General features: G+C 41.6%; 70 protein-coding genes (2 of these 70 running past the window's edge). 63 read left to right on the top strand and 7 right to left on the bottom strand.

Features of this window, described 5'->3' with window-relative positions:
- A protein-coding gene (locus AJGP001_RS11165; RefSeq protein WP_425439663.1) for an IS1182 family transposase occupies nt 1-1,323 on the bottom strand; the annotation gives its coding sequence in 2 pieces (ribosomal slippage) (nt 1-751 and nt 754-1,323; 1,362 coding nt in all); it reaches 41 nt to the left of the window's first position.
- A gap of 625 nt (nt 1,324-1,948) precedes the next feature.
- Between AJGP001_RS11165 and AJGP001_RS11160 the strand changes: the two genes are divergently transcribed.
- From AJGP001_RS11160 to AJGP001_RS11035, 26 genes are all read left to right on the top strand, one after another.
- Nucleotides 1,949-3,325, top strand: coding sequence for an IS4 family transposase (locus tag AJGP001_RS11160; protein WP_071153814.1), 1,377 nt, complete (start codon nt 1,949-1,951; stop codon nt 3,323-3,325).
- A 340-nt stretch (nt 3,326-3,665) separates the two neighbouring features.
- Nucleotides 3,666-4,703 (top strand): aspartate-semialdehyde dehydrogenase, encoded by a 1,038-nt coding sequence (locus AJGP001_RS11155; RefSeq protein ID WP_078080553.1) that lies wholly within the window; start codon nt 3,666-3,668, stop codon nt 4,701-4,703.
- 126 nt (nt 4,704-4,829) lie between these two features.
- Nucleotides 4,830-6,497, top strand: a complete 1,668-nt coding sequence (locus AJGP001_RS11150) for a ribonuclease J (RefSeq protein WP_071153816.1) — start codon at nt 4,830-4,832, stop codon at nt 6,495-6,497.
- A 78-nt stretch (nt 6,498-6,575) separates the two neighbouring features.
- Entirely contained in the window at nt 6,576-8,912 is a 2,337-nt protein-coding gene (locus AJGP001_RS11145) for an FtsK/SpoIIIE family DNA translocase (protein ID WP_078080552.1), read from the top strand.
- Between the two features lie 175 nt (nt 8,913-9,087).
- On the top strand, nt 9,088-9,816 hold the full coding sequence (locus AJGP001_RS11140; protein ID WP_078080551.1) for a GntR family transcriptional regulator: 729 nt from the start codon (nt 9,088-9,090) through the stop codon (nt 9,814-9,816).
- A gap of 47 nt (nt 9,817-9,863) precedes the next feature.
- Nucleotides 9,864-10,937, top strand: coding sequence for a BMP family lipoprotein (locus tag AJGP001_RS11135; RefSeq protein ID WP_071153817.1), 1,074 nt, complete (start codon nt 9,864-9,866; stop codon nt 10,935-10,937).
- A gap of 172 nt (nt 10,938-11,109) precedes the next feature.
- The gene (locus AJGP001_RS11130) at nt 11,110-12,669 is read left to right on the top strand and encodes an ABC transporter ATP-binding protein (protein ID WP_078080839.1); all 1,560 of its coding nucleotides are present in this window, start codon (nt 11,110-11,112) and stop codon (nt 12,667-12,669) included.
- On the top strand, nt 12,659-13,708 hold the full coding sequence (locus AJGP001_RS11125) for an ABC transporter permease (protein ID WP_058384964.1): 1,050 nt from the start codon (nt 12,659-12,661) through the stop codon (nt 13,706-13,708). The genes AJGP001_RS11130 and AJGP001_RS11125 overlap by 11 nt, the downstream gene beginning before the upstream one ends.
- A 1-nt stretch (nt 13,709) precedes the next feature.
- Nucleotides 13,710-14,669, top strand: a complete 960-nt coding sequence (locus AJGP001_RS11120; RefSeq protein ID WP_071154156.1) for an ABC transporter permease — start codon at nt 13,710-13,712, stop codon at nt 14,667-14,669.
- A 146-nt stretch (nt 14,670-14,815) separates the two neighbouring features.
- The gene (gene yfmF, locus AJGP001_RS11115; protein ID WP_071154157.1) at nt 14,816-16,090 is read left to right on the top strand and encodes an EF-P 5-aminopentanol modification-associated protein YfmF; all 1,275 of its coding nucleotides are present in this window, start codon (nt 14,816-14,818) and stop codon (nt 16,088-16,090) included.
- The gene (gene yfmH / locus AJGP001_RS11110; protein ID WP_071154158.1) at nt 16,083-17,384 is read left to right on the top strand and encodes an EF-P 5-aminopentanol modification-associated protein YfmH; all 1,302 of its coding nucleotides are present in this window, start codon (nt 16,083-16,085) and stop codon (nt 17,382-17,384) included. The genes yfmF and yfmH overlap by 8 nt, the downstream gene beginning before the upstream one ends.
- Nucleotides 17,381-18,100: an elongation factor P 5-aminopentanone reductase gene (ymfI, locus tag AJGP001_RS11105; protein WP_078080550.1), complete on the top strand. Its 720-nt coding sequence runs from the start codon at nt 17,381-17,383 to the stop codon at nt 18,098-18,100. Before yfmH ends, ymfI begins: the two co-directional genes overlap by 4 nt.
- 490 nt (nt 18,101-18,590) lie before the next feature.
- The gene (locus AJGP001_RS11100) at nt 18,591-19,391 is read left to right on the top strand and encodes a YmfK family protein (protein WP_058384969.1); all 801 of its coding nucleotides are present in this window, start codon (nt 18,591-18,593) and stop codon (nt 19,389-19,391) included.
- Nucleotides 19,392-19,408: 17 nt separating this feature from the next.
- Entirely contained in the window at nt 19,409-20,266 is an 858-nt protein-coding gene (locus tag AJGP001_RS11095; RefSeq protein WP_071154159.1) for a helix-turn-helix domain-containing protein, read from the top strand.
- A gap of 50 nt (nt 20,267-20,316) precedes the next feature.
- Nucleotides 20,317-20,895, top strand: coding sequence for a CDP-diacylglycerol--glycerol-3-phosphate 3-phosphatidyltransferase (gene pgsA, locus AJGP001_RS11090; protein ID WP_071154160.1), 579 nt, complete (start codon nt 20,317-20,319; stop codon nt 20,893-20,895).
- A gap of 24 nt (nt 20,896-20,919) precedes the next feature.
- Entirely contained in the window at nt 20,920-22,173 is a 1,254-nt protein-coding gene (locus AJGP001_RS11085) for a competence/damage-inducible protein A (RefSeq protein ID WP_071154161.1), read from the top strand.
- A gap of 174 nt (nt 22,174-22,347) precedes the next feature.
- Complete coding sequence (recA, locus tag AJGP001_RS11080) at nt 22,348-23,418, top strand: recombinase RecA (RefSeq protein WP_058384973.1); 1,071 nt, start codon at nt 22,348-22,350, stop codon at nt 23,416-23,418.
- A gap of 360 nt (nt 23,419-23,778) precedes the next feature.
- Nucleotides 23,779-25,335, top strand: a complete 1,557-nt coding sequence (rny, locus tag AJGP001_RS11075) for a ribonuclease Y (protein ID WP_058384974.1) — start codon at nt 23,779-23,781, stop codon at nt 25,333-25,335.
- 65 nt (nt 25,336-25,400) lie between these two features.
- The gene (locus AJGP001_RS11070; RefSeq protein WP_058386876.1) at nt 25,401-26,198 is read left to right on the top strand and encodes a TIGR00282 family metallophosphoesterase; all 798 of its coding nucleotides are present in this window, start codon (nt 25,401-25,403) and stop codon (nt 26,196-26,198) included.
- A 289-nt stretch (nt 26,199-26,487) separates the two neighbouring features.
- Nucleotides 26,488-26,916, top strand: coding sequence for a YlbF/YmcA family competence regulator (locus tag AJGP001_RS11065; protein ID WP_058384975.1), 429 nt, complete (start codon nt 26,488-26,490; stop codon nt 26,914-26,916).
- 435 nt (nt 26,917-27,351) lie between these two features.
- Nucleotides 27,352-29,877 carry a DNA mismatch repair protein MutS gene (gene mutS / locus AJGP001_RS11060; protein ID WP_078080549.1) on the top strand — a complete coding sequence of 842 codons (2,526 nt, stop codon included), beginning with the start codon at nt 27,352-27,354 and terminating at the stop codon, nt 29,875-29,877.
- Between the two features lie 4 nt (nt 29,878-29,881).
- Nucleotides 29,882-31,696, top strand: coding sequence for a DNA mismatch repair endonuclease MutL (gene mutL, locus AJGP001_RS11055; RefSeq protein WP_071154162.1), 1,815 nt, complete (start codon nt 29,882-29,884; stop codon nt 31,694-31,696).
- Between the two features lie 71 nt (nt 31,697-31,767).
- Nucleotides 31,768-32,688, top strand: coding sequence for an alpha/beta hydrolase (locus AJGP001_RS11050; RefSeq protein WP_071154163.1), 921 nt, complete (start codon nt 31,768-31,770; stop codon nt 32,686-32,688).
- Nucleotides 32,681-33,637, top strand: a complete 957-nt coding sequence (miaA, locus tag AJGP001_RS11045) for a tRNA (adenosine(37)-N6)-dimethylallyltransferase MiaA (RefSeq protein ID WP_071154164.1) — start codon at nt 32,681-32,683, stop codon at nt 33,635-33,637. Before AJGP001_RS11050 ends, miaA begins: the two co-directional genes overlap by 8 nt.
- 10 nt (nt 33,638-33,647) lie before the next feature.
- Nucleotides 33,648-33,872, top strand: coding sequence for an RNA chaperone Hfq (hfq, locus tag AJGP001_RS11040; protein ID WP_058384980.1), 225 nt, complete (start codon nt 33,648-33,650; stop codon nt 33,870-33,872).
- Nucleotides 33,873-34,261: 389 nt separating this feature from the next.
- Nucleotides 34,262-34,561: a rhodanese-like domain-containing protein gene (locus tag AJGP001_RS11035; RefSeq protein WP_071154165.1), complete on the top strand. Its 300-nt coding sequence runs from the start codon at nt 34,262-34,264 to the stop codon at nt 34,559-34,561.
- A 133-nt stretch (nt 34,562-34,694) separates the two neighbouring features.
- On the opposite strand, the gene AJGP001_RS11030 is transcribed toward AJGP001_RS11035, so the two are convergent.
- Complete coding sequence (locus AJGP001_RS11030; protein ID WP_058384983.1) at nt 34,695-35,300, bottom strand: trimeric intracellular cation channel family protein; 606 nt, start codon at nt 35,298-35,300, stop codon at nt 34,695-34,697.
- A gap of 109 nt (nt 35,301-35,409) precedes the next feature.
- On the opposite strand from AJGP001_RS11030, the gene AJGP001_RS11025 reads away from it, so the two are divergent.
- The 3 genes from AJGP001_RS11025 to glnA all read left to right on the top strand — a co-directional run bounded on the left by AJGP001_RS11025 (nt 35,410) and on the right by glnA (nt 38,529).
- The gene (locus AJGP001_RS11025; RefSeq protein WP_143039542.1) at nt 35,410-36,642 is read left to right on the top strand and encodes a methionine gamma-lyase family protein; all 1,233 of its coding nucleotides are present in this window, start codon (nt 35,410-35,412) and stop codon (nt 36,640-36,642) included.
- Nucleotides 36,643-36,763: 121 nt separating this feature from the next.
- The gene (locus AJGP001_RS11020) at nt 36,764-37,150 is read left to right on the top strand and encodes a MerR family transcriptional regulator (protein WP_071154167.1); all 387 of its coding nucleotides are present in this window, start codon (nt 36,764-36,766) and stop codon (nt 37,148-37,150) included.
- 44 nt (nt 37,151-37,194) lie between these two features.
- Complete coding sequence (gene glnA, locus AJGP001_RS11015; RefSeq protein ID WP_058384986.1) at nt 37,195-38,529, top strand: type I glutamate--ammonia ligase; 1,335 nt, start codon at nt 37,195-37,197, stop codon at nt 38,527-38,529.
- A gap of 105 nt (nt 38,530-38,634) precedes the next feature.
- On the opposite strand, the gene AJGP001_RS11010 is transcribed toward glnA, so the two are convergent.
- From AJGP001_RS11010 to AJGP001_RS17735, 5 genes are all read right to left on the bottom strand, one after another.
- On the bottom strand, nt 38,635-39,759 hold the full coding sequence (locus AJGP001_RS11010; protein ID WP_071154168.1) for a tyrosine-type recombinase/integrase: 1,125 nt from the start codon (nt 39,757-39,759) through the stop codon (nt 38,635-38,637).
- Between the two features lie 67 nt (nt 39,760-39,826).
- Nucleotides 39,827-40,288 carry an ImmA/IrrE family metallo-endopeptidase gene (locus AJGP001_RS11005; protein ID WP_071154169.1) on the bottom strand — a complete coding sequence of 154 codons (462 nt, stop codon included), beginning with the start codon at nt 40,286-40,288 and terminating at the stop codon, nt 39,827-39,829.
- Between the two features lie 69 nt (nt 40,289-40,357).
- Complete coding sequence (locus tag AJGP001_RS11000) at nt 40,358-41,068, bottom strand: PH domain-containing protein (protein WP_078080548.1); 711 nt, start codon at nt 41,066-41,068, stop codon at nt 40,358-40,360.
- A 28-nt stretch (nt 41,069-41,096) separates the two neighbouring features.
- Nucleotides 41,097-41,297 (bottom strand): YqaE/Pmp3 family membrane protein, encoded by a 201-nt coding sequence (locus AJGP001_RS10995; RefSeq protein WP_078080547.1) that lies wholly within the window; start codon nt 41,295-41,297, stop codon nt 41,097-41,099.
- Nucleotides 41,298-41,358: 61 nt separating this feature from the next.
- Nucleotides 41,359-41,784, bottom strand: coding sequence for a helix-turn-helix domain-containing protein (locus tag AJGP001_RS17735; RefSeq protein WP_071154170.1), 426 nt, complete (start codon nt 41,782-41,784; stop codon nt 41,359-41,361).
- A 153-nt stretch (nt 41,785-41,937) separates the two neighbouring features.
- On the opposite strand from AJGP001_RS17735, the gene AJGP001_RS10985 reads away from it, so the two are divergent.
- From AJGP001_RS10985 to AJGP001_RS10830, 34 genes are all read left to right on the top strand, one after another.
- Nucleotides 41,938-42,174 carry a helix-turn-helix transcriptional regulator gene (locus tag AJGP001_RS10985; RefSeq protein ID WP_071154171.1) on the top strand — a complete coding sequence of 79 codons (237 nt, stop codon included), beginning with the start codon at nt 41,938-41,940 and terminating at the stop codon, nt 42,172-42,174.
- Between the two features lie 16 nt (nt 42,175-42,190).
- On the top strand, nt 42,191-42,379 hold the full coding sequence (locus AJGP001_RS17395) for a hypothetical protein (RefSeq protein WP_143039543.1): 189 nt from the start codon (nt 42,191-42,193) through the stop codon (nt 42,377-42,379).
- Nucleotides 42,380-42,718: 339 nt separating this feature from the next.
- Nucleotides 42,719-43,471: a phage antirepressor KilAC domain-containing protein gene (locus AJGP001_RS10975; RefSeq protein ID WP_071154173.1), complete on the top strand. Its 753-nt coding sequence runs from the start codon at nt 42,719-42,721 to the stop codon at nt 43,469-43,471.
- A 17-nt stretch (nt 43,472-43,488) separates the two neighbouring features.
- The gene (locus AJGP001_RS10970) at nt 43,489-44,475 is read left to right on the top strand and encodes a PDDEXK family nuclease (RefSeq protein ID WP_078080546.1); all 987 of its coding nucleotides are present in this window, start codon (nt 43,489-43,491) and stop codon (nt 44,473-44,475) included.
- A 6-nt stretch (nt 44,476-44,481) separates the two neighbouring features.
- Entirely contained in the window at nt 44,482-44,760 is a 279-nt protein-coding gene (locus AJGP001_RS10965) for a hypothetical protein (RefSeq protein ID WP_071154175.1), read from the top strand.
- A gap of 87 nt (nt 44,761-44,847) precedes the next feature.
- Entirely contained in the window at nt 44,848-45,372 is a 525-nt protein-coding gene (locus AJGP001_RS10960; RefSeq protein WP_078080545.1) for a hypothetical protein, read from the top strand.
- 262 nt (nt 45,373-45,634) lie between these two features.
- Nucleotides 45,635-45,874, top strand: coding sequence for a hypothetical protein (locus AJGP001_RS10955; protein WP_071154178.1), 240 nt, complete (start codon nt 45,635-45,637; stop codon nt 45,872-45,874).
- Nucleotides 45,874-46,089 carry a hypothetical protein gene (locus tag AJGP001_RS10950; RefSeq protein ID WP_071154179.1) on the top strand — a complete coding sequence of 72 codons (216 nt, stop codon included), beginning with the start codon at nt 45,874-45,876 and terminating at the stop codon, nt 46,087-46,089. The genes AJGP001_RS10955 and AJGP001_RS10950 overlap by 1 nt, the downstream gene beginning before the upstream one ends.
- Nucleotides 46,062-46,280 (top strand): hypothetical protein, encoded by a 219-nt coding sequence (locus AJGP001_RS10945; protein WP_071154180.1) that lies wholly within the window; start codon nt 46,062-46,064, stop codon nt 46,278-46,280. Before AJGP001_RS10950 ends, AJGP001_RS10945 begins: the two co-directional genes overlap by 28 nt.
- Nucleotides 46,281-46,365: 85 nt before the next feature.
- Nucleotides 46,366-47,265, top strand: coding sequence for a hypothetical protein (locus AJGP001_RS10940; RefSeq protein WP_078080544.1), 900 nt, complete (start codon nt 46,366-46,368; stop codon nt 47,263-47,265).
- Nucleotides 47,228-48,034, top strand: a complete 807-nt coding sequence (locus tag AJGP001_RS10935) for a PD-(D/E)XK nuclease-like domain-containing protein (protein WP_078080543.1) — start codon at nt 47,228-47,230, stop codon at nt 48,032-48,034. The genes AJGP001_RS10940 and AJGP001_RS10935 overlap by 38 nt, the downstream gene beginning before the upstream one ends.
- 30 nt (nt 48,035-48,064) lie before the next feature.
- A complete protein-coding gene (locus AJGP001_RS10930; protein ID WP_071154182.1) occupies nt 48,065-48,304 on the top strand; it encodes a hypothetical protein in 240 nt (79 codons plus the stop codon).
- Between the two features lie 92 nt (nt 48,305-48,396).
- Nucleotides 48,397-49,320: a DnaD domain-containing protein gene (locus tag AJGP001_RS10925; RefSeq protein WP_071154183.1), complete on the top strand. Its 924-nt coding sequence runs from the start codon at nt 48,397-48,399 to the stop codon at nt 49,318-49,320.
- Nucleotides 49,256-50,083 carry an ATP-binding protein gene (locus AJGP001_RS10920; RefSeq protein WP_078080542.1) on the top strand — a complete coding sequence of 276 codons (828 nt, stop codon included), beginning with the start codon at nt 49,256-49,258 and terminating at the stop codon, nt 50,081-50,083. The genes AJGP001_RS10925 and AJGP001_RS10920 overlap by 65 nt, the downstream gene beginning before the upstream one ends.
- 11 nt (nt 50,084-50,094) lie before the next feature.
- A complete protein-coding gene (locus AJGP001_RS10915; RefSeq protein ID WP_071154184.1) occupies nt 50,095-50,274 on the top strand; it encodes a hypothetical protein in 180 nt (59 codons plus the stop codon).
- 80 nt (nt 50,275-50,354) lie between these two features.
- Entirely contained in the window at nt 50,355-50,942 is a 588-nt protein-coding gene (locus tag AJGP001_RS10910; protein WP_071154185.1) for a DUF1281 family ferredoxin-like fold protein, read from the top strand.
- Nucleotides 50,942-51,190 carry a hypothetical protein gene (locus tag AJGP001_RS10905; RefSeq protein ID WP_071154186.1) on the top strand — a complete coding sequence of 83 codons (249 nt, stop codon included), beginning with the start codon at nt 50,942-50,944 and terminating at the stop codon, nt 51,188-51,190. Before AJGP001_RS10910 ends, AJGP001_RS10905 begins: the two co-directional genes overlap by 1 nt.
- An 11-nt stretch (nt 51,191-51,201) precedes the next feature.
- Nucleotides 51,202-51,627, top strand: coding sequence for a single-stranded DNA-binding protein (gene ssb, locus AJGP001_RS10900; protein WP_071154187.1), 426 nt, complete (start codon nt 51,202-51,204; stop codon nt 51,625-51,627).
- 95 nt (nt 51,628-51,722) lie between these two features.
- Nucleotides 51,723-51,899: a hypothetical protein gene (locus AJGP001_RS17540; protein ID WP_169835272.1), complete on the top strand. Its 177-nt coding sequence runs from the start codon at nt 51,723-51,725 to the stop codon at nt 51,897-51,899.
- Nucleotides 51,900-52,053: 154 nt separating this feature from the next.
- Complete coding sequence (locus AJGP001_RS10895) at nt 52,054-52,317, top strand: hypothetical protein (protein WP_071154188.1); 264 nt, start codon at nt 52,054-52,056, stop codon at nt 52,315-52,317.
- A 207-nt stretch (nt 52,318-52,524) separates the two neighbouring features.
- The gene (locus AJGP001_RS10890) at nt 52,525-52,746 is read left to right on the top strand and encodes a hypothetical protein (RefSeq protein ID WP_071154189.1); all 222 of its coding nucleotides are present in this window, start codon (nt 52,525-52,527) and stop codon (nt 52,744-52,746) included.
- 15 nt (nt 52,747-52,761) lie between these two features.
- On the top strand, nt 52,762-52,902 hold the full coding sequence (locus AJGP001_RS17535) for a hypothetical protein (protein WP_169835271.1): 141 nt from the start codon (nt 52,762-52,764) through the stop codon (nt 52,900-52,902).
- Between the two features lie 19 nt (nt 52,903-52,921).
- Nucleotides 52,922-53,491: a dUTP diphosphatase gene (locus AJGP001_RS10885; protein ID WP_071154190.1), complete on the top strand. Its 570-nt coding sequence runs from the start codon at nt 52,922-52,924 to the stop codon at nt 53,489-53,491.
- Nucleotides 53,484-53,687, top strand: coding sequence for a hypothetical protein (locus AJGP001_RS10880; protein WP_071154191.1), 204 nt, complete (start codon nt 53,484-53,486; stop codon nt 53,685-53,687). Before AJGP001_RS10885 ends, AJGP001_RS10880 begins: the two co-directional genes overlap by 8 nt.
- A gap of 188 nt (nt 53,688-53,875) precedes the next feature.
- A complete protein-coding gene (locus tag AJGP001_RS17730) occupies nt 53,876-54,007 on the top strand; it encodes a hypothetical protein (protein WP_256204364.1) in 132 nt (43 codons plus the stop codon).
- Between the two features lie 11 nt (nt 54,008-54,018).
- Nucleotides 54,019-54,267, top strand: coding sequence for a hypothetical protein (locus tag AJGP001_RS10870; RefSeq protein ID WP_071154193.1), 249 nt, complete (start codon nt 54,019-54,021; stop codon nt 54,265-54,267).
- A 95-nt stretch (nt 54,268-54,362) separates the two neighbouring features.
- Complete coding sequence (locus AJGP001_RS10865) at nt 54,363-54,797, top strand: RusA family crossover junction endodeoxyribonuclease (protein WP_071154194.1); 435 nt, start codon at nt 54,363-54,365, stop codon at nt 54,795-54,797.
- A 2-nt stretch (nt 54,798-54,799) separates the two neighbouring features.
- Entirely contained in the window at nt 54,800-55,081 is a 282-nt protein-coding gene (locus AJGP001_RS10860; RefSeq protein ID WP_071154195.1) for a hypothetical protein, read from the top strand.
- Between the two features lie 112 nt (nt 55,082-55,193).
- Entirely contained in the window at nt 55,194-55,385 is a 192-nt protein-coding gene (locus AJGP001_RS10855) for a hypothetical protein (RefSeq protein WP_071154196.1), read from the top strand.
- Nucleotides 55,386-55,430: 45 nt separating this feature from the next.
- Entirely contained in the window at nt 55,431-55,610 is a 180-nt protein-coding gene (locus AJGP001_RS10850; protein WP_071154197.1) for a DUF3954 domain-containing protein, read from the top strand.
- Between the two features lie 109 nt (nt 55,611-55,719).
- Nucleotides 55,720-56,094 (top strand): hypothetical protein, encoded by a 375-nt coding sequence (locus tag AJGP001_RS10845; protein ID WP_071154198.1) that lies wholly within the window; start codon nt 55,720-55,722, stop codon nt 56,092-56,094.
- Nucleotides 56,095-56,107: 13 nt separating this feature from the next.
- Complete coding sequence (locus AJGP001_RS10840; RefSeq protein ID WP_071154199.1) at nt 56,108-56,302, top strand: hypothetical protein; 195 nt, start codon at nt 56,108-56,110, stop codon at nt 56,300-56,302.
- An 11-nt stretch (nt 56,303-56,313) separates the two neighbouring features.
- Nucleotides 56,314-56,709 carry a helix-turn-helix transcriptional regulator gene (locus AJGP001_RS10835; protein ID WP_071154200.1) on the top strand — a complete coding sequence of 132 codons (396 nt, stop codon included), beginning with the start codon at nt 56,314-56,316 and terminating at the stop codon, nt 56,707-56,709.
- A 202-nt stretch (nt 56,710-56,911) separates the two neighbouring features.
- Nucleotides 56,912-57,057: the 5' portion of a hypothetical protein gene (locus AJGP001_RS10830; protein ID WP_071154201.1), read on the top strand. The gene runs 301 nt beyond the window's last position; 146 of the gene's 447 nt are visible here — the first part of the coding sequence; it begins with the start codon at nt 56,912-56,914; its stop codon lies off the right edge, out of view.

Genomic DNA, 57,057 nt, shown 5'->3' with positions numbered 1-57,057 from the left:
TTTGCACTGCGGCTGTCAGATAAGCCTGTTCTTGGACAGACTTGCGCCCTCGTCGCCTTGCGTAACGGAAACTATGGAGTTCTTTCGCATCGGCGAAACTCCGTTCGATGGTCTGGCTTCGTAACTTGTATAGCTTTTTTCCGCTGGGGGTGCGCTTGTTGGCGCGCACCTTTTCTTTTTCGTCTTCCCAGATGTGCCGGAAAATCGAGCGCTGCTTGCTTTTCGCGGAAAAACAATCCGAGCGCAGTGGACAATGTTCACAATCCTCCGGCCGGCTTTTGTACTGCCGATATCCCTCTCGATCTGTGGTGGCGTAGGACAACTTGCAGCCCATGGGGCAAGCATACGCATCCAGTGAAGGGACATACGTAAATAACCGTTTCGGCACTTTCGGGTTACCGCCTTTGAAACGGCGGTAGCCCATGACCACAAATGTTCCGGCTTCGTTTAACGTTTTACAGATGTGGCCGGTAAAATAGCCGGCATCCAAGGCGACGGCTTCCACCGGAAAAGCAAACTTCTTCTTTTGTACAGCGAGCCGGTCCAAATAAGGAACGGCGTCGTGCATATTGCCGGCCGTGATGTACGTATCCGTGATGAAATTGTATTTGGCATCCACCGTTCGGTGGTCGAGATAGAAAAAACCTTGAGGTTTCTGGTTTCGCATGAGGAACCCACTATCTGGATCGGTCACGCTTTCGCGGGTCATCGCCGGTTTGGTTTTGGCAACGGGCCGAATCACCTTCGGCTTCAGCGCTTTTTTCCATGGGCCTCCCGGTCAGCTACGACCGCTTCTTCCAATTCCCCCAGGTAGCTCACCACTTTTTCCGCCTTTGCTTTTCGGATAAACTTGTTCTTATTCGCATTCGCTTTGATATGCGTGGAATCGGATAGAAGCACGCGGCCACTCACCATGCCGTGGGCTTTTGCCTGACGAACCGTTTCGTCGAAAATTTCTTCAAAGACCGACGTGTCTTCAAATCGGCCCTTCCGATTGAAACTGATGGTGGAGTGATCTGGAATCCGGTCGACGAGGGAATAGCCCAAAAACCATCGGTAAGCGATGTTATCCCGAATCTCTTTTTCCAGTTGGCGTTCTGAACGAACGCCATAAAAATAGCCGATGAAAATCATTTTGAATAAGGTAATGGGCGGAATGGCGGGACGGCCGTTATCCGGACAATAATAAGGCGAAGCAATCCGTTCAATAAAAGAAAAATCAATGAGGGCATCAACGGTACGAAGAAAATGGTCGTGTGGCACGAGTTCATCAATTGAGACGGTGACCTGTTCATGACGGTGATTTTTGACGGGACCAATCATGGGACTTCGCTCCTTCTTTTTTCTTTCAGTTTACATCAAAAAAGTATCGAAATAAACAAAAAAAGACTGTCGAGAGGGTTTCTCGACAGCCTGAGAAGCTTCCTTAGTTTAAGGAAGCTTCAGCTTGTAGACAAAAGAATAGTTACTCATTTTTTGTATGCATGTGGGATTCTCCGCACCTAGTGGACGCTTTCCGCGGACTCCGCGCTGAGCCTCCTCGTCGCAAGCTCCTGCGGGGTCTCATCCCTTCGTTTTTCCGCAGGAAAGCCACTGACCGAAGGAACTTCGGGCAGTGGCTTTGCGACGAAGCTAGCGCAGCGATGCAGGAGCATATCTTTGCCCTTCGTCACTAGGTGCTCCGAATCCTAGAGTGAGTAGGCAAAAAGCTTTTAACACGTTATTTATACGGTGAAGCGCACTAAAGAATCTCACGTTGTTCGTAGTAAGAAGCCTTCAACTGGGCTGGTCCACGAAGACTCCTGTGGGACAGCGAAAGCTGAAGACCCCGCAGGAACGTCAGTGACGAGGAGGCTGAAGCTGACATAGCTGTCAACTTAAGAAAAAGGACTAACTTCTCTCGAAAGATGGTATGGAAGAATACCCATCAACGAGAGGAGTTTTTTCTATGACAGCTCCAACTACGCTCAGCTACCTGGATGCACTATTTGCATTCCTGGAACCAGAAAAGGTCGACGCCCTAGCCAAAGAAACGGGATTTATTCAACGTAAGAGAAAACTAACCGCCAGCGATTTTCTGTCGTTGCTTTTTCAGGCCCATGGAAACTTCATCGATCCGAGCTTGCAAGAACTCAGCACCAAGCTCTTGGCCGATCAGGAAATCGACATCAGTCGTACCGCAATCGATAAGAAGTTCACTAAGCAAGCTGTCCATTTTCTTCAACGGTTGGTCGAAGAGTTATTCCAGATTCAGCAATCGCTTGAACTAGCGAAACATCCAGTGGCCGTGGATTGGCCGTTTACGAGCTTGCGCATCTTAGATGCCACGCATATCGATGTGCCCAATTCATTGAAAGCGCGCGCGAAAAAAACACGCCAAACCTCCGTGAAAATCCAACATGAATTTGATGTGTTGACGGGACGACTGACCTTTTTGCGTGTCGATCTGGACAACGTCAACGACACCGTCATGGGAGGGAAACGGGTGCCGTTTCTGGACGAGCAAGAATTGTGCTTGCAAGACCTTGGCTATTTCCATTTCCACTTATTGGAGAAGATTGATGAAAACCACAACTACTTTCTCACCAAGTTTCGAAACGACGCTTATTTGGCCTATCAAAACCCGTTCCCTGCCTATCATCCGAATGGATCTGTGGTGAAGAGTAGTGAGTATCAACGCATTGAACTCGATCTCCTTTGCGAGAACATGGTACCGGGAGAAATCTTGGAACTGGAACAAGTTTACTTTGGGCACGATGCGCATTTTCCAGCACGATGTGTGCTAGTTGCCCATGGCGAAGAAGACCGACAACAGCGACTGAAAAAAATTCAGCGCCGGGCGACCAAAAGTGGGAAGAAACCCAAGCAGTTGGTTCGTGATTTAGCCAGAATAACCGGATATATGACCAACTTACCCGAACCGGTTTCAGGTTCGCACCTCGTTGAGTTGTATCGCATGCGTTGGCAAATTGAATTGATCTTTAAGGCATTGAAATCCTATTTGGAAATCGATCATTTCCGGTTGATCAAACAAGAGCGCTGGCTCTGCCATATATATGCCACATTACTGGTTTTCCTGTTAAGCCAATTGATTGCGTATCAACTTCGGAATGCGATTTGGGAAATCGAGGAGAAAGAAATTAGTGAAACCATCGCGATTCGAAGTATCGCCTGTGAGTTTTTGGCACAAATGTATGAAGCCGTCAAACAAAAAAAGAAGACGCTTCTGGCTTTTGTCCCCTTGATTTCCCACTTACTCAGCAGGACTGCACGGAAGCCGAATTCCGCTAAAGGAACAGCCTTGAAACGCCTTCAACTCAACTAGAATTACCCACCCACCCACAGCCTCCCCCAAAAAAGGGAGGCTAGTTGGCGTTCTTAGTTATCACCATTTCCGATATTCCCCTAATTCAAACCCCCATATCGTACAAATTTAATGGGCATACTCCACGTTATTTCTTAAGTTGACAGCTATGGGCTGAAGCTGAGCCCACGGAAAGCGAAGTGGCCAGCCCGGTTGGAAATTATGCATTACTATTCAGTTTAATAATACTTTATCTACAGTCTGAAGCTTCTTTAGTTTAAGGAAGCTTTTTTGTGTTTTCTATTCCTTTAGCAGACTAAATTATGTTACAATAATTCAAATCATCATTGAAGGAGCGAATATTGTGAAAACGTATAATGTAGCAATTATGGGAGCAACTGGAGCAGTTGGCCAGCAAATGAAAGAGCAATTGGAAAAACGGGATTTCCCGATAAAAGATATTGTCTTTTTGTCTTCGAGCCGTTCTGCCGGAAAAGAAATTGAGTTTAAAGGGAAAACTTTTACAGTTCAAGAAGCGAAACCTGAATCGTTTAAAGGGATAGACATTGCATTGTTCAGCGCAGGTGGCAGTATTTCAGAGGAATTTGCACCTGAAGCCGTTAAACGAGGAGCAATTGTTATTGATAACACCAGCGCATTCCGAATGGACAAAGACGTGCCATTAGTTGTGCCAGAGGTAAACAAAAGCGATCTGGGTCTTCACAAAGGAATCATTGCCAATCCAAACTGTTCAACGATCCAAATGGTTTGTGCGTTGCAACCGTTAAAAGAACAGTTTGGAATGACCAAAGTTGTAGTTTCGACTTATCAAGCTGTTTCTGGAGCCGGCATCGGTGCAATTAACGAATTAAAAGCACAGGCAGCTGATTTTGACAACGCAAAAGATGCACAAGCCGAAATGCTACCAGTTAAATCGGCAAAAAATCATTACCCGATTGCCTTTAATGTGATTCCCCAGATTGATCAATTTGCTGATAATGGTTATACATTAGAAGAAATGAAAATGATCAATGAAACTAAAAAAATTATGCATGACGATTCTTTAGCCGTAGCAGCCACGTGTGTACGTCTGCCAGTAGTCACAGGCCATTCGGAATCAGTGTATGTAGAACTATCGCGTGCAGCGACTATCGCACAGGTTAAACAAGCGATTAAAGACGCACCAGGTGTTGAATTGATGGATGACCCATCAAATCAAATTTATCCCATGCCATTAATGGCTGCGGGCCTAGATGAAGTGTTTGTCGGACGTATTCGTCAGGATTTAGACAATCCAAATGGCTTTCATTTGTGGATAGTTGCAGACAATCTAGTTAAAGGAGCAGCCTTGAATTCTGTTCAGATTGCTGAAGCGCTAATCGAAGAAAATGTTATTTGATAGAAGTTACAGACCCCTAAAACAAGCCGATCATCCTCGGTTTGTTTTTTTCTTTGGACTGTTTCCGGTCATTCCCGTATAATGAAGTCTATGGATGCGTACGGGTGAATTTTAGGAGGAAATAAATTGAGTAAAATTAAAAATGAAGTAATAAGAGTTATCCCTTTAGGCGGCGTCGGCGAAATCGGCAAAGCAATGTATGTAATAGAAATTGATGAAGATTTATTTGTTGTAGATAGCGGATTGATGTTCCCAGAAGATGAGATGCTAGGTGTTGACATCGTCATTCCGGATATGACATTCCTAGAAGAAAACAAAGACCGTGTAAAGGGAGTTTTTCTGACTCACGGTCATGAAGATGCGATTGGATCAATCGCTTATCTAATGAAAAAGATTCAAGCACCAGTTTATGGATCAAAATTAACAATTGCGTTAGCTAAAGAACATATTAAAGAACAAGGCTCTTTAAAACATGTGAAGTTTTTTGAAGTGACCAATAAAAGCCGGATGAACTTTGATAAAACACATGTAACGTTTTTCCATACGACACATAGTATTCCTGATGCACTTGGAATCGTCTTCCACACATCAGAAGGTGCCATCGTGCATACGGGTGAATTTAAATTTGATCAGTCGGCTAAAGGAAGTTACAAGCCAGATATCGCAAAAATGGCGAAACTTGGAGAAGACGGCGTTTTAATGCTGTTGTCTGATTCAACTGAAGCTGAGCGTCCAGGGTACACAACTTCTGAAATCGTGGTTGCTGATCATATTCTATCAGCATTTCTAGCTGCAGAAGGTCGTGTACTGGTATCTCTGTATTCATCAAACTTTATTCGTATTCAGCAAGTATTTGACATCGCAGCAACTACAGGTAAAAAAGTAGCGGTAGCTGGTAGAAGTCTTGAAAATAGTTATGAAGTTGGATTGCGTCTTGGCTATTTAACCGTTCATGAAGATGTTGTAATCTCCTTAAAAGATTTGGAAAACTACCGTGATGACGAAGTTGTGATTATCGTTACAGGTAACCAAGGTGAACCACTGGAAGCCTTGGACAAAATGGTTCGTAAACAACACAAAGACGTTAAAATTAAAGAAACCGACACAGTATTAATTACATTCACACCATCACCCGGTATGGAAGTTCCTATGTTCCAAACAATGAACAAACTGGCAAAAGCCGGTGCAAACGTATTAACTGCAAGTAAGAAAGTCCACGTATCAGGACATGGTAGTCAAGAAGACTTGAAAATGATGCTCAATATGATGAAACCTAAGTATTTCATTCCGATTCAAGGTGAATACAAAATGCTAATCGCGCACTCTAAATTAGCTCAACAAGTTGGGTTGCATAAGTCTGAGATCTTTATTGCTGACAAAGGGGACATCGTCGAATACAAAGGCGGCAAAGTTCGGATGAGTGGACGTGTTACTGCTGGAAATGTCTTAATCGATGGAATCGGCATTGGCGACGTAGGAAACATCGTTCTACGTGATCGTAAATTATTGTCGCAAGATGGTATTTTTATCGTCGTGGTTACGTTAAACCGCAAAGAAAAGAAAATTGCATCAGGTCCGGAAATGATTTCACGCGGCTTTGTCTATGTTCGTGAATCAGAGGAATTGATGGAAGAATCGACAAGACTTGTTCGAAAAGTCGTTGAAAAATACGTTACGAGAGACGCATTCGAGTGGAACAATATTAAACAAGAAATTCGTGATACATTGAATTCTTACTTGTTCCAACAAACAAAACGTCGTCCAATGATTATCCCAATTATTATGGAATACTAAGAAAAAAGTAGAAGGATTTCCATACCGATTTAATCGGCGGAAATCCTTTTTCGATTATGAAAGAAATGAGGGATTGCAATGAACAGGGCTCGTGTAACGACGAAAGCGAAATCCAAAGCGAGAGCAAAAGTAAAACCTAAAACAAAGTCTAAAAATAGAAAGAGACAGCCCATGCCAATGATTGCTTATGAAGTGATTGGCTTAGTATTAGTAGGGGTTGCGATATTGATGACATTCCAGCTTGGGGTTATTGGCAAAATGTTTTACAATATGGCCGAGTTTTTAGTGGGCTATATGGCCTTTCTACTACCGGTAGTGCTTATCTATCTGGCAATTTATGTGATGGTCAAGCGGAAATGGCCAAAGCCAAGAATGAAAGTGGCATTTGGTTCTGCACTTGTCTTAATTGGTATTTTGCTAATCTGTCATTTAATCTGGACAGCTGGCACTATTTTGCCGATTACTTCATCAAATGTCATCGACGAAACAATTCGTACAACAAAAATGACGGGCACTGTTTGGAATAGTTATTTGGCAACTGGAGGTGGCCTCATTGGTGCGCTGTTGTACGCACTCTTGCATGTGTTAGTTGATACAGCTGGCACATGGATTGTCGCAATTATTTTACTGTCGATCGGGGCGATTATTTTAACGGGAAAAGCAGCCGCACCGTTTATTGCAGAAAAAATACCGAGTGCACGTCCAGCTATCGATGCGTTAATGAATCGTTTCCAACAGGCCAAACCCAAAAAAGTACGCACTCCGCGTAAAAAGTCGGAGGCTGAACAAGTATTAGAAATCAATGAATCATTGGCTTATGAAGAAGAGGATGAACAAGAAGATCTTCTATACCGACCAAAACAACAAGAGCCGATTATTTCAGCCTTTACCGAAAATGTAAAACCGAGACAGACGGAAGCACCACAACAGTCTGCTAAGGAAACGAAAACAGCAGACGTTCAGTTATTATCGACGGCAGAAGAACTAGAAAATGAAGAATATCAGCTGCCGCCTCTTAGCTTGTTGACCCTGCCGCCGCATCACGACCAAAGCGGAGAATATTCAGGCATACAAAAAAATGCTAAGAAACTCGAAAAAACGTTCCAAAGTTTTGGTGTGCGGGCAAAAGTGACACAAGTGCATTTAGGACCAGCAGTGACAAAATATGAGGTGTTGCCGGATACCGGTGTGAAAGTAAGCAAAATAGTTAGTTTGCATGATGATTTGGCGTTAGCTTTAGCTGCACGTGATATTCGAATTGAAGCACCCATTCCAGGTAAATCAGCAATCGGTATCGAAGTGCCAAACTCGGAAGTTTCAATAGTTAGCTTGCGTGAAGTATTAGAATCAGAAGAGAACAACAAGCCGGATGCCAAACTATTATTCGCTTTAGGTAGAGATGTGACAGGACAAGCGGTGATGACCGAATTAAATAAAATGCCACATCTACTAGTTGCTGGTTCGACGGGTAGCGGGAAATCGGTGTGCATTAACGGCATTATCACAAGTATTATTATGCGCGCTAAGCCCCATGAAGTGAAAATGATGATGATCGATCCGAAAATGGTCGAATTGAACGTTTATAATGGGATTCCGCATCTGTTAGCGCCTGTTGTAACGGATCCACGAAAAGCAGCACAAGCGTTAAAGAAAATCGTCTCGGAAATGGAAAGAAGATATGAACTCTTTTCACATACAGGAACACGTAATATTGAAGGCTATAACGAATATGTTCGTGTTTTCAATGAGGAAAATGAAGACAAGCACCCGAAATTACCCTTTATTGTGGTCATCGTCGATGAATTAGCGGATTTGATGATGGTTGCTTCAAATGAAGTGGAAGATGCGATTACACGTCTAGCACAGATGGCGCGCGCTGCTGGGATTCACTTAATCATAGCGACACAGCGTCCAAGTGTTAACGTCATTACGGGCGTTATTAAGGCGAATATTCCGTCGCGTATTGCTTTTGCGGTGTCCTCATCTATTGATTCGCGAACAATTCTCGATATGGGTGGAGCTGAGAAATTACTTGGACGTGGAGATATGCTCTTTCTTGGGGCGGGTCAATCAAAACCTGTGCGTGTTCAAGGGGCATTTTTATCGGATTCAGAAGTTGAAAAAATTGTTGACTTTGTTATTGAACAGCAAAAGGCCCAATACCAAGAAGATATGATTCCGAGTGAAATCGATGAAACGAAAATAGATGAAGAAACAGATGAAATTTATGATGATGCCGTGCAACTCGTTACAGAAATGCAGACAGCATCCGTGTCAATGTTGCAGCGCCGCTTCCGTGTCGGCTATTCTCGAGCCGCTAGAATTATAGATCAAATGGAGCAGCGTGGTGTGGTTGGACCTTATGAAGGTAGTAAGCCACGGACTGTATTAGTTCCAAAGCAGGAAGAATATTGAAGTATTCGAAGGTTTTTGTGATAAAATGATCACTATTTAAGATGACTGTGATGCGAAAATTCGCTGAATTCGACAAATTGCTATTTATTTCGTATCTAATAAGTGGTATAGTAATTTTGATTAGTAGGAATGTTTTACATCAGATGTCTGATCTCTATCATAGGTGGTGAATCGGATGACCATTAAATCAGATCATCGTGCATTGTATCTTCAAGTGATTGATCGAATGAAGCAGGATATTGCTGCAGGCGTCTACAAAGAAAAAGAGAAGTTGCCGTCGGAATTTGAATTGTCAAAAACACTTGGAGTCAGCCGTGCGACTTTGCGAGAAGCGCTACGGTTGTTGGAAGAAGATAATATTATCATCAGACGCCACGGAGTTGGAACATTTGTCAATTCAAAACCCCTATTTTCTTCAGGGATTGAACAATTGACAAGTGTTTCCGATATGATCCGTCAGGCAGGAATGGAACCCGGCGCAATCTACTTGAGCACGTTGGAGAACCTTTCTTCTGAAGAAGATATAAAGCGCTTTCACTGCACCGCCGACGATACTGTTATTACGATTGAACGCGTTCGTACGGCAAACGGAGATCCAGTCGTCTATTGCATAGACAAGGTTCCTGCTGCGTATTTGCCTACAGATTTTTTAGGACGTACTGAAAGTTCCATTTTTAAGGCGATTGAAGAAACAGGGGACATTCATATTTCCTATGCGGTAACGTTTATCGATCCGACTGGTTATCATGAAGAGGCTTCGCCAATTTTAGAATGTGAACCGGAAACAGCATTACTTGTTTTAAAACAGCTCCACTACGATGAGGACGATCGATTGGTGCTTTATTCAAAGAATTACTTTAGAGCTGATAAATTCAGTTTCCATGTAGTTCGAAAACGTGTGTAAAACAGCAAATTCCTGCTAATATCAAAAAAACCTTGGGGGTTATTACATTGACGAAACGTAAATTTGGTTTAGGTTTATCATTAATGCTAGCTGCTGGTACAATGCTAGCTGCTTGCGGAAGCGACGAAGACACAACAACTGACAAGACTGATGAAGGAAAAGGCGGAGAAGAAACAGCTGATTTCTCAGTAGCGATGGTTACAGATGTTGGTGGAGTAGATGATAAATCCTTTAACCAATCTGCTTGGGAAGGGCTACAACAATTTGGCGAAGAAAATGGTCTTAAAAAAGGCGATGGCGGTTTTGACTATCTTCAATCTGCATCTGATGCAGATTACAACACCAACTTGAACAACTTAATCCGTCGTGATTTTGACGTCGTGTACGGTATTGGTTTCCTAATGGAAGGTGCTGTAAAAGAAATTGCTGAACAGCAGCCAGAAGCTCAAATTGCAATCGTTGATGCAGTAGTAGACGCTCCAAACGTTGCAAGTGTCTTGTTTAAAGAACAAGAAGGCGCATTCCTTGCGGGTGTAGCAGCAGCTCTAATGTCAGAAACGAAAAAAATCGGTTTTGTCGGTGGAATGGAAATTCCAGTAATCGAGCGTTTTGAAGCAGGATTCCTTGAAGGCGTTGCAGCAGTAGACGATTCAATTAAAGTCGATGTTCAATACACAGGAGCTTTTGATAAAGCGGAATTAGGTAAAACAACTGCTAACCGTATGTACTCTGCTGGTGCAGATATCATTTTCCACGCAGCTGGCGGTACAGGAAATGGCGTATTCACTGAAGCAAAAGAACGTAAAGAAGCAAATCCTGATGACAATATTTGGGTTATTGGCGTAGATGCTGACCAATACGATGAAGGTCAAACTGGTGACGCTAACGTTACTTTAACTTCGGTATTAAAACGTGTGGATACAGCCGTTATCAACATTTCTGAACAAGCGATGGCAGGCGAATTCCCAGGTGGCGAAACAGTTACTTATGGTTTAGCTGATGAAGGTGTAGGTCTTGCTGATTCACGTGGAGCAATCCCTGAAGATGTAATGAAGAAAATTGAAGAATTCCAAAAACAAGTAATCGATGGTGACATTGAAGTTCCAGAAACAGTAAAGTAATAGCTATTTTGTAGCACGGTCATCATAAAGACCGGTTTGACCGGTCTTTATGATTTTTTTTGTCTACAAGCTAGAAATTAATAGATGAAAGGCTTTTTGCAACAGAAGCCTTTCATGTATTAATTAATTAATGAATTTAAAAGAAGTCAGCGATTTTGAGGGAGTGACAACAGTGGAATATGTAATCGAAATGCTGAATATCCGTAAAGAGTTCGGTACATTTGTCGCCAATGACAACATTACGCTGCAACTGGAAAAGGGAGAAATTCATGCATTATTAGGAGAAAATGGTGCGGGTAAATCGACTTTGATGAACGTCTTATTCGGTCTGTATCAGCCAGAAGGTGGAGAAATTCGGGTTCATGGTAAAAAAGTCGATATTTCTAATCCGAATATAGCTAACGATCTCGGAATTGGCATGGTCCACCAGCATTTTATGCTAGTCGAAAATTTTTCTGTTACCGAAAACATTATTTTGGGAAGCGAACCAACTAAATACGGAATTACCAATAAAAAAGACGCCGCCAAAAAAGTTCAAGCCTTATCAGAGCAATACAGTTTGAATGTAGATCCAAACGCTATCATTGAAGACATATCGGTGGGAATGCAGCAACGTGTAGAAATACTGAAAACGCTTTATCGTGGAGCCGAGATTTTGATTTTTGATGAGCCAACAGCTTCATTAACACCTCAGGAAATTCTTGAATTGATTCAAATTATGAAACGATTAGTAGCTGAGGGCAAGTCGATTATTTTGATTACGCATAAACTAAAAGAAATTATGGATGTTTCTGATCGCGTAACAGTTATTCGAAAAGGTAAGGGAATTGGCACAGTTACTACATCAGAAACCAATCCGAATGACCTTGCCTCATTAATGGTCGGTCGCGCAGTGGAATTTACCACGGTAAAAGGAGAAGCTTTCCCGGGTGAAGAAATTTTGGGTATTAAAAATTTAGTTGTTCAAGATTACCGCGGAATTGATAAAGTTAAAAGTTTGAATCTGAACGTTCGCAAAGGTGAAATTATGGGGATTGCCGGAATTGATGGCAACGGACAATCTGAACTGATCGAGGCAATTACGGGTCTTCGTAAAGTGAAAAGCGGGACGATTTCTCTCAATGGCAAAAATGTTACCAATATGAAACCGCGAAAAGTAACAGAATCGGGCGTTGGACATATTCCTCAAGATCGCCATAAGCACGGACTCATATTGGATTTTCCGATAGGGCATAATATTTCACTTCAAACCTATTATAAAAAACCTATTTCCAAGTCGGGCATTATTGACTACGACAAGATTAATGAAAAAGCCTTGCAAATTATAAAAGATTTTGATGTCCGCACTCAAGGGCCGTCGGAATTGGCAAGATCCTTATCCGGAGGAAATCAACAAAAAGCTATTATTGGCCGAGAAGTTGATCGTGACCCTGATTTACTGATTGCGGCATTACCGACCAGGGGATTGGACGTAGGTGCAATTGAATTTATTCATAGTCGTTTGATTGAACAACGGGACAACGGTAAGGCAGTTTTGTTAATTTCGTTCGAGTTGGATGAAGTGATGAACGTTTCAGATCGTATTGCGGTTATTCACGACGGTGAAATCGTGGATATTGTAATACCAGAAAGTACTACTGAGCAAGAACTAGGCTTGTTAATGGCGGGTCATACAGTCGATAAAAAGCAACAGGATTTGACGAAGAAAGGTGAGAATCAGCATGTCGAATAGAGCGACGAATATTCTGGTCCCCGTCATTTCCGTTATTTTAGGCCTCTTGGTCGGAGCGGTGATTATGCTAGTAAGTGGTTACGATCCACTTGAAGGCTATGCTGCTCTGTGGAATGGGATTTTTGGAGACTTGTATACAATAGGTGAAACGGTTCGACAAATCACTCCTTATCTACTAGCAGGTCTTGCGGTAGCATTTGCGTTTCGTTCAGGGCTTTTTAATATTGGTGTTGAAGGACAATTGATTGTTGGCTGGTTTGCAGCAGCATATGTAGGCGTAGCAGTAGAATTGCCAAAAATTATTCATTTGCCTCTAGCCATTTTAGCTGCAGCGGTAGCTGGCGCATTATGGGGATTTGTACCGGGACTGTTAAAAGCAAAATTCCATGTTCATGAAGTAATCGTCACAATTATGATGAACTATATTGCTTTACACGTATCCAATGCATTAATTCGTACAGTTTCTGATGGTGGTGACCGTACGGAAAATATTTTTGCAAGTGCTTCTTTACGTTCTGATTTTTTAGAAGAACTGACGGATTTCTCTCGTTTACATTACGGAATCATTATTGCCTTGGCGATGGTGGGTGTCATGTGGTTTATTTTAGAAAAAACTACACTGGGCTTTGAACTAAAAGCAGTTGGTTTTAACCAAAACGCTTCTCAATATGCAGGGATGAATGTCAATAAAAACATCATTTTAGCTATGGTTATTTCCGGTGCGTTTGCTGGACTTGCAGGTGCAATGGAAGCCCTTGGAACGTTTGAGTATGTGTCATCAAAAGGTGGCTTTACGGGCATCGGTTTTGACGGGATTGCAGTAGCGTTACTTGGATTGAATACGCCACTGGGTGTGGTATTTGGTGCTACGTTGTTTGGCTCGCTAAAATACGGAGCGTTAAATATGCCAAATGCGGCCGGTATTCCAATTGAAATTGTTGAAATTGTTATTGCAGTGATTATCTTCTTTGTAGCATCTGGTTACATTATTCGTTTGCTGTTGCTCCGTGCAGCAGCTAAGAAGAAGGAGGCGAAGTAATATGAGTTTCCTTGACGTTCTATATTTCATCGTTCCTTCAGCGATTTTCTATGCTGCGCCACTTATTTTAGTGGCGATTGGCGGCGTCTTTTCGGAAAAATCAGGGGTTGTGAACATCGGTCTCGAAGGATTGATGGTCATCGGCGCATTTGTCGGAATCTTATTTAACTTATTGTTCGCGGATACATTTGGCGGAGCGACACCGTGGCTTGCGTTGGTCGCGGCAATGCTAGCGGCATTACTCTTGTCACTCTTGCACGCGGTTGCATCAATTTCGTTCCGCGCGGACCAAGTAGTCTCTGGGGTTGCTATTAACTTGTTAGCAGCAGCATTATCAATTTACTTAGTGAAAAGTATTTTTGGAAAAGGACAAACCGATTTCATCACAGAACGTTTTTCACGATATAACGTACCGTTTTTATCAGATATTCCAGTTATTGGACCTTTATTCTTTAAATCGGTATACAATACCTCATTCTTTGCGATTGCGGTAGCGTTTGTGGCATGGTTTGTCATTTACAAAACACCTTTTGGCTTGCGCCTTCGCGCAGTTGGGGAACATCCGATGGCCGCAGATACCATGGGGATCAACGTTACAAGAATGCGTTATGTGGCCGTTATGATTTCTGGAGCTTTAGCAGGTATTGGTGGTGCCATTTATTCGCAAACCATTACAAATGATTTTGGACATGCAACGATTAACGGACAAGGATTTATGGCGTTAGCTGCGATGATTTTTGGGAAATGGCATCCACTTGGGGCTATGGGAGCTGCTTTGTTCTTTGGGTTTGCTCAATCATTAAGTATTGTCGGTTCGCGCATTCCGTATATTTCAGAAATTCCAAACGTCTTCTTGTTAATCTTGCCGTATGTCTTAACAATTATCGCGTTAGCTGGCTTTATTGGCCGTGCCAATGCACCGTTAGCCAATGGTAAACCTTACATTAAAGGACAACGATAAGACTTTCAAAAGAGCCGTCAGTTGCGACGGCTCTTTTTTTATGTACGTAAATACGGTTAGTATTTAGTACCTGCGCTTTTCTTTATTTGCAATTAACGGAAAAAGTTCGGTATAGTTAAGATATGAACGACGAGAGGGGATTCTACATGTTTGAAACCATTAATATCGCTAAAGGCGTGAATGTACACGTTAATGAAACAACACAGTTTAAAACGATAAATTTTTCAATCAAATTTAAAGATAAACTGACGGAGGAAAAAGCGTCTGCCCGCTCGATTTTGGCAAACGTTTTGCAGCATAGTAACGAGGTTTATCCTTCGCACACTGCACTTCGTATGGTATTGGATGATCTTTACGGAACTTCTCTTTACATAGACTCCTCAAAACGAGGCAACGAACATGTTGTGACCTTGAATGTTGAAACGGTTAATGATCAATACCTTTCTGAAAAAGGTGTACTTGAGAAAGTACTGAACTTGATGTATATCGTTCTATTCAAACCTAATGTTGAAAATGATTTATTTAAAGAGTCTATTTTTATACGGGAAAAACATTCGATTGTTCAACGCATTGAATCGGTGTTTGATGACAAGACACGCTATGCACAGCAGCGCATGATGGAGCTCGCTTTGCCGAACCACCCTGCTTCGATTACATCAAACGGCACGATTCAAGCAGTAGAAGCGGTTACGAACGAGCAATTAGTTGCTGAATACCAAGAAATGCTCACTCAAAATGAAATTGAAATTTATGCAGTAGGCGATGTAAAGCCGGAAATGATCGCGTCATACATCCGTGAGTTTTTCCATTTTAAAGATCGTGAAAAAGCAATTGCTGTGGCTCCAATGGAATTGGTTAAGCCTGAGCAGTCACGTGTCCTTGAACACGAAGACATGAAGCAAGGCAAACTGCATATGGCATTCTTTACACCAATTACATTCCGTCACGAAAAATTCCCGGTTATGCAATTGATGAACGGTGTTTTTGGTGGCTATGCGCACTCAAAGCTATTTGTAAATATTCGTGAAAAAGAAAGTATGGCGTATTACGTATCCAGTTCTTTTGCTTCACAATTTGGGTTGATGTTCGTTTTAGCAGGCATTGATTCCAAATTAGAAGAAAAAGCTGTGAACTTGGTTTTGGAACAATTAGAAGAAGTCAAAAAAGGCAATATTTCAGATGTTGAACTTGATCAGACAAAAGCGCTGCTCATCAATCAATTAAAAGAAGCACTAGATTCTGCACGTGGACAAATTGAAATATACGATCAGTATATGGAATTGACAGAGTCTTTCGAACCTGAATACATGATTAATAAATGGAAAAACGTAACGAAAGAAGATATTGCAGAAGTCGCTGAGGAATTGTCTTTAGAAATGACTTACTTCCTATCTGGTAAGGAGGATGACACAAATGCATAAAGTTGAATTTGATCAACTAGGTGAAACACTTTTTCATGAAACGCTCGATAACGGTTTAACCGTTTATATTTTGCCGAAAAAAGGATTTTCGAAAACGTTTGCTACATTCACTACAAAATATGGTTCAATTGATAATCATTTTGTACCTCAAGGTGAGACGGAAGCTATTAAAGTACCAGATGGCATCGCGCACTTTTTAGAACATAAAATGTTCGAAAAAGAAGCAGGAGACGTGTTCCAAGAGTTTAGCAAACAAGGCGCTTCAGCAAACGCCTTTACGTCGTTTACGCGCACGGCTTATTTATTCTCCGCAACAGGTGAAATTGACAAAAACGTAAAAACATTATTGGATTTTGTGCAAAGCCCGTACTTTACAGAAAAAACGGTAGAAAAAGAAAAAGGCATTATTGCACAAGAAATCACAATGTACGACGATCAGCCGGATTGGCGCTTGTATTTTGGGATTATCGAAAACTTGTATAAAAACCATCCGGTTAAAATTGACATTGCAGGAACAGTGGAATCGATTCAAGACATCACAGCAGAACATTTGTATACATGCTACAACACGTTTTACCATCCATCAAATATGATTTTATTTATCGTTGGAAATGTGGATGCGGAACAAATGATGACTTTAGTAAAAGAAGACCAAGCACAAAAAACGTTTGCAGAACCAACTGAAATCGAACGTATGTATCCACAAGAGCCAAAAGAAGTAGCGATTAAAGAACGTGTGTTAGAAATGAGCGTTCAGAAGCCAAAAGTTTTCTATGGTTTGAAGCCGGAGAAACTCGATATGATTGGACCTGAGATGTTGAAGCACGAACTAGCTGCTCAACTTGCGTATGAATTGTTGTTTGGACGCACATCGGATTTTTATCACGAAGCGTACGAAAATGATTGGATCGATGAATCGTATTCGTTTGATTATTCGTTAGAAAGTGGCTTTGGCTATGCTTTGATTGGTTCCGACACTCATAAACCCGAAACGTTCATTAAAGAAGTTAAACACACGCTTCAAAATGCTGTTGAAAAATGGCCTTTTGGACAAGATGATCTGGATCGTGTTCGCCGCAAAAAAATCGGCTTTTTCTTAAGAGCATTAAACTCACCAGAATACATTGCGAATCAATTCACGAATTATGCATTTAATGAAATGAATTTGTTTGATGTAGTTCCTGTACTTGAAGAGTTAGAAGTTGCTGATCTTCAACAGGCATTTGCTTTGGTTAGCCACGAGTCTCAGCATTCTGTTTTCACGATTATGCCTTCGAAAAAGGATGCAGAGTGAAAAAGTTTGCTGTGCTGTTAGGGGCATCTGGTGAAATTGGTGAAAGCATTGCGCAGCAGTTGGCAGAGGGTGGTTGGTCTTTATACTTACACTGGAATACCAATTCGACAGCTCCACTCGCCCAGCACTTGGCAACACGTTACCCTGCGCAGGAATTTATAACAGTGCAGGCTGACTTTGCTAGTGAAGAAGGTGCGCAGCAGCTTACTGACAACGTCTTTGATGCGTCGTGTGTTATTGTTGCGAGCGGTCAATCGCTGATGAAGATGTTGATTGATACTTCGGACCAAGACATGAATTCACTATGGCAAGTCCATGTGAAAAATCCAATCGCAGCGATTCGTTCAATTTCTTCATTTTTTCATCGCTACGATCGATCTTACGTCGTCTTTATTGCTTCCATTTGGGGGGAGGTAGGTGCTTCCATGGAAACCATGTATTCATCTGTAAAAGGTGCGCAACTCTCCTTTGTGAAAGCGTACGCCAAAGAAATGGCACCATCAGGAACACGTGTTAATGCCGTGTCACCTGGATTTATCCAGACGAAAATGAATGCTGTATTTTCTGTAGAAGAGTTGCGAGAAATTGAGGAAGAGATTCCACTTGGTCTCGGTGCTCCGCAGGACATAGCGAATGCGGTAGATTTTTTAGTTAATGGGAAAGCGGATTATATGACAGGTCAAACGTTGCGAGTGAATGGTGGCTGGTTAATATAATGGCCTTTTCAGGCTTTTTCGTAACTATATGCTCTTTTTTGTTAAAGACAATTCAGCTAGTATATTAACTGAGGATGTCAAACGTAAGAAAGTGGTTTTCAACTATAGGTGTTGAATGAAAAAAGCCGACTTTTTTACACCGCTTCGGCCGCTTTGGGCATAGCTTCTTACTTAGCGCTGGCACGTGGACGTGCCAGTGCTAAGTAACTCGTTAAGTAAGAAGGGAGTAATTTTTTTCGTTGTTGCCTAAAAGATATGGCGCGAGCCCTTGGCAACTGGCACCGCGACGTTCTGTCATGCCAGTTGCATGTCCCATATCCTCTGATCCCGAAAGCACAGCTGTTTTGCGAAACATCAACAAGTGAAAATCATTCGTTCAACCTACGTAGGCCAAACACTCTATCTATTGCAGTATACTTTTCGCTAGAGAGCAGAAATTTAACGCGTATAGCTTTTAGGAAGTTCTATATGGAGAAAGGACGGATAGTGCATGAAAGAATGGTATTTTGAATATGAAATCCAAGTTAACCGTCCCGGTCTGCTCGGCGATATCGCTTCTCTACTGGGAATGTTGCGAGTAAATATCGTGACGATAAATGGTGTAGATCAAGGTCGTCGCGGCATGCTGTTACGTGCAGAACATGACGTACAGTTAGAGCGCTTTGAACAAATTTTATCAACTATCGATACGATTGCTGTAACAAAGTTCCGTGAACCGAAGCTACGCGATATATTGGCGGTGCGACACGGCAGATATATTCAGCGAGATGCTGACGATCGTAAAACGTTTCGCTTTGTGCGTGACGAATTAGGATTGCTGGTGGATTTTATGGCAGAAATTTTTAAGCAAGAAGGTCACAAATTAGTTGGACTCAGAGGCATGCCTCGTGTGGGGAAAACGGAGTCAATCGTGGCTGCAAGCGTTAGCGCCAATAAAAAATGGATTTTCTTATCTTCTACCATGATCAAGCAAACGGTTCGAAATCAGTTGATGGGTGATGAGCATAACGACAACAACATCTTCATCTTAGACGGTATTGTTACACGCCGCTCAGCTGATGAACGTCATATGCAATTGGTTCGGGAAATGATGCGTATGCCAACGATTAAAGTAGTAGAGCATCCGGATAAGTTTGTCGAGCAATCAGAATATAGCATTGATGATTTTGATTATATTATTGAACTACGTCACCATCCGGAAGAAAAAATTACGTATGAAGTATTGGAGAAAAATACGTTCATGGATGAGAAATCACAAGGAAATATGTTTGGCGATGGATTCAACTTTTAAGTAGGTAGGTGATTGTTTTGAGTGACTTGGGTACTCGGCTGAAACAAGCCAGAATCGCCAAAGGGTTTAGTTTAGAAGATTTACAGGACTTGACCAAGATACAAAAGCGTTACTTGGCGGGCATAGAAGATGGGAATCACAGCATGATGCCGGGTACGTTTTATGTACGTGCTTTTATCAAGCAGTACGCGGCAGCAGTCGGGCTAAGTGGAGAAGAACTGCTTGAACAGCATAAAGAGGAACTGTCTGCAAATGAACCTGTTGCTCCAAAAGAAATGCCTGATACCTTTACTTCTAGGAGGCGCGCAATTACGCGGACAGCTCCGAGTGAAGCGTATGCTGAAATTATTCCTAAAGTTCTTGTTGCGCTGTTTATTGTTTTGATTCTTGCCGTCGTCTGGTATTTTTATAGTGCTTCGACAAATAGCGATTCAACAAATATACCGACAGAGAGCGATGTCGGTGTTCCTTATGAAGAATCTGTGGCTCCTGTACCAGAAGAAACAGAAAAGGCGACTGCAGAAAAAGAAGAAAAAGAGCCTGAAGTGTCGAAAGCGGTTCTTTCTAGTGGAGAAATTGAGGGAGATACAACCACATACTCATGGCAGGGTCCGTCAAATCCTCAGTTAGAAATAGTGGCTGATGGACCATCTTGGGTTACGGCCACTGATCAAAACCAGAAAGAATTAAGTTCGAGAGCACGAGTGATGCAATCTGGTGAAACAGAAGCAATCGATTTGTCGGAAGTGGACGTTGTTCGGTTACGCTTAGGTGACTATTCGAATATTACATTGCTGTTGAATGGTGAAGAGATTGAGTACAAGCAGCAACTACAAACCCAAAATATCGTTATTCAATTTACAGGCGCCGAATAGCCATCTTTAGAGTGGCTATTTTTTACGAAAGTTCGAGAGGAGAAATACTAATGAACATACCAAATCAAATTACCATCTCGAGGATTTTATTGATTCCTGTCTTCATGGTGGTTATGTTGGCCGGTTTTGATTGGGGCACAATGACACTTTTTGGAGCTGAAATGCCCGTTACTCATTTTGTCGGAGGACTTATTTTTATCTTTGCATCGTTAACCGATTGGGTGGATGGCTTTTATGCGCGTAAATATAACCTAGTCACAACTTTCGGCAAATTTTTAGATCCTTTAGCTGATAAACTGTTAGTTTCAGCTGCTTTGATTATTTTAGTTGAACTTGGATTTGCAGCTTCATGGATTGTGATTATTATCATTAGCCGTGAATTTGCCGTTACAGGATTACGTTTAGTATTGGCAGGCGAAGGTGAAGTTGTCGCAGCTGGCGGTTTAGGAAAAATCAAAACCACAGCTCAAATTTTAGCAATTTCTGCTTTGTTGTTACATGATACGATTTTTGTTTTAGTCGGCTTGCCATTCGGTCAAATCATGCTTTATATCGCATTGATTTTCACAGTTTGGTCTGGATGGGATTATTTTTACGCCAACCGCCGCGCCTTAATGACTTCAAAATAAATGAATCCAAAGGGGATTGAATAGATGAACGCAGAAATTATTGCTGTCGGTTCAGAATTGTTATTAGGTCAAATCACCAATACAAATGCTCGTTTTCTATCCAATCATTTAGCAGAACTCGGTATTAATGTGTATTACCACACGGTAGTCGGCGACAATGCCGCTCGGTTGGAAGATGCCATTAACATAGCGGAAAGCCGCGCCGACCTTATTTTATTCACAGGTGGGCTTGGTCCAACTAAAGACGATTTGACAAAAGAGTCTATCGCTAAACACCTAGACACAACGCTCGAAATGAATGGAGAAGCACTCGACTCAATCGTTGCTTTTTTTGAACGTGCAGGGCGTCCAATGACCGAAAACAATAAAAAACAAGCATTGGTTTTAAAAGATAGTGAAGTTCTCGTCAATTATAATGGAATGGCACCGGGTATGATGTACAAAAAAGAAGACCGTGTTTATATCTTATTGCCTGGTCCACCAAAAGAGATGGAGCCCATGTTCCAATTCGAAGCAAAGCCAAAGCTCGCGCATTTATTGAACAAAGCAGATGTCATTTTATCGCATGTATTGCGTTTTTACGGCATCGGTGAAGCTGAACTAGAAGATCGATTGCATTCTATTCTTGATAAGCAAACAAACCCAACGATCGCACCATTGGCAGCAGATGGAGAAGTAACGCTGCGCATTACAGCTAAGACCAATACGACAGAAGAAGCTTGGCAATTGATCAATGGCGCTAGAGATGAAATTTTAGATGTAGTGGGCGATTACCTTTATGGCTACGATAACGATTCGCTAGCTTCCAAAGCAATCGAGCTACTAACTGAACAAGGGAAGACAATTTCAGCAGCAGAAAGTTTAACTGCTGGGCTCTTTCAGTCTGAATTGGCTTCAGTACCAGGTGCGAGTGCTGTGCTATCCGGCGGCGTTATTACCTATAATGAAGAAATGAAAGTTCACCAGCTTGGACTGTCAGCTGAATTGCTTGCTGAATATGGAGTCGTTAGTGAACAAACGGCATTGGCTATGGCAGAAGCGGTACGAGAAAAATTCAAAACGGATATTAGCGTTTCACTGACTGGTGCAGCAGGACCAGATGCACACGGGGATCAGCCAGCAGGTACTGTATGGATAGGCATTGCCACTAAACAAGGTTCTCAGTCTTACCGTCTTCAGTTGTCCGGTATGCGCAATACCAATCGTTTGCGGGCTGTTAAATTGGCACTCCATTATGTAATTCGTATATTAACTGAAGAAGATGCACGCAAAATTTAATTTTGCGTGTTTTTTTCTAGTCAAAAATGGGAAATGCTCTATATAAGACATTTAAAAATAAAATTCCGAAAAACAAACACGAATAAACGTTCGCTTTTTTCTTGTGTATTTCTCAATAAGCTAGTATAATAGAGACAGATAGAAAATAGGTTTTCATTTAGAGGAGGATTTCTTTTGAGCGATCGTAAAGCAGCATTAGATATGGCGTTAAAACAAATAGAAAAGCAATTCGGTAAAGGTTCTGTCATGAAATTAGGAGAAAAAACCGACCGTAATATATCATCCGTTTCAAGTGGTTCTTTGGCATTGGATACAGCGTTAGGAATAGGCGGATATCCACGTGGGCGTGTCATTGAAATATACGGCCCGGAAAGTTCAGGTAAAACAACAGTTTCTCTTCATGCTATTGCCGAAGTTCAAGCGACAGGCGGAACAGCAGCATTTATTGATGCAGAGCATGCATTAGATCCTGTTTACGCAAAAAATTTAGGTGTTAACATTGATGAATTATTGCTTTCTCAACCGGATACTGGCGAGCAAGCACTTGAAATTGCCGAAGCACTTGTTCGAAGTGGAGCAGTTGATATCGTCGTTGTCGATTCAGTAGCAGCATTAGTACCAAAAGCTGAAATTGAAGGCGAAATGGGCGATTCTCATATGGGGTTACAGGCACGTTTAATGTCTCAAGCTCTTCGTAAATTGTCTGGTGTCATCAACAAATCAAATACAATCGTTATTTTCATTAACCAAATTCGCGAAAAAATTGGTGTGATGTTCGGTAACCCAGAAACCACTCCTGGTGGTCGTGCATTGAAATTCTATTCATCTGTCCGTCTAGAAGTCCGTCGTGCAGAAGCATTGAAATCGGGAACTGAAATTATCGGTAACAGAACAAAAATAAAAGTAGTAAAAAACAAAGTAGCTCCACCGTTCCGTACAGCTGAGGTTGATATTATGTACGGAAAAGGAATTTCACGAGAAGGTGAAATTGTCGATATCGGTTCTGACATGGAAATTATTCAAAAGAGCGGTTCATGGTATTCTTATAATGAAGAAAGAATCGGTCAAGGTCGTGAAAATGTTAAGCAATTCTTGCTTAAAAATCCAGAAATTCGCAATGAAATCTCTAATAAAATTCGTGAATCTTCTGGAATGGAAGCAGCAACTTATACAATTGCCGGAAACAAAGATACAGCAGAAGATTTTAACTTGTTGATGGATGAAGACGACTCGTCAGGCAAGTAGAATAAGAAAGAAAAAGCCGCAAGCTATGCTTGGCGGCTTTTCTATTGTGTAGCTCCATCGGCCAACTCTTCGGTTCATAAGCTACTTAAGGTTATACAAAAATTGGACAGCTTAAACCTAAATTGCTCCTGTAGCCTTTTGTGCTTCGTCGCAAAGTGATGGCCCAAACTACCTTTGAGCCATCACTTGCTTGTCAGAGCTGAACGACCGCTTCGGCTTTTCCTGGGTTGACACGACATAAGTCCAGCTATACAATTAAAATTGTATAATTTACTAATTTTTAAATTGTTGCAGTGATAAGAAAAGTTTCATTATTATTCTTTAAAACGAAAAAAATTAATAGCAAGAGGAGGTGTCCGAATGGATAACGCGATCATCTTCGCTTTGCTTGGTATCATCGTCGGTGTAGTTGTTGGTTATTTTGTAATGAAAAAATCAAATGAGTCCAAAATGGCAGGTGCGAGAAACTCTGCAGAGCAGATCATCGAAGATGCAAAGAGAGAAGCCGAAGCGCAGAAAAAAGAAGCCCTTTTGGAAGCAAAAGACGAAAATCACAAATTGCGTACTGAAACAGAATCTGATATTCGGGAACGCCGATCTGAACTTCAAAAACAAGAAAATCGGTTGTTGCAGAGAGAAGAAAATTTAGATCGCAAAGATGATGCATTAAACAAAAGAGAAGCGAGTTTAGAGCGTAAAGATGAAGCACTCGTAGAAAAACAACAGCATATTGAACAGATGGAGAGCAAAGCTGAAGAGTTAGTTCATCAGCAGCAAGTTGAAATGGAACGTATTTCCTCTTTGACACGCGAAGAAGCCAAGTCGATTATCTTACAGGATGTTGAAAAAGAACTTTCAACAGATATTGCGGTAATGATGAAAGAAGCCGAAGCTCGCGCCAAAGAAGAATCAGACAAAAAAGCAAAAAACATTTTGTCCTTGGCGATGCAGCGTTTTGCAGCAGACCATGTAGCAGAAACGACTGTCTCAGTAGTGAACTTGCCAAACGACGAGATGAAAGGGCGCATCATTGGGCGTGAAGGACGTAACATTCGTACGCTTGAAACTCTTACGGGAATCGATTTAATCATCGATGATACACCAGAGGCGGTTATTCTATCAGGATTTGATCCGATTCGCCGTGAAACGGCGAGATTGGCTCTAGAAAAACTGGTATCAGATGGCCGTATCCATCCGGCGCGCATTGAAGAAATGGTTGAGAAGTCAAGACGTGAAGTGGATGAACAAATTCGTGAAATTGGTGAACAAACCACATTTGACGTAGGCGTGCACAACTTGCATCCAGACTTAATCAAAATTCTTGGACGCCTTCGCTACCGTACAAGTTATGGACAAAATGTGCTGAAGCACTCTGTGGAAGTAGCATTCTTGTCAGGCTTAATGGCAGCTGAACTTGGAGAAGATGTTACCCTCGCTCGTCGCGCTGGTCTTCTACACGACATTGGTAAAGCCATCGATCACGAAGTAGAAGGAAGCCATGTTGAAATCGGTGTAGAACTTGGAACGAAGTACAAAGAGCATCCTGTAGTGATTAACAGTATTGCTTCCCATCACGGTGACACAGAAGCGACTTCCATCATTTCGGTCATCGTCGCAGCAGCAGATGCATTGTCTGCCGCTCGTCCAGGTGCCAGAAGTGAAACATTGGAAAACTACATTCGTCGCCTAGAAAAACTTGAAGAAATTTCCGAGTCGTATGAAGGCGTGGAGAAATCATTCGCGATTCAAGCGGGACGTGAAATTCGCATCATGGTTCGTCCGGAACAAATTGATGACATGACGGCACATCGTCTTGCTCGTGACATTCGGAAACGGATTGAAGAAGAGTTAGACTATCCAGGTCACATCAAAGTAACGGTTATTAGAGAAACAAGAGCAGTTGAATACGCAAAATAATAAGGGTGAGGCTTCGATGAATGTCTATTCAAAGAAGCCTTTTTCTTATGGAAAAAGGTGAGTTTGTGAAAATTTTATTTATTGGAGATATTGTTGGATCCATTGGAAGAGATGCACTTGAATCGTATTTACCGAGACTGAAAAGAAAGTATTCACCAGACGTTATCATTGCGAATGGCGAGAACGCAGCAGCAGGACGCGGCATTACCAAGGCTATTTACCAGGATCTTTTGTTTATGGGAGTGGATATGGTAACCATGGGCAATCATACATGGGATCAAAAAGAAATTTTTGATTTTATTGATGAAGTCGATTACTTGATCCGTCCAGCTAACTTCTCAGACGAAGCACCGGGACGTGGCATGGCGACTGTTACAAAAAATGGCCAAACTTTATCGGTCATCAATTTGCATGGTCGTGTGTTCTTGCCGCCGCATGAAGATCCATTTCAAAAAGTGGATGAGCTAATGGCTGAAGCTAAAGCCATTTCACCGCTCGTATTTGTAGATTTTCACGCCGAAGCAACAAGTGAAAAAATCGCGATGGGTTGGCATTTAGATGGCCGCGCTTCAGTTGTTGTCGGGACGCATACCCATGTTCAAACTGCCGATGCACGCATTTTGCCAAACGGTACTGCCTATATCTCAGATGTGGGGATGACAGGACCGTATGATGAAATTTTGGGGATGAATAAAGAAGCTGTACTTTATCGTTTCAAGACCAATATGCCAACACGTTTCGAAGTACCAAAGCGTGGACGTTCAGTAGTCAGTGGCTTTTTCACTGAAGTTGACGACCAAACAGGGAAAGCGATTAGTTTTGAACGCATATATATCAATGAAGATTATCCATTCCAAGGCTAAACCTTCAACTTCTTGACGAAACTCCGACAATTCAAGCAGACACCTTGAAGTGCGTGCCTGATTTTCAGTATAATGAGGTAGCGTTTAAAACAAATTTCGTTATGAAATCTGTTGCAAATTCTTTAAATCGATTAAACTGCTCGCAAAAGGGAAAAATCTGGTTCGATGTATTTAGACGTCGAGGTAGGTTTTGTGCCTAAAAAATAAAGTGACTGACTGAAACTAAAACATGGTCGTTGAGCGATGACAGTATAGAAGTCGTGTCAGACCAGGAAATGGGTGTCTTAAAATGACGTATACAAAACAAGAAATCGTCGCAAAAGCGCGCGAAGTAGCAGATATGATTGCGGCAACAGAAGAAGTGGATTTCTTTAAACGTGCAGAAGCACAAATTAATGAAAACCAGCAAATTCGTGAAAAAATTGCCAGCCTGAAAAGTTTGCAGAAACAAGCAGTCAATTTCCAAGCGTATGGCAAAGAGCGCGCGTTGACATTGATCGAAGGAAAAATCACGAAAATTGAAGAAGAAATCGACGCTGTGCCGATTGTTCAAGAATTCAAACAATCACAGAGCGACGTCAATTCTTTATTGCAGATGGTTTCGACAGCCATTGCCAACCAAGTAACAAATAACATCATTACTGAAACAGGCGGCGACTTGCTGCGCGGCGAAACCGGATCAAAAGTCCGCAACGACAAACCAGGAAGCTGCGGGTAACAAGAAAAGCATAAACGACCATTTAGTCCCGACGGCATAAGACGCTCTGAAGAAGTGGCGTACTTTGCCACGTAGTCAGAATGGCTTATGACCCGAGGGACTGGTCGCTTGAGCTGGACAAAGAAAAGCATAAGTGCCCGTCTAGTCCCGACAGGCTTAAGACAGACAGGGCATGTGGCGTGTTTGTGCCACTTGACCGGGCTGTCTTAAGACCCCGAGGGACTGGGCACTGGAGCTGGACAAAGAAAAGCATAAACGACCGCTTAGTCCCGACGGCATAAAACATTCCGACCAATAGAGCTAAATGCAAGCCCGAATTAAAACGTAGGTAAACAGAAGTAAACTGAAAGAGCCAAAGCTCTTTCAGTTTTTTCTTTTCCAGCTGTATTTTTGGTATAATAGAAAAACGACAATCGATTTGAAAGAGGTTTTAATATGGCACCGACACCAATGATGCAACAATATTTTCAAGTGAAATCTGAATACTTGGATGCTTTTTTATTTTTCCGTTTGGGCGATTTTTATGAGTTGTTCTACGATGACGCGATTAAAGCGTCGCAAATACTAGAAATTACCTTAACTAGCCGTGGTGGAACTGGGGATGACCGAATTCCAATGTGCGGGGTTCCTCATCATGCAGCAAAAAACTATATCGACCAATTGATTTTAAAAGGTCATAAAGTGGCCATCTGTGAACAAGTAGAAGATCCAAAACTAACAAAAGGTGTTGTGAAGCGTGAAGTTGTCCGGTTAATTACACCGGGTACTCATACAGAAGGAAAAAGCGTTGACTCTAAATCGAACGTCTTTTTAGCTGCAGCTGACGAACTTGTTGATGGATTTGGTTTGTCCTATGTCGATATCAGCACAGGTGAAGCAACAGCTACGTACATAATGGGGACGGAAAAAGCTTTGTTGCAGGAATTGCAATCTTTGAATATTCGCGAGCTGGTCGTTTCAGAGCAATTATTCGTTTTGCTGACTGAAGAAGAACAAGAACTGGTGTTATCCATTGAGACGATGGAAAATGCCTATCCGTTATCACCAGAACAAGTCGCTGACTGTCCCGAAGATTTGCGGATGAGCAGTCATCGGTTACTGACATACATTTCTCGCACGCAAAAACAATCACTTGATCATATCCAAGCGTTTTCCTATAAAGAAAATAATCAATTACTAAGTATCGATTTTCATTCAAAGCGGAATTTGGAATTATTGCAATCGATTCGGGGCAACGAAACAAAAGGGACCTTGCTTTGGCTCCTAGATGAAACCATGACCGCGATGGGAAGCCGAAAGCTAAAGCAGTGGTTGCATCAGCCACTAGCAAACAAAAGAATGATTGAAGAGCGTCAGCAAATGGTAGCGGCATTGATTGACCAGTATTTCGTGCGTGTAGAGCTTCAGGGGCTATTAAAAGAAGTTTATGACCTGGAACGCCTATCCGGTCGAATTGCCTTTGGTAGCGCCAGTGGACGTGATTTAGCACAGCTCAGAAGTTCCCTTGAGAAAGTTCCTGTACTCATTGAAGAATTAGCGAATTCCGGCAATTTAGCGTTGCAGGACTTTAGTGGCAAACTAGACCGCTGCATAGAAGTTTGTGAACTATTGCAAGCGATTAGCGAAAGTCCCCCATTGTCTTCAAAAGAAGGCGGCGTTATACGCGACGGCTTTCATCAACAGCTTGATGAATACCGAGATGCTTCGCGTAACGGCAAAGATTGGATTGCCGCGCTTGAACAAAGAGAACGCAAATTAACGGGCATTAAATCGTTGAAAATTGGCTATAACCGCATTTTTGGCTATTATATTGAAATTTCTAAAGCCAATATGCATTTAGCTGATTTAGAACGCTACGATCGCAAACAAACGCTCGCTAACGCAGAACGTTATACGACTCCTGAACTGAAAGAAAAAGAAGCATTAATCTTAACGGCTGAAGAAGAAAGTTTGTCACTTGAATATGAGTTGTTTGTGGCGATTCGAGAGGAAGTCAAACAATACATTTCACGTATTCAGCGACTTGCTTCTTCTCTCAGTGGACTGGATGTCTTTTTGAGTTTTGCTAATGTGGCAGAAAAATACCGTTTCGTCAAACCTGAATTTAATGATTCGACAGAAATATCGATTATAGAAGGACGCCACCCGGTTGTGGAAAAAATGCTCAATAAGCAACATTATGTACCGAATGATTGTGTCCTTGCGGAAGATAAAAATATGTTGTTGATTACAGGGCCCAACATGTCGGGGAAAAGTACGTATATGCGACAAGTAGCGCTAACGATTGTGCTCGCGCAAATTGGCAGTTACGTTCCTGCTGAATCTGCAAATTTGCCAATTGTTGATCAAATTTTTACGCGTATTGGAGCAGCCGATGACTTAGTGTCAGGCCAAAGTACTTTTATGGTCGAAATGCTCGAGTCGCAATATGCGATTACACATGCGACAAAAAACAGCTTATTGCTGTTTGATGAAATCGGTCGCGGTACATCAACATACGATGGCATGGCATTAGCGCAGTCGATGATTGAATACATTCATAGAGAAATTGGTGCCAATACACTTTTCTCTACGCATTACCACGAGTTGACGGCATTGGAAAATTCGCTGGACAAGCTTCATAATGTCCATGTCGCGGCAATGGAGCAATCGGGTAAAGTCGTGTTTCTTCATAAAGTGAAAAAAGGACCAGCAGACAAGAGTTACGGGATTCATGTTGCTGAACTGGCGAATCTACCAGAACCCATTCTTGCCCGTGCACGTGAATTGCTCAAAACCTTTGAAGAAGATAAAAAGAAGCAGCCTACAACAATCGAGCAATTATCATTTTTTGATGATGCAGATACAGAAAAAGACGAAATTTTACAGACCATTAAGGACGTTCAAGTATCCGCGATGACACCTCTTCAAGCTTTGCAGATGCTTAACGATTTGCAACAAAAGTTAACGACTAAGGAGTGAGAAAATGGGCATCATTCGATTGATGGACGAACCTCTATCCAATAAAATATCCGCGGGTGAAGTCGTCGAACGGCCGACTTCGGTCGTTAAGGAATTAGTGGAAAATGCCATCGACGCTGGAAGCACAGCCATCGAAGTGTTACTCATCGAAGCGGGGCTAACCTCTATTCAAATTATTGATAACGGTGCAGGTATGGATGCTGATGATGCATTGTTGTCATTTTCCAGACACGCCACAAGTAAAATTGCCAATGAGCATGATTTATTCCGGATTCGGACACTGGGGTTTCGAGGTGAGGCACTAGCGAGTATCGCTTCAGTTTCGAAAGTAACTTTGCATACATCAAATGGTGCGAGTGGAACTTTTGTGCAGATGGAAGGCGGACGTTTAACCGAGCAACGCGCGGGGTCTCTTAGAAAAGGAACGGATATGAAAATCGATCAATTGTTTTTTAATACACCTGCACGGCTAAAATACATGAAAACATTGCAGACAGAATTGGGTCATACCATCGATTTGTTGAACCGTTTTGCGCTGAGCTATCCAGGTATTGCTTTTAAGCTGATGCATGACGGCAGAGTGATTCTGCAAACCTCAGGCAGTGGAGAAATCAAGCGCGTATTAGCCGACATTTACGGTGTTGCGATTGCTAAGAAAATGATTCCGTTCGAGGGACAGTCACATGACTATAAAGTATCGGGCTATGCGTCACTTCCTGAAATCACCCGTGCCAATAAAAACTATATTTCATTGTTTGTAAACGGACGCTGGGTCAAACATTATGCGATTGCCAACACGGTTCATAAGGCGTATCATACGTTCTTGCCGCTTGAGCGGCAGCCAATTGTCGTATTAAATATTGAAGGGGATCCTTATTTGACAGATGTCAATGTCCACCCATCAAAACAACAAATTCGTTTGAGTAAAGAAAAAGAATTGATGGAATTGATCCATGAAACGATTCGACGCACGATTAGTTCAGTTGTGCGTGCACCGATTATCGATCAACCAAAACCCGTCAAACAAGCGCCGACTAAACAATTAGATCTCTGGAAAAGTTCGTTTACAGTTCAAGAAACAAAACAGTTGCCCGCACAAGAATGGTCAGAGCTACCCGTTGAACACGAAACGGAAGTTGTTCAACGACAAGAAGAGCCACTTCAAGATGGAACGCCATTTATTGAAGAATTGCCACCATTAGCAGAACACGAGGAACAACAAGAAAGCCCTCAATTTCCCGAATTGGAAGTGGTGGGCCAAATTCATGGCACTTATATTGTGGCGCAAAGCCATGATGGTTTTTATTTGATTGATCAGCATGCAGCACAAGAACGCATCAAATACGAATACTTTCGTGAAAAAGTAGGAGATATTGACAGCAACGAACGACAAACTTTACTGTTGCCGTTAACATTCCATTACAGTCGAGATGAAGCGTTGAGGTTAAAAGACCATTTAGCTGTTTTGGCTGATAGTGGCGTATTTTTAGAAGTGTTTGGCGATACATCGTTTATTGTTCGGGAATACCCCACTTGGTTTCCAAAAGGATTTGAACAGGAAGTTATTGAAGATTTGATCGAACAAATTTTGAACGAGCGAAAAGTAGATATTAAGAAATTGCGGGAAGATGCAGCCATTATGATGAGTTGCAAACGCTCGATTAAAGCAAATCATTTTTTGCAGAAACACGATATGGAACGGTTACTGGTAGATTTGAAACAAGCAGAACAACCCTTTACTTGTCCGCACGGTCGTCCTGTGATTATCCATTTCAGGACATACGATGTGGAGAAAATGTTCAAACGTGTAATGAATTAAAAGTTGGCGTCTAATTTGCCAGCGTTTCGGGTATGAATAGAGAATACGTGTAGTGAGGAAGGGTGTAAACGATGCAGGTAACCAAAAATTACATGAATGCTTCTGATGGACATGAACTTTTTTATGCGCGTTACGAACCACCAAATCCGATTGGCCATATCCATATTATCCACGGGATGGCTGAACATATCGGTCGCTACGAAGAGTTCGCGGAATACTTAATGTCTCGCGGCTTTGTGGTATCTGCACATGATCAACGTGGACACGGGAAAACGGCAGAACAGAACGGGATTCAAGGTTACTTTGCAGATGATAACGGCTTTGAACGAGTAGTGGAAGATGCGCATACCGTCATTGCTGAAATCCAGCAGGCAACGGGAAATCTGCCATTGCTGCTATTCGGTCATAGTATGGGGTCCTTTGTGGCTCGTCGTTACATGCAATTGCACAGTGAAGAAATCAGTCGTATCGTATTATCCGGTACTGGTGGAAATCCTGGCATTTCCGGTAAAGTTGGAATGGCTGTAGCGGTCGCATCGGCAAAATTACAAGGAAAGCAAGAACCTAGCAAAGCGCTTGGGAAATTGACTTTTGGCAATTTTAATAAACCTTTCGCAGAAGAAGGTTCGTCTTACGCTTGGCTGAGTCGAGATAAAGAGGCTGTTGCGAAATACGAAGCAGATCCTTGGTGTGGTTTTGAATCAACTAATCAGTTTTACATTGATTTATTTTCCGGGCTTGCAACATTGAATAAGTCTGAAGAAATCGCCAAAATTCGAAAAGACTTGCCGGTTTTGTTTATTAGCGGTGCAATGGACCCTGTCGGAAATAACGGTGAAGGTGTTTTCAGTTCAGCCAAACAATTCAACAAAGCAGGGATGACTAACGTTAAAGTTTACCTAGCAGAACAAGGTCGGCATGAATTGCTCAACGAACTTAATCGAAAAGATTATTTTGAGTTAATCGGAGATTGGATGTGCGGAAATGATTGATGTGGTGGCCATTGTTGGACCTACGGCATCTGGGAAAACTGCGCTGAGCCTTGAATTAGCTAAGCGGTTAAACGGTGAAATTATCAACGGGGACTCGATGCAGATTTACCGAGATATGACGATTGGGACAGCGAAAATTTTACCTGAAGAAATGGCAGGAATTCCTCATCACTTGCTGGATATTAAAGAGCCGGACGAGAGTTTTTCAGTTGCAGAATACCAATTCTTAGTGCGGGAGAAAATTGCTGAAATTCGCTCGCGTGGAAAGCTGCCGATTATTGTCGGGGGAACAGGGATGTATGTGCAGGCCGTACTCTTTGATTACCGATTTTCAGAACAGCCTGTCGACCAACAACTTCGAGATGAGTTAAACAAGGAACTAGAACAAACGGGTCCTGAACAACTGTATGCCAAATTGTTAAAGTTGGATCCGCAGTCAGACATTCACCCGAACAACACGCGGCGTGTCATACGGGCGGTTGAAATTTTGATGAGTGGTCAGCAAAAAGGAGATCGGAATTTGGCGTTGTCGCCGATTTACAATGAAGTCATTATTGGACTAGACATGCCAAGAGACATCCTATACGACCGTATTAATCAACGAGTGGAGACGATGTTGCAACGCGGCTTGATCGAAGAAGTGCAAGCCTTACGGCAAAGAGGCATACGCGACGTTCAGTCTATTCAAGCCATTGGCTATAGAGAAATTTACGCTTATTTGGATGAACAAGAAAGTTTAGAACGAGCAATCGAAAAACTCAAGCAAAACTCACGCAAATACGCAAAAAGGCAATTTACTTATTTTAAAAACAAACTACCGATTTTCTGGATCGATGCACTGGCTGATCTCGAAAAAAATCTCCATGAAATAACAGTGGTTATGCAGGAAACTGACAGAAACTGTCGAATTGATAAACTGATGGCCAATCAAACACAAACAGAGAAATAGGGGGATTTACATGAAACCAGTTAATATTCAGGATGTCTATTTAAATCAACTGCGTAAAAATAATATTTATGTAACGGTCTTCTTACTTAATGGCTTTCAATTAAAAGGGACCATTAAATCTTATGATAATTTTACGGTGCTGGTCGAAACAGATGGCAAACAACAGTTAATTTACAAACATGCAATTTCGACGTTTTCTCCGTCAAAAGCTGTAGCGATTGAACACGAAGAGTAAAAAAGTCGGACTGTAGGTGCGGGCCGGTTTTTTGATTTATGCCTGTTAGAGCTAAACGAGCATCTACGCTTTTCGGGTTGTCTAGCTCCAGCAGCCAGATTCTAGGGTCTTAATCCACTCTGGCTGTGCGGCAAAAGACGCCGCTTCACCAGTGTGTCTTAAGCCCGTCAAATCTACACGGCTGCCTACGCTTTTCGGGTTGTCTAGCTCCGGTGCCCAGCTCCTCGGGTCATAAGCCAGCCCAACTGTGTGGCAAAAGACGCCACACTGCTGTTCTTTCTTATGCCTGTCAGAGTTAAACGGGCACCTACGCTTTTCGGGTTGACAGTTATGTTGTTGAGGTATAGCATTTTGAAGTGAATTCGATTTAAATTTCGGGAGGTGTCTTTATGAAGACTATTACAGCAGATGAATTGCAAAAACGAGTTGAAGCTGGAGAAGAGTTACGCATCATCGACGTTCGTGAAGCAGACGAGGTGGCTTTTGGAATGATTCCAGGAGCTAAACACATTCCGCTCGGTGAAGTGGAAGAGCGTAGCGGAGAGCTAGACGCAACCAAAGACTATCATCTGGTTTGTCGTGCGGGTCGTCGGAGTGAAATGGCTTGTGACATTTTGGAATCAAAAAATATGAAGACCATCAACGTTGAAGGCGGCATGACTGCCTGGAACGGCGAGACAATCGCATAACAAACACAAACAAACCACACAGCGTTTTTGCTGTGTGGTTTGTTTGTGTTTAAAAAGTATGCAGTTTCAGCTCTTCAGTTTACAGTCAAGCTCCAATGTCTTGATTTTAATGATCCAGCATTTGTACAGGCCTCTACGAGATTTGGATTTTACGAGCGGGTAATCTCCATTTAAAAGTATAGGACAAAATTCGCAGGATGGTGATCAGCACAAATAAAGAATAAAGCATAAGGTCAGAAGATGCTGAATTAAAGCTGATGAACAATCCGCACAATGCAGCCCAAACCGCATAGATTTCAGATTTTAACACAAGTGGTTTTCTTCCTGCTAGTAAATCACGAATGATTCCTCCGCCAGAACCTGTAAGTACGGCTGCTACAACAACTGCAAATAGTGGCAATTCTAGTTCAACAGCATAAATGGCTCCTTGAACAGCAAACGCTGACAATCCGATAGCATCAAAAAAATTGCCCCAGCGATTCCAGTGGCCAAGCAGTTTATGCGGAAACAAAAAGACAATCGTGATCGATGCAAAGGCCAGTTGGAACATGAATTCTTGTTCCCATAGCGCCGAAACAGGCACGCCGATCAATAAATTTCGAATGGCACCGCCACCAAAGGCTGTGACAACGCCGAGAAGATAGACACCAAAAATATCGTATTCTTCTTCCATGGCAATAATTGCGCCGGATATTGCAAAAGCAATCGTACCGAAGGCGCTCAGTACTTCCCAAGCCATAGAGCTATTCCTCCTCAACATACAACTCTATGAATTGTAGCAGAATTTGACGCTATTTCAAGTCATGCCGCATAATAGAAAAGAGAAATTCAAGAGAATGGAGAATTACATGTTTACTACAATTACTAAAATAGAAAAAATTATCAAGAGACAGCTCGAATTGGCTGACGAAACAGCTTACATAAACCAAAAGAAAGTATTAACGGCTTTTCATAACCAGCGCGTTAGTGACCATCATTTTAATCCATCTACCGGTTACGGGTACGACGATGAAGGACGAGATACGCTTGAGCGAGTCTATGCGGATGTTTTTGGAGCGGAAGCGGCTCTCGTTCGGCCGCAAATTATTTCTGGAACCCATGCCATTACCATTTCGTTGTTCGGTGTATTGAGACCAGGAGACGAACTGCTTTATCTAACAGGTAAGCCTTACGATACATTAGATTCTATTGTCTCAGGCGGTGACAAGGATACGGGATCGCTAAAAGACTTCGGTATTAGTTACCAGCATACCGATCTGGACGCTAACAATAAAATTGATTGGCTAGCAGCTGAAAAAGCAATAAATGACAAGACCAAAGTCATCGCCATTCAACGTTCGCGAGGCTATGACACACGACCTTCCTTTACGATAGAAGAAATCGAAGGCATGATTGCGGGTATTCGTCGCATAAAGCCACAAGCTATTGTTTTTGTTGATAATTGCTATGGCGAGTTTGTGGAAACGCGTGAGCCGATTGAAGTAGGCGCGGATTTGATTGCCGGCTCTCTGATTAAAAATCCTGGAGGTGGACTCGCTAAAATTGGTGGCTACATCGCCGGTAGAGCCGATCTGGTTGAAAAATGTGGTTACCGCATGACATCGCCGGGTATAGGGGGAGAGGCAGGCGCGTCACTCAATGCACTACCCGATATGTATCAAGGGTTTTTCATGGCGCCACATATTGTTTCTCAAGCATTAAAAGGGGCAATTTTTACTTCAGCACTTTTAGAAGACGCGGGAATGCTTACCGCGCCTCATTGGAGTGACGAGAGGACAGACTTGATTCAATCGGTATCGTTTCAAACGGCTGAGCAGATGATTGCTTTTTGCCAAACGATTCAAGCGAGTTCACCAGTCAATGCGCAATTCAAACCGGAACCGGCTTATATGCCAGGTTATGAAGACGATGTCATTATGGCAGCAGGAACGTTTGTGCAAGGTTCCAGCATTGAACTGACAGCGGATGGTCCCATTCGGCCACCGTTCACAGCGTTTGTACAAGGTGGACTTACCTATGAACACGTTAAAATTGCCGTTTTAAACTCGGTTGACGTATTGAAAAAAGCTAACTTAATCTAATCGATTCCTCGCATATTGCAAGCGGGGAGTTTTAATGTAAGGAAACTTAACGTGTGTTTGACAAATAATCTAACATGATATATGCTGTACAAGTAATAACTACTTGAAATGAGTGAAACTTATGACGAACCTGGTTCGACGGACGATGCCGCTTCTTCCAATCAGTATAGTTATGCAGCTGACGGAACTTACTGCGAGACAAATCCGTTATTACGAAGAGCACAAGTTAATTAGCCCTGCCCGTACCGATGGGAATAAGCGTATGTTTTCGTTAAACGACGTCGATGCTTTACTTGAAATCAAGGACTACTTGGATCAAGGACTTAATATCGCCGGCATTAAGAAATTATACGAGTTAAAAAACTCGCCTGAAAACAATCAGGTAGAGTCAAAAAATCTAAGTGACGCGGAGTTGCGAAATTTGCTGCGTGAACAATTGAAACATCAAGCTCGACCCTTCGAACTTGGTGGCTTTAGACAAGGTGATTTATCCCGTTTCTTCCATTAAAGAAATGGGCTTACATAAAACATTCATAGGAGAGTGAAGAGAACATGGGCAAGTATTCAAAAGAAGACATTCACCGATTAGTAAAAGAAGAGAACGTTAATTTTATTCGTCTGCAATTTACAGATATTCTTGGAGTCATCAAAAACGTTGAAATACCGACATCCCAATTGGACAAAGCACTCGATAACAAAATGATGTTTGATGGATCTTCTATCGATGGATTTGTACGCATCGAAGAATCGGATATGTATTTATTCCCAGACCTTGATACTTGGGCAGTGTTCCCATGGATTACAGGCAAAGGGAAAGTAGCGCGCTTAATCTGTGACATTTATAGCCCAGACGGCACGCCATTTGCTGGAGATCCGCGCACTAATTTAAAACGCGTATTAAAAGAAATGGAAGAGTTAGGATTTACGCATTTTAACCTAGGACCAGAGCCAGAATTTTTCTTGTTCAAACTTGATGAACGAGGCGAACCATCATTAGAACTAAATGACCACGGCGGCTATTTTGACTTAGCACCGATGGACCTTGGCGAAAACTGCCGACGCGATATCGTTCTAGAACTTGAAGAGATGGGCTTTGAAATTGAAGCTTCTCACCACGAAGTAGCACCAGGACAACATGAAATTGACTTTAAATACGCAGATGCAATAAAAGCCTGTGACGACATTCAAACCTTTAAGTTAGTTGTTAAAACAATTGCGCGTAAACACGGATTGCATGCAACCTTTATGCCGAAGCCATTGTACGGTGTAAGTGGTTCAGGAATGCACATGAACGTTTCATTATTTGACGGAGACCGCAACACATTCCTTGATGAAGCGGGCGACTTGAAACTAAGTGAAACAGCTTACCAGTTTATCGCAGGTATTATTGAGCACGCTAAAGGCTATACAGCTATAACAAATCCACTTGTAAACTCGTACAAACGTCTAGTTCCAGGTTACGAAGCACCTTGTTATATTGCTTGGTCTGGCCAAAACCGTAGCCCGTTAGTACGTATCCCATCATCACGCGGTTTGTCTACACGTGTTGAAGTACGTTCAGTTGATCCAGCAGCAAACCCGTACCTAGCAATGGCGGTACTATTAGGTGCAGGTCTTGATGGCATCAGAAGAAAACTAACGCCACCAAAAGCAGTAGACCGCAACATTTACATGATGAACCAAAAAGAGCGTGAAGCAGTCGGTATTGAAGATCTGCCAAGCACTTTGTATAACGCACTACAAGAGCTACAAAAAAATGAAATTATGACAAAAGCATTAGGCGAACACATTTTAAATAATTTCGTCGAAGCGAAAGAAATTGAATGGGACATGTTCCGCACAAGCGTCCACCCGTGGGAACGTGAGCAATACTTGAAAATGTATTAAGTTGAAAACCGTTGGGGCTCTAAGGCTCCAACGGTTTTTTCTTTTCTTCTAAAAGTCGCCAATTGGGCAACTTTTTTTATTTGCCCAATTTTTGCCCAACTTTATTTAAAAAGTGCTCATATAGTCGTCGAATTTCTCGATTGAGCGTTCTTCCATCTTCTTCGAAACATGGCTATAAACATCTGCTGTGATTTGATAATTTTGATGACCCAATCGTTCCTGGACATATTTCATGTCGGCGCCAGCTTCCAGCAACATGACCGCATGTGTATGCCGAGTTGAGTGAATCGGAAGGGGTGGGGCATCAATTTTAGCTAAGCAGGATTTAAAGACATTATACAAAGTTGACTTCGGCAGAGGAGAACCATCTTCCCGACAAAAGATCAAATTCAAATCATGACGATAAGCTTCCCCTAAATGCAATTTTCGTTGGTTCTGGTACTTCAGATGCTCCTGCAGCTCTTTCATAAAAACTTTTCGCATCTTCAGCGCGCGGACAGATCCTTCTTTTTTAGTTGGTCCGAATAACTCGTCTGGATGATCAGGCTGAAAGTCGAGGGTTTCTTCTATATAGATAATATCGTTTTTCCAATCTACTCTTGGCCACTTCAATGCGGCAGCTTCTCCTTTGCGTGCGCCACTTTCAAACAGGAACTTAAAGAAAACACCATAGACTTGACCACGCTTGTAAATCTCCGGATATAAAGCGTTTAAATAGGTAGGCTCGAGGTATTTCAACTTTTGAACCTGCTTCTTCCGAATCTGCACATTCTCGGCCGGATTCTTTTCGATGTAGTTATTGATCATCGCTCTTTTTAAAGCTTGGTAACAAACATTATGGATGCGCCTGGCTGATTCTGTCGATAGGTTCTTCTCACTCAAGCTATCAATGAACTTCTGATACATCATCGGTTTAATTTCATGAATGCCTATTCCCCCAAAATAGGGAATCGCGTGATTCTCTAAAGCGGTCCGGTATGTTTTGTATGTGTTGGGCCGTAATTTGTCTTTTACGTATTGTTCCAGCCATTCCCGGACATAGGCAGCAAATGCAAACTCACCTTTCCCGTAGCCCTGCAGCACGCTTTTTTCTTTTTTAGCTGCCGCCAATTGTGCTTCTTTTTTTGTAGAAAATCCACTCTCGGTATATTCCCTTTTCTTTTCAGAGTATGGATCTATCACAATTACTCGATACTGCCACGTTTTACCTCGTTTACGATAGGATGCCACTGCAATCCCTCCCTCTAAATAGCTTTAATGAATTCTTTGTATATTTCAAGGCATTACGGAATACAAATTATCCGTAGATTAAGTTCTGTATGTATTGACGCAGCCGTTTCTCTGCAAACCAGTGTTCGACGCCAAACGTCTCCATGAGCAGACAAACGGCTTCTTTTTCGTTATTTGGCAACGTCATGTTGTGGAGCATGAAAGATGGGATGCAGGCGTACTGAGCGAAGTTATTCGACTTATTTTCTTGATAGACCTGATACGGCATCGGCATAGTGATTTGATTGCCAGAGTGCCAGAGCGCGTGACAAAGTTCGTGTCCAAAGTCTTGCCATTGTTCAGCAGTCGTAACTCTTTCATCTAACACAATTGCATTTTTTACATTCATAGATTCTGTAGGTAAATAAAGAACTGATAGTCCGTTTCTATAGGCAATTTCTTCTAGGTCTAATTGATGTGGGGAATGAATTCCAATTGACCGATAAAAATTATTTAGGTAATCTTCTGACGCATTATATGTATAACCCATGAAAGTCTCTCCTTATGGAACGTATGTTCTTTTTGAGGTTAAAAGAAAAGCCCAATATAGGGCGATTTTTTAAAGCTTTAGTAATTCTAGTTTCTTTGCAATAAATTCTTCTTCATTAATAATTCCGTCATCAAGTAGTGACTTGTATTTCCGTAACTGTTCAGCGACGTCTACCGATACTGGAGCAAAGGGAGTTGAAGAAGATTTTCCTATTTTGCTTCTGGCATATTCGACAAATTGATCGACTTGACCGTAGTTAATGCCGTACATTTCTGATTTGTTTCCGGAAGCGATGATATTGATCTTATGGCCGGTCAATCCTTTTCCGATTTCTAGACTAGAGATATTGGAGAATGGGAAGCTTTCTGTTTCGAAACCAGTAAAGCGTTCAGCATAAAAGAAAATCTGACGCTCTGTAGCGATGAACAAGCCGTTTCGGATGGTGTCATTCCCTAACGACTTCGTTTTATAAACACCATATACCCAGTACATGATTTTTTCGTCACTGAGCTGTTTCTTAGCGGATCTTAATAATGCAGTGGTTCGTTTGTTTGCCTCTGGCCCGATTTCCTGATCAAATTCTCCATTTTTTTCAATGATCTCTTGAATTTCAATAGCTGTCATTTTTTGAATAGGCTTATCCAGTGGTTTAACCTTTGTGAATCCAGCTAGTTCAAAACAAGATGGACAAACCCAGCGTTTATCAGCAATTCGATAACGATTCAATCCAGTTTCTTTTCCACAAACTGAACACTTCGCTTTTCTATCAAAGAATCCCATAAAAATTCCACCTGTCACTCATTATTTTTTAGTTATCTCTAGAACCCGAAATCAATTGGGCTTGTCGAATCATACGTTCTTCATCTTTCTTATCTTTAACGACCAATATTGCATGAATAACACCTGGAAGAAAACCTAATAAGCAAAGTAAAAGGTTCATGAGCGCTTGAAAAGGCTTGCCTGCCAATAAAACAGCTAAAGGGGGAAGAAATACGGCTAGAAAATAAATAGTAACGCCTCCAAATTTATATTTACTTTAATATTAACAAAATTTTGAAATAAATACAGGATTATTTATTTTTCTTGCGCTTTTGCATTACCTGATCCACTTCGTAAGCAATTTCGAGACGTTCCATCATGTCTAATACGTTGTCACTTTTGTTCTTGAAAAAGAGAGCTTCTTCATTGATGGCCCAGTCTAATACTTCTTGCTGGTAGGGGGAGAGGTTGTTGTATTCATCTTGATCAACGCCGAGTTTATCGAACGGGAAAAGGCTGACTTGTTCTGTTTGTTCATCTTTAGTATCTCTTCCAAGAAGATAATCAGTGCTTACGTCAAAGTAATCGGCGATTTTAATTAATATGTCGTAGTCAGGACTTCGACTCCCACTTTCGTATGCAGTATAAGCAGGACGAGTAAGACCTAAGTACTTTGCCACATCTTGCTGAGTTCTCTTCTTTCTATTTCGTAATTCTTTTAATCTTTGTGCTAACATAAAAAACACCTCCGGTACCTATAATATTAACGTAACAATACGTGACAATATACGTCATGTAACGAAATGAAACTTTTTTTGAATTTGTTGTTGACAATGTAACGTAATGATACTAATATAAAGGTAACGGAACGATACATAGGAGGTGAGAGTATGAAAAGCGGACAAAGAGCCTGGCTTAAAGAATACAGAAACAAAAAGGGTCTGACTCAATTAGAAGTTGCTGAAAAAGCTGATATTAAGCGCCCGTATTACACGATGATTGAGACGGGACAGAGAAAACCAAGTGTAGTTGCTGCAAAATCTATCGGATCGGCTCTAGGTTTTGATTGGACCATTTTTTTTGAAGAAGAAGGTAACACTTCGTTACTTAAGCGAGCAGCAGTCTAAGAAAGGAGAGGGTTAGATGAAGGGTCAAAGAAAAATCGGAGTTGGAATATCACTAGGTATCCCGACGGAAGAGTTATTTATAACAAACCAGAGAGAAGACGTCGACCGGATGCTGGCACGCGGTTGGAAGATTGTCTTCTCTCCAGACAACCCATTAGCTACCGATTCGATTTTCTCAAATCTTTGGGTGTTAGCGTTCTTTTAGGGTCTGGCTTTTCGTAGTTTTCCGGATAAACCGGGTCTCCTTTTTCCGGAGGCCAAGCCAATTGGATAAAAAGGGGCCGATGGTCTGCGAGTATGGTTCCTGTATTTACCCAACCGACCTCTTCGAATTCGCGAATACCATTTCCCAGTCTTTCAGGATCTGTGTATGCACTAAATAATTGAAAGTTCTTGTATTCGTTCAATATAATCACCTCCCATCAACTACATTTTACCAGTTGATTCGGGAGAGTGACAGAGAAGTTAGAAATATTAAACAACTAAGAATCTCGTTATCAGTTTTTAATTAGCAAATTTTGAATAAAAAATAGGAGGAATTTATATGCATGAATTAATACCGACATTGCAAAACGAAGCAGGAGAAATTACATTAAGCGGCCGAGAGCTCCACGAGTTCTTAGAAGTAAGAACAGCGTATAAAGATTGGTTCCCTCGAATGGTCACTTATGGATTCGAAGAAGAAATCGACTTTACAGCTATTGCTCAAAAAAGAGCAACAGCTCAAGGGAATATAACTACCTTAACGGACCACCAAATCAAACTCGACATGGCCAAAGAAATAGCGATGATCCAGCGAACAGATAAAGGCAAGGAAGCGCGCCAGTATTTCTTGAAACTCGAAAAACTTTGGAATAGTCCAGAAATGGTTATCAAGCGCGCTATGGAGATTCAACAAAAGAAAATAATGTTGCTTGAATCAAAAATTGCTGAAGATGAAAAGTTTACAAGTTACGGAAAAGCAGTCGGGGACAGCGATGGATCTATTACAGTTGGTGCTTTAGCAAAAATCCTTTACGACAAACACGGAGTGAGTATCGGCAGAAACAAATTGATGGCTTGGCTACGTGATAACGGCTACTTGATCAAACAAGTCGGAAGAGAGAAGAATTTCCCGAAACAGCATTTCATAGAGCGAGGCTGGTTCAAGTTGTCTACAAAACTAATTAAACGTACTGAGGGCGATGTACAAAGCGGAACACCATTAGTTACTGGTAAGGGTCAAGTTGAATTAGCGAAATTACTTATGGAAGAATTTTCGGCAGCAAGAAGAGAGGTTCAGTTGTTGAATAGTTAAAAGGGGGGCAATAAAAAATGAATGATTCTTTGGACTTCAAAAAGCGCAGTTTAATTAATTCAATGAAACACAACTTTCCTGAACAATATAAGAAAAATTTTTCAGGCAAAGAATTTCATTTCTATCCTTTTGCGGCATATTGCCACGCTTATGCAGAGTATTTACTAAATTCTTCCGATTACAACGAATACGGAAATTTCATCAAAGAGTTCAATTCAATAATCGTACAAGACGAAATCTATTTATGGGCAGAAAAAGTTCAGACAAGAAGCCCAGGAGTTATGTCTATATTTTCTTACAACTACATGACCGCTGAAATAATAGACAAGCGTTATCGGATAAAAGGAGAAGAATTTTCAAACGAGATAGATTTAGAAATTCTTATTTTATCTAACTTTCAAGATTACTTTAGAGAAGAAATCGAAATTAAACGTCAGCAAGTCGTTGGCTATGGAAAGTCGGATCTTCTAATAAACGGAAACATAGTAATTGAACTAAAAAAGTCGACAGCTAAAAGGAAAGATGTTTATCAAGCCTTTGAATATTCGTTCGGAGAAGATGTCGAAGTAACTTGTTTGATCGCTCAAGGCTTTAGTGAAGAGGTTTTGGATATAGCGAATAAATTGAAAGTTGAATGCTATAGGTACGCATTTGGTAGAGATCCTGAACAACCAGGGAATTATCCAGTCGGGGTATTCTTCGAAAAAATATCTAAAACTTCTTTCAATAAGTTCGATGAAGTCTTGGCGGAAGTTGATAATTCAATTCTTTTTTCTGATTACGATACGAGATTCAACTTTAATGAAATCTTTGAAAAGAAAAAAGAAAAGATGAACTTAATATTTTATAGGACTCAAGAAATTCACGGAAAAGAAAGAGAAATCCTTTTGAAAGAGTTGGACAAGTTGGGGTACGACACACGAAAAGGGTTAGAGGCTTTAATTCCAGAGGTGCAAGAAGCTGTGGATAAAGAACAGGGCGCGAGGGACGCCCAGGAGGAGTGAAAAGCGATGTCACAGCTAGTGCAATTGAATGAAGCTCAATTGGAAGGGATGATTATCGAGGAAATCAGACAGCGTTTAAATCATTTGGAGCACAGACACACATTTTGGGATGTAAATGAGCTAGAGAGACAGACCTGCATGAGTAGATCCTTCATCTTAGATCAGTTTTTCTACGATGATCGATTCAAGAAAATTAGATTTAAGATTGGTGGGAAATGGTACATGTCGGCCAGAGAAACTGAGGAATTTCTGTTGACCTGGTTGAAAGAGAGGCAAGAGAGCTAAGCGAGGACTTGTCTCTCTATATAACAATCATACAACGACCTGATGTATATAAAAATATAGTCAACCATACAAAAAGGAGTGGGAAAGATGAAGCGTTCGGCAAAAGTTGGAAGTGCTTTAAATCGATTACTAGAAGGAGGGGAAGAGACTGGTGAACGAATAGCGTTGGATTTAAACGTTTCCCCGCAATTGATCAGTCATATCAAAAATGACCGACGTACTATGCAATCAGACATCGCCAAAGAATCAATTACTCTCTACGACAATCCGGAATACACGATGGATATTCTTTATGAATTTTCTGGTGGGATGACCTCACCAGTCTTACGTGGCAAGAATATTGAGCAGCATCGGCTAGCATTTAAGGCTAATGCAGCTAGAGAAATTGAAGAAGGTCTTGAGATGATTAAAAAGGTTTGCCTGGCCAAACCACCGAGCACACTGGATGCATACGAAAAAGAATCCGTTCTAACCATGATGGACGAATTGCTGGATGCGCGAATCCATATCGATAATCTGCTGATGCAAGTACAGATTGAATACAAAGTTTCTATTAAAGAAAGAATCAAATCATTAATCCCGAGATGGAAGGCGAAAGGATGGTTAGCATGATGGAATTCGGTGATCCGTTACACATCTTAGGCAGCATGGTTTTAGTTTCTTTTCTGAGCATGCTGGTCGGTACGCAATTAGGGACTTTTGAAAAAGAGCATGAAAAAACCGACTGACGGCTAGGTCAGACGGCGATTAAAGAGTTTCGATAACTCAAGTATAAGCGAGAGCACTGGCTCTCGTCAATAAGCTCAGGAGCGTTATTCCCCTTTCGTTCCTGGTCTTATTGATGGGATTCAAACCATCAGAAAGAGGTGAACAAATGATAACGCACGGTCAAGCAGCAATCAGTTTAGATGAGTTCGACCAATCACCTAAGATGCAACAGATTCTGTACATTTTGAAACGATCAATCGAACTTGGTAACAAATTTACTCTTTTTTCTTTTAATGAACTTGGCACGTCGAGAGAGGCAATTTTTATTATCACCCTATTGAACGCCAAAGGTTATGCGGTGGATATAGGTAATGATGAAATCATTGTGAAGGAGGAGAAAAGATAATGCGTAAAGTTGAAGATTTGCAGGAGTATCGAGACACCCAAAATCTGAAAGAACGCATGAAACGCTTGCCGGCAGTTTATCAATCCATCTTAGCAGGCAACATCGTAGATGAAGTTTGTTGGAGAGGTCCTGTTACACGCGAATTCTTGGAAGCGGAATTAGATTCTTTCGAAGGAGCTGAAAAAGAATGGCTAGTGAAACAAAAGCAGGTTTGATGGAAGTCTTCTGCGAAGGTTGTGGTTGTTTCATCGCTGCTGAAGCTGCAGGAAATCCACAAAAATGCGAAGACTGCTTTGAAAATGAATTAATCGATGCAGTTGAAAATAACGTTTGGCCGGATGGTATGACCTTCTCGGTTTGGCAGGATATCAAACAGAAGTATTCGGAGCCGGAAATTAGGCAGTAAAAAGAGCCAGCTATGCAACTAGCTGACTCAGGTCTTTAAGAAAAATATCGTATCTCAATACTATCAAAAAAATGGAGGAATCACAATGAGCGAACTATCAATGCAATTTAATGAACAGAACCAAGGTGGCGTTTTAGCCCAAGCAACAGCATCAAGAGAAATGGAAGAAGTAAAAGGTGCGATTTTCCTTGCTAAGCAATTCCCTCGGAACGTGTATCAAGCAGAACAACGCATCTTGGATTCATGTAAACGTCCAGCGCTAGCAGCAGTTGCTATGTACCAGTACCCAAGGGGTGGAACGAAGGTAACAGGTCCTTCAATTCGATTAGCAGAAGTGTTGGCGCAGAACTGGGGCAACTTGTCATTCGGGGTGAAGGAATTGGAGCAACGTAACGGAGAATCAATTGCCCTGGCTTATGCCTGGGACTTGGAAACCAACACACGCCAAGAAAAAGTATTCACGGTCAAGCATTCAATCAAAACCAAAACTGGCATGAAGGTGCTAGACGATCCACGTGATATTTACGAGTTAGTTGCCAATAACGGGTCTCGTCGAGTGCGAGCTTGCATCCTTGGCATTATTCCTGGAGACATCGTTGAGAAAGCTGTAGAGGAATGTGGTAAGACGTTGGCTGGCAACAACAAAGGACCGTTGAAAGATCGTATCGCCAAAGCCTTAAACGCATTCAAAGAACAGCATCGTGTAACACAGGAAATGATTGAAGACAAATTCGGTTACAACGCTGATTCATTTACAGAACACGATTTTGTGGAACTGATTAACATCTTCAACTCCATTAAAGACGGATTGAGCAAGTCGGATGATTGGTTCGATAAGAATGCCGGCAAGGATAAGAAGAGTGGACTTGCTGCATCGTTTGAGAAAGAAGAGAAGACCACTAAGAAGCCAAGTATTAAGGATTTAGATAAAGAAGAGGTGAAGTCAGATGGTGACAAGCCAAACGTTTCAACTGACAAGCGGTAATTATCATTCTACCGAAGCGAATCAACAATACTTTTCAGTTTCCCAATTCAAGCAGTTCAATCAGTGCAGCGCAAAGGCGATGGCTTTACTAAAGGGCGAGTTCATCCGCAAAGAGTCCAGTGCGCTGCTGGTTGGCTCTTATACACACGCGGCATTCGATACACCAGAAGAGTTTTCAAAGCTCCTAGAAGAGAACCAGGAGGCGATTTTTAACCGCAAAGGCGATAAATACGCTGACTTCAAAACTGCTGATGCCATGATTCAAACGATTCAAGATGATCCCTTTTCTATGTTCGCAATGGAAGGCGACAAGGAACAAATATTCACTGCCGAATTGTTCGGAGCTCCTTGGAAAATCAAAGTGGACTCCATCAATCACAGTCGGAAAACGTTTACGGATTTAAAGACTACCCAGAGCCTTTCTAAGCGTGCTTGGAGTACAAAGTATGAGATGTTCGTTTCCTTTGTCGAAGCGTGGGATTACGTTCTTCAAATGGCGATTTACCGCAAAGTAATCGAATTGAACACAGGGTTTACGTATAACCCGTATATTGTCGCTGTCACGAAAGAAGATCCGCCGGATAAAGCGGTCATTCACTTCGATACAGAGCGCTTCCAGTTTGAAATTGATTTCGTGGAAGCAGTAATGGAGAAGATGATCAGCGTCAAGAGTGGCGAAATAGCACCGACTCGCTGTGAACAATGCGACTACTGCCGTAGCACTAAGAAATTATCAAACTCGATTGAAATGGGCAGGCTTTTGGATTAGTGAAGTGTAGATAGAAAAGGGGCGGTTTTAATGATTCAATACATTTGTATTGAAAAACTAACGTTAAACAAATTGGACGAAAACGAGGAAATTGACGACAATAATTTTTTTGAAGTTGAAACGGGTTCATTGTGGGAAAAATGCCGTGGTGGAATGGGTGAAATTAGATTGGAAGGTTTAAACGAAAACGAATATGAATGGATGGAAATTTCAAAAGAAGTTTTTAAACATTATTTTAAGCCGCTTGAACAAATAGAAAAAGCAGATTAAACAGTTCGCACAAACGTTAGTTTAAGCATTCAGAGGGGAGTTGAGGAGCTCCCCTTCATTTTTACAGCAAGCACATTGAGGAGTGACAGAGGATGGCAAAGTTTAGAATGGTCGATACCGAATTTTGGAACGATCCGCAAGTACAGGAACAGTTTACACCGGAGGACAAATTGTTTTACTTATATCTCATGACGAACCCAGCCACTAAACAGATAGGCATCTACATCATTACGAAAAAGAAAATGGCTTTCGAGCTGGGATATTCCATCGAAACAATCAACGCACTCATGAACCGGTTTCAATCACATCACCAATTGATTGATTATGACGAAGAAACACGCGAAATCCTGTTGCTCAGATGGTCAGAAACTGCCTATCGGAAAGGCGGAAAGCCAGTAAATGACTTGGTCCTCTCGGAACTAGCACACGTTAAAAGAACCGACTGGATAGCTCGTATCGCGCCGTTAATCCCTATTGATTCGGTTCGTGCAGTGGTTCTGAACTATATGAAGCAAAAGAATATTTCATTGAGTAACGAATCGTATGACGAATCGTGCCACGAATCGTATGACGATACGCCGACAAGAACTAAGAAAGAAGAACTAAGAACTAAGAAAGAAGAATTAGAACAACAACAAGAACAACAAGAACAAGAACCAAAAGAAAAAACAGTTGTTGCTGCTGATGCTCCCGGTAAAGCATTTCGCTTCTATGAACAAAACATCAGTCACTTGGTACCGCATATTGCCGAACGAATTTCCATCATGATTGATGAATCATCTGAGGAGTTGGTTCATGAGGCATTGAAACGTTCAGTCGAAGGCAATGCACGAAACAAAATGAATTTTGCTGACAGCATCTTGAAATCATGGAGCGATCAGCGAATTACCACCTTGGCTGGTGTAGAAGCTGCTGATAAAGAATTCGAAAGACGGAAGCGAGGGAACTCGAATGGAACCACTTCAAAACATCATGCAGGATCTACTGACGAAGACTGGGACGGACTCTCACTCTGAAGGCGTTCAATGTCCTCACTGTAACGAAATCGTACCACCGTTAGAAATAGACGTCTTAGGAAAAACGCGATGGGTTCAACCTATCTGTAAATGTGAGGCTGAAATTCAAAAAGCCGAGCTTGAAACCTATAAAAATGCACAGCGAGAACGCGAAGTCCGCGAGTTGTTCTCTATTAGCGAATTAGGCAAACGGTTTGAGGAATCCGATTTTGCTAACTTCGACTCACGTCCAGGTGCAGAAAACGCAGAAAAGATTGCTCGATACTACGCTGACAACTTTGAAGAGTTCGGTCTTGAGTCCATCTTGCTATGGGGCGTGCCTGGAAACGGTAAATCACACTTAGCGGCTGCTGTTCATAATCAATTGCGAAAAAAAGGGAAAGTCGTCGTGTTCGTTTCGATGCCGGATCTCTTGAAGAAAATTAAGAATACCTTCGACAAAGGCAATACCGACAGCGAAGAACAAATATTAAAGGCACTGAACGTCTGCGATTTGCTAATCATTGATGATATTGGCGCAGAAAAAACAAGCGAATGGGTACAGGAAATTCTTTTCTTGATCATCGACAACCGATACCGCCGCAACAAACCGATTATGGCCACTTCCAATTTGGAACCCAAGTTTTTGGCAGAACAGATCGGCAAGCGTTCTTATGACCGCATTGTTGAAATTTCGCAATCGATTGAAAACAAAGCGACCAGTTACCGCCGGCAAATTGCCAAAGGACGTTTATCTAAGTTTGATCATCTACTACAAAACTAGGAGGAATCGAAATGAATAGATTACTCGACCAACTCATCTTAATTGCCGGTGCGTGGCAGGAGAATGAAGACCCAGTGATTGCAAGAAATTTCAGTGTGCTGTTTGAAGAGTTGAAGCAGCTGACTAATCTGGATCATGAGGCAGCGGTAGAACTTATCAATAATCATCGAGTGGTTAAAGTGGCTGCTTGATGCGAGATCAGTCGGATACATCGGATGGATTCCATGTCTAATATTTGATGGAAAATTGAAATGAAAAAGGAGAATGGATAATGCCAAATCATGTAACTAACAAATTAAAAATTATCGGAACTGACGAACAAGTTGCTGAAGTTCTTTATTTCATCAGCGTGGATAAAAAAGAACAAGACCAAAAGGTTTATGGTTTCGGAACAATTGATTTTAATAAAATTACTCCAATGCCGTTATGGGTTTATGGCAGCAAGCCAGAAGTAAGCGGAATACAGCAAAAAGATGAGGAAAAGTACGGTTCCGAAAACACTTGCCTTGAATGGGCCAGACGGAACTGGGGAACCAAGTGGAACGCATACTCTCAATCGGACGAAATAAGTACCGGTAATACAATTTATTTCGATACTGCATGGAACGGAGTCCCGGGCTTAATACGAAAGCTTGCTTGGATCTTTCCTAACGTTGAATTTGAGTATTGCTACGCCGATGAAGATTTTGGCCACAACGTTGGAGAATACACATTTAAAGACGCTGTAGTATTTGCAAATCTGCCTGTCGGTGGTTCGAAAGAAGCTTATGAACTTGCAATAAGCATTAAGGAAGAGCAACCGGATTGGTTAGTATTTAATGCCGAAATCGATAATTACGAATACAAGGATGACGAATAATGAAAAGCATCCGCTGGCGGAAAATAATCAAAGTCACTGAGTTTCATGCAACCAAACTGATGAACCAATATTACTGGAGCGAAAACGTCAGCATGCAATGGCCGACCGGTGGGCTGGGCGAGAAAAGAGAAATGGAAATTCTCGAAACCGTTCACTACTACGCAAATCTTATTGAACGTACATCGAAAATCGACATGTACCAGCATCCGAAAGAATGGGTGCAGGAACTAACTAATTTTACAGACTAGGAGAATGCTGAGTGATTAATCGAGTCATTCTAGTCGGAAGACTAACAAAAGATCCAGATTTAAAGTACACCGCCTCTGGTGCAGCAGTAGCCAGATTCACCTTGGCGGTCAACAGAACCTTCTCCAATGCAAACGGTGAGAAGGAAACAGACTTCATAAATTGTACGGTTTGGCGTAAACAAGCTGAGAACACTGCGAACTTCCTAAAGAAAGGGAGTCTCGCTGGTGTCGAAGGACGAATCCAAACCGGTAGCTATGAAGGGCAGGACGGCAAGCGTATCTATACGACTGAAGTCGTCTGTGATAGCGTGCAATTCTTAGAGCCTAAAAAGTCACAGCAGGGCGCACAGGGTGATTCATCACCGACAGCCCAACGAGAACCCAACGAAGAGGTAGAAAGCCATACAGGGAATCCTGATGACGATTTGCCCTTCTGATTTTTTTGCTCATTAACTGTCAATTTATTCTTCAAAAAACATGAGAACTAAATGTTTTTTTGGAAAAATTATTAAAACAGGAAGAAGGATGAGGAATGGGACATAAACATCGACATATTCACACTACCTTTTGGATTGAGGAACTCAAAAGCTATGGCATCCATGAAAGTCCAAATGGAGAAAGCCTCGAAAACATGGAGTACTACGATTTGCGTGCTTTGTTATTGAAAACACATTTGCGTTTAGACATCGAAACGAAAGTGAATGCTTGACTCTGATGAATCGGGGGAGAGAGTTACTTTTTTATCACATGGAAGAAGGAATTCCAGTGTGGCAGTTCGGACGATACCGATCTGCCGGAATTAAGCGGATGAAAGCGGAAGGTTGGCAATTAATTGACTGGATGAATGAGAAGGAGTGAGCTCGTTGGAAATCTATGAAGTTCCTGAGAATCAAACAGACATCTTTGAAATGTTAGCGTACATCGAAAAAGAAAAAGGTCAGACTGTGAAATGTCGAATGGAACCTTCTGACAAAATAATTGTGCGTTTGAACGAACACCATTTTGATAAGAAGCTTTCAGGCAAAGAATTCTTGGAGTGGCTCGAGTGGTCAGGCAAAAAGGAAGGCGACCTATTCAGCATTGAAGAATTTAGACGCGTCGAGAAAATGTTTATAGCTAGTCAATAGTTGAACGAAATGGAGGCATAAATAATGAGCGAAGCTGATGAAGTAGTTAGAACTATAAACATAATCCTTATTGATGACACCTTAGACTTGACTTCGAAAATGGAACGAATAGAAACGTTTATAGAGGTTTATATAAGCAATAACTCACAGTCAATGAGTGACATGATTTAAAACGATTCGACCATATTGTTGATAAGGAGATTGCTGATGGAGTATGTCATATATCAACATCAGTTAAAAAAATCAAATAAGGGTCAGCTGCCGGATGTTGTGACTGTTTACGTGTCGACGACATCCGACATCGGTTGGCATTTTGATTACACGACTGACGTCATGAAATCCTATCGTTTCGAGGAATTCGAATATGAAGACATGAAGTTTTATGCTCAATTGTTAGGGATGCAGCACAAACCCATTTTGTTAGAGTGAAAAAGGAGGCAAATGATGATTCTAATATTAAACGCAGCTGTACTATCGTTCTGGATCACATCAATCGTGGCTTTTGCTCAATGCTATAGACGATATTCAAAAGAGGAACGCGCACAGGCTACTGAAGCTGTGCGCAAAGATGAACGTAGCTTGTAAATCAAAGGGGGACCACATAATGAATTTGGATAAATTGTTTGAGGTGCAACGTGGATTGGATGCGGAGATTGAGAAGAATCATCCAACGGCAGCAGATGAAGATAGGTTGGCGAAACGGATATTGGCTTTGCAAGTGGAGTTGGGGGAATGTGCGAATGAGTGGCGTGGGTTTAAGTTTTGGAGTGCGAATCAAGAAGCGCGAACTAAAGTGCCGACAACTCTGCCAACACCGAAAAACTGGAATGTAGACACTGTGGAACGTAAATATAAAAATCCGCTGCTTGAAGAATATGTGGACTGTCTGCATTTTATCTTGTCGATTGGACTGCATTTAGGTTTTGAAGGACGGTCAATAGCCAGACTAAAAACTTTGCCGCAGTATAGCCTTATTGACCAATTTTTAGAAGTTGCAAATGATGTATTGGAACTTTATTACGCACTTGATTTCAGAGGCTATGAAAACTTGATGACTTCATTCGTGATTCTTGGCGAAATGCTCGGATTCACATGGGAACAAATCGAGACAGCTTACATGAAGAAGAACCAAATCAACTACCAGCGTCAAGATACAGGCTATTTATATGAATAAAAAACAAGCACAAATCAAACTCACAGCCATTCTAAGCAACCAAAAGACTGTGAGTGTAGCCAAACTTTCTAAACTACTGGAAGCATTGAAAACGGAACAGGAGATTGAATATTTAAAAGGGCGATTGAAGAAGAACGAGAAAACGATTAGTAAAATGAGTGCGGAAATCCATAAGCGGAAAGGACGCGTGGGATAAGTGAAATTAAAGTATCTGTTCACCATTCCATTAAAAACACTTTGGTACGGAGCTTTATGTCATTATCACGCTAATAAGGCTATTAAATTCGTAGACTATCATCATGTCCTTGGATACCACCGAGACATGGTGACATACTATCATCGCTTGGCATTTAATAAAGACCCAAAATTTAAAGGAGACAAATCATGAGTGAACAGGACCGCAATGAATTTATCGATGATTTAGTCAAAGCCACCAAGATTCGGCGCAGCTACTATGAAGGTCTCAGCAATGAACGACTACTGGAAGAGTGGGACAAGTTGGAATTGATTTATTAGGAGGCAAGAGAGTGAAAAAGCCAAGGTGGAGAAAAGTTATAAAAATTACCGAACGTCATGCCAGTCATTTGATGGACAAGTATTACTGCCATGAGCATTGTTTTATAACTACCGGACAAAGTTTGTTAAGTGAAACGGCAGAAATCGGATTACTTACAACGCTTCATAACTACAGCAATACCATTCATCGGCTTTCTAAAATAGAAATGAGTGAACATCCTAAAGAGTGGGTCAATGAATTATGGAATTTTGCAGATTAAAAAAACACATACAATTCATCTTATTGCTACTGGTCCTGGTCGCTATTGGAATACTGATGATGAATGTGTTTTCACAATAGAAAGGGAGCGAGTCATTGGAAACCATTAGCTTTGTCATTCACGGAGAAGCTCAAGCGCAAGGGAGACCAAGAGCCGGAAAGAGTTTTTCTGGCAAGACGGTTCTCTATGATCCGATTAATTCACGGGACTTTAAGCAGTATGTGAGGCTTGTCTCGTCACAATATAAGCCAGAGAAGCTATTAGAATGCCCTCTTTCGTTGGAATTGCATTTTTATAAGCAAATACCTGCGAGTTGGAGCAACAAAAAGAAAGAGAAGGCAATACGTGGTGAGTTATTGCCGGCTGTTAAAAGTGACATCGACAACTATGCGAAGTCTGTAATGGATGGGTTGAGTGGAATTATTTATACCGATGATAAATTGGTCTGCGAGTTGATCATGACGAAACGGTATTCAGAAAGTCCGCGGACGGAAGTCACGATAAAGCAAGCTAATTTTGAGGAGGAATAACGATGGATCAAGATGCATGTTTCAATTTCAAAATAACAACTACACATGGTGAAGTGCCGAATGGTCTGATTCCGGAATTCAACGGCATTATTTATTATATTCAAACCGATTTCGCTCAGACTAAACAAGAACATGAAGTCGCTGTTCAACTGGTCGTGGATCAGCTGTTAACCGAAGACGATGACAAGTACACTTCCTGGAAAGAAATTAAGCGAGAAATACTTATCTTCTCTCGCATGAGTCAAGTGACCTTGGTTTCTTTCAGAGTAAGGTACGTGTATTGATGAAACATTGTGGTATCTGTCATGAAAAGACGCACAAAGAAATTTGTTGGCGCTGTGATGAAAGAGCGCAAAGGATGAGAAGAGCCATAACCAAAAAATTGGGGGTGATTAAATGAATAAATACGAAGTCGCCATCAATCCAAACTTATCGATTCTAGTAGAAGCAAAAAAAGTCCATGTGAAAGCCGATAAGTCTTTGGTTTTCTATAATCCACAAAACAGCATAGGTGAACAATATTTATACGGCTCGGAAGTTGTTGCAGTATTTAATTCTAATGAATATTTATATTTTTTGAAGAAGTAAGCGACTGAGGATCGCTGTGATTTAAGAGTTTTGAGGAGGATGGGAATGGCAGCTAGAGACGAGGACATGATTGCAGAAGTGGATTTGATGAAAGACGCAGTGTATAGGGTGATGAACGGCAGGCTTCAAAAGCTGGACTCACCACCTACAGGATACGGAAAACAAGTAATAACTTGGCAAGATAATAAGCCATCCGTATGGGAATTGAGTTATACTGGTAAGTAGATAAATATTGCAAAAGTGCTACTGGAACAACCAGGGTGCTGAGTAAGGACACGAGAGGACGTGTCTTTGCTTGGCGCCCTTTTTTGTTTACCTAAAAGGAGTGAAGAGGATGAAAACTGACGAACAATTGCTAGTTACCTACATGTACGAGGAAGGCTATACCGAAGAGGATATGTATGACGAACATGTTGTAAAAAAGGCATTTAGATCTATAGATTTTCATGTTTTTAAAATGATGCCAAAAGTAAAATTGGCAGTTGTCGGCATCATTGCGGCATTCAAGAAAGTGGCAGAGGTCGTCAAATCTATTTGGTCATCAATTTCAACTGCGATAAAAGAAGTGAATGAATACACGAAATACCTTGAGCAAGCGAATTACACGAATTTCAGCATCCCTCCAATTGATTTCAAGAAGCGGCCTATCATTCGCCATCAGGTACTAAACAGAAAACCAAATCACATGATTCGAAAAATTATCCACTAAGGAGCTGGAAACTATGAGAACGATTCAGGAACAGCTTATTCAAAAAGGGTTCACAGATAGCCGAGAAGCTACGGGAGCAAGTCCGAATACAAAGACATTGCCAAAACCGAAAGAATCGCTCAGTAAAAGAGAATGGGCAGAAATCATGGGAAGCAATCAGCAAACATACAGACGTTCACGCGGCGGTGCAATTCGTCGGAATCGATAGGGGGAGCTCGCATGAATAAGTGGCAGGTTGAGGATTTATTAAAAGATTATCATTGGAAACTGCACAGCGTTAAAATCATGAGGGAATCCATGAATGAAGTTAACGTGAGCATGGTCGCGCAATATGGGCTGCAGGCAGCTATGCCCAAAGGAAGTGGAGATCCGAGTGATCCTATTTTGAAAGAAGTTGAACGTCGAGATGATCGTTGGAAGAAGATTCACGCATTCGAAAAGGATATCCAGCTCATCCAATCGAAACTGAAGAAGGTTGAAAACGAAAGAGAAGCCGAGGTTCTTCATTGGTTACTAGAAGGCAAAAGCATGCGCTGGATCGGGATGCACATGGGATTATCTCATACCCATATCCAACGGATTAAAGATGCGGTCATCCGGAATATGAGTGCCTAATGTTCCAAATGTGCCATAAGTTCTCTTTTTTCTGTTTTTGAAAATCCTTGATACACTGGAAGGCAGGTACGGGTAGGCAGGTCGTTCGAGTGACACGCCCGGATATGCAGTTAAAAAATACGAGATTAAGCCCCTTTTTTCACTAGGGCTTTGAGCATCTTCACTTGGAGGTGCTTTTTTTATGTCTAAAAACGAGGGCTGAGTGACTTTGAATGATCTAGTGAAACGCAAGAAGTCAGAAGTTCGTTATTGTGTTGGTCTTAGCAACAGCCAACTCTTGAATCTTTATTTTTTTCGCAATCGGCAATCGGTATTCGAAAAAGAGGCGAATGTCTGGAATGTTGCTAT

Source organism: Planococcus faecalis (assembly GCF_002009235.1).
Lineage (GTDB): Bacteria > Bacillota > Bacilli > Bacillales_A > Planococcaceae > Planococcus > Planococcus kocurii.
The sequence above is the reverse complement of the archived record's forward strand: the minus strand, read 5'-3'. Positions and strand labels throughout refer to the sequence as shown.

Bases quoted from the DNA above. Each gene is read 5' to 3' on its own strand.
- AJGP001_RS10975 (WP_071154173.1), top strand. From the start codon at position 42,719: ATGCATGAATTAATACCGACATTGCAAAACGAAGCAGGAGAAATTACA.
- AJGP001_RS10890 (WP_071154189.1), top strand. From the start codon at position 52,525: ATGGAGTATGTCATATATCAACATCAGTTAAAAAAATCAAATAAGGGT.
- AJGP001_RS11050 (WP_071154163.1), top strand. From the start codon at position 31,768: ATGCAGGTAACCAAAAATTACATGAATGCTTCTGATGGACATGAACTT.
- mutS (WP_078080549.1), top strand. From the start codon at position 27,352: ATGGCACCGACACCAATGATGCAACAATATTTTCAAGTGAAATCTGAA.
- yfmF (WP_071154157.1), top strand. From the start codon at position 14,816: ATGTTTGAAACCATTAATATCGCTAAAGGCGTGAATGTACACGTTAAT.
- AJGP001_RS10850 (WP_071154197.1), top strand. From the start codon at position 55,431: ATGGCAGCTAGAGACGAGGACATGATTGCAGAAGTGGATTTGATGAAA.
- AJGP001_RS11035 (WP_071154165.1), top strand. From the start codon at position 34,262: ATGAAGACTATTACAGCAGATGAATTGCAAAAACGAGTTGAAGCTGGA.
- hfq (WP_058384980.1), top strand. From the start codon at position 33,648: ATGAAACCAGTTAATATTCAGGATGTCTATTTAAATCAACTGCGTAAA.
- AJGP001_RS17395 (WP_143039543.1), top strand. From the start codon at position 42,191: ATGAAGGGTCAAAGAAAAATCGGAGTTGGAATATCACTAGGTATCCCG.
- AJGP001_RS11125 (WP_058384964.1), top strand. From the start codon at position 12,659: ATGTCGAATAGAGCGACGAATATTCTGGTCCCCGTCATTTCCGTTATT.
- AJGP001_RS11120 (WP_071154156.1), top strand. From the start codon at position 13,710: ATGAGTTTCCTTGACGTTCTATATTTCATCGTTCCTTCAGCGATTTTC.
- AJGP001_RS11005 (WP_071154169.1), bottom strand. From the start codon at position 40,288: ATGGGTTATACATATAATGCGTCAGAAGATTACCTAAATAATTTTTAT.
- AJGP001_RS10915 (WP_071154184.1), top strand. From the start codon at position 50,095: ATGAATAGATTACTCGACCAACTCATCTTAATTGCCGGTGCGTGGCAG.
- AJGP001_RS11030 (WP_058384983.1), bottom strand. From the start codon at position 35,300: ATGGCTTGGGAAGTACTGAGCGCCTTCGGTACGATTGCTTTTGCAATA.
- AJGP001_RS10960 (WP_078080545.1), top strand. From the start codon at position 44,848: ATGAAGCGTTCGGCAAAAGTTGGAAGTGCTTTAAATCGATTACTAGAA.
- pgsA (WP_071154160.1), top strand. From the start codon at position 20,317: ATGAACATACCAAATCAAATTACCATCTCGAGGATTTTATTGATTCCT.
- AJGP001_RS10910 (WP_071154185.1), top strand. From the start codon at position 50,355: ATGCCAAATCATGTAACTAACAAATTAAAAATTATCGGAACTGACGAA.
- AJGP001_RS10930 (WP_071154182.1), top strand. From the start codon at position 48,065: ATGATTCAATACATTTGTATTGAAAAACTAACGTTAAACAAATTGGAC.
- AJGP001_RS10940 (WP_078080544.1), top strand. From the start codon at position 46,366: ATGAGCGAACTATCAATGCAATTTAATGAACAGAACCAAGGTGGCGTT.
- AJGP001_RS10905 (WP_071154186.1), top strand. From the start codon at position 50,942: ATGAAAAGCATCCGCTGGCGGAAAATAATCAAAGTCACTGAGTTTCAT.
- AJGP001_RS11160 (WP_071153814.1), top strand. From the start codon at position 1,949: ATGACAGCTCCAACTACGCTCAGCTACCTGGATGCACTATTTGCATTC.
- AJGP001_RS10955 (WP_071154178.1), top strand. From the start codon at position 45,635: ATGATAACGCACGGTCAAGCAGCAATCAGTTTAGATGAGTTCGACCAA.
- AJGP001_RS11100 (WP_058384969.1), top strand. From the start codon at position 18,591: ATGAAAGAATGGTATTTTGAATATGAAATCCAAGTTAACCGTCCCGGT.
- AJGP001_RS10965 (WP_071154175.1), top strand. From the start codon at position 44,482: ATGTCACAGCTAGTGCAATTGAATGAAGCTCAATTGGAAGGGATGATT.
- AJGP001_RS10920 (WP_078080542.1), top strand. From the start codon at position 49,256: ATGGAACCACTTCAAAACATCATGCAGGATCTACTGACGAAGACTGGG.
- AJGP001_RS17535 (WP_169835271.1), top strand. From the start codon at position 52,762: ATGATTCTAATATTAAACGCAGCTGTACTATCGTTCTGGATCACATCA.
- AJGP001_RS11065 (WP_058384975.1), top strand. From the start codon at position 26,488: ATGACGTATACAAAACAAGAAATCGTCGCAAAAGCGCGCGAAGTAGCA.
- yfmH (WP_071154158.1), top strand. From the start codon at position 16,083: ATGCATAAAGTTGAATTTGATCAACTAGGTGAAACACTTTTTCATGAA.
- AJGP001_RS17730 (WP_256204364.1), top strand. From the start codon at position 53,876: ATGAGTGAACAGGACCGCAATGAATTTATCGATGATTTAGTCAAAGCC.
- AJGP001_RS11020 (WP_071154167.1), top strand. From the start codon at position 36,764: ATGACGAACCTGGTTCGACGGACGATGCCGCTTCTTCCAATCAGTATA.
- mutL (WP_071154162.1), top strand. From the start codon at position 29,882: ATGGGCATCATTCGATTGATGGACGAACCTCTATCCAATAAAATATCC.
- miaA (WP_071154164.1), top strand. From the start codon at position 32,681: ATGATTGATGTGGTGGCCATTGTTGGACCTACGGCATCTGGGAAAACT.
- AJGP001_RS10860 (WP_071154195.1), top strand. From the start codon at position 54,800: ATGGATCAAGATGCATGTTTCAATTTCAAAATAACAACTACACATGGT.
- AJGP001_RS10925 (WP_071154183.1), top strand. From the start codon at position 48,397: ATGGCAAAGTTTAGAATGGTCGATACCGAATTTTGGAACGATCCGCAA.
- AJGP001_RS17540 (WP_169835272.1), top strand. From the start codon at position 51,723: ATGGGACATAAACATCGACATATTCACACTACCTTTTGGATTGAGGAA.
- AJGP001_RS10985 (WP_071154171.1), top strand. From the start codon at position 41,938: ATGAAAAGCGGACAAAGAGCCTGGCTTAAAGAATACAGAAACAAAAAG.
- AJGP001_RS10835 (WP_071154200.1), top strand. From the start codon at position 56,314: ATGAATAAGTGGCAGGTTGAGGATTTATTAAAAGATTATCATTGGAAA.
- AJGP001_RS10945 (WP_071154180.1), top strand. From the start codon at position 46,062: ATGGCTAGTGAAACAAAAGCAGGTTTGATGGAAGTCTTCTGCGAAGGT.
- AJGP001_RS10845 (WP_071154198.1), top strand. From the start codon at position 55,720: ATGAAAACTGACGAACAATTGCTAGTTACCTACATGTACGAGGAAGGC.
- AJGP001_RS11000 (WP_078080548.1), bottom strand. From the start codon at position 41,068: ATGGGATTCTTTGATAGAAAAGCGAAGTGTTCAGTTTGTGGAAAAGAA.
- AJGP001_RS10950 (WP_071154179.1), top strand. From the start codon at position 45,874: ATGCGTAAAGTTGAAGATTTGCAGGAGTATCGAGACACCCAAAATCTG.
- AJGP001_RS11140 (WP_078080551.1), top strand. From the start codon at position 9,088: ATGACCATTAAATCAGATCATCGTGCATTGTATCTTCAAGTGATTGAT.
- AJGP001_RS10970 (WP_078080546.1), top strand. From the start codon at position 43,489: ATGAATGATTCTTTGGACTTCAAAAAGCGCAGTTTAATTAATTCAATG.
- AJGP001_RS10840 (WP_071154199.1), top strand. From the start codon at position 56,108: ATGAGAACGATTCAGGAACAGCTTATTCAAAAAGGGTTCACAGATAGC.
- rny (WP_058384974.1), top strand. From the start codon at position 23,779: ATGGATAACGCGATCATCTTCGCTTTGCTTGGTATCATCGTCGGTGTA.
- AJGP001_RS11145 (WP_078080552.1), top strand. From the start codon at position 6,576: ATGAACAGGGCTCGTGTAACGACGAAAGCGAAATCCAAAGCGAGAGCA.
- AJGP001_RS17735 (WP_071154170.1), bottom strand. From the start codon at position 41,784: ATGTTAGCACAAAGATTAAAAGAATTACGAAATAGAAAGAAGAGAACT.
- glnA (WP_058384986.1), top strand. From the start codon at position 37,195: ATGGGCAAGTATTCAAAAGAAGACATTCACCGATTAGTAAAAGAAGAG.
- AJGP001_RS10880 (WP_071154191.1), top strand. From the start codon at position 53,484: ATGAATAAAAAACAAGCACAAATCAAACTCACAGCCATTCTAAGCAAC.
- AJGP001_RS11025 (WP_143039542.1), top strand. From the start codon at position 35,410: ATGTTTACTACAATTACTAAAATAGAAAAAATTATCAAGAGACAGCTC.
- AJGP001_RS10885 (WP_071154190.1), top strand. From the start codon at position 52,922: ATGAATTTGGATAAATTGTTTGAGGTGCAACGTGGATTGGATGCGGAG.
- AJGP001_RS10935 (WP_078080543.1), top strand. From the start codon at position 47,228: ATGGTGACAAGCCAAACGTTTCAACTGACAAGCGGTAATTATCATTCT.
- AJGP001_RS11085 (WP_071154161.1), top strand. From the start codon at position 20,920: ATGAACGCAGAAATTATTGCTGTCGGTTCAGAATTGTTATTAGGTCAA.
- AJGP001_RS10855 (WP_071154196.1), top strand. From the start codon at position 55,194: ATGAATAAATACGAAGTCGCCATCAATCCAAACTTATCGATTCTAGTA.